This window comes from Arthrobacter sp. 2RAF6 (assembly GCF_052115205.1).
Classification (GTDB): Bacteria; Actinomycetota; Actinomycetes; order Actinomycetales; family Micrococcaceae; genus Arthrobacter.
This window is the reverse complement of the sequence record NZ_JBFRGF010000012.1, coordinates 57120-112636: the sequence shown is the minus strand read 5'-3', so window position 1 is coordinate 112636 and position 55517 is coordinate 57120. Positions and strand designations below refer to the sequence as shown.

General features: G+C 64.5%; 55 protein-coding genes (2 of these 55 cut by a window edge). 27 read left to right on the top strand and 28 right to left on the bottom strand.

Translation table 11 applies throughout. From position 1 onward, the window contains the following. Positions 1 to 142 carry the start of a PDDEXK nuclease domain-containing protein gene (locus tag AB4Z38_RS11150; RefSeq protein WP_441429756.1) on the bottom strand. The gene continues 410 nt to the left of window position 1, outside the view, so 142 of the gene's 552 nt are visible here — the first part of the coding sequence; it begins with the start codon at positions 140 to 142; its stop codon lies beyond the left edge, outside the window. Positions 143 to 376: 234 nt separating this feature from the next. Here AB4Z38_RS11150 and AB4Z38_RS11145 point away from each other — a divergent pair, with 234 nt between their 5' ends. Genes AB4Z38_RS11145 through AB4Z38_RS11135 form a run of 3 tightly spaced genes read left to right on the top strand, consistent with a single transcriptional unit; the run spans position 377 to position 3407 of the window. Further along, positions 377 to 1447 carry a tyrosine-type recombinase/integrase gene (locus AB4Z38_RS11145; protein ID WP_441429755.1) on the top strand — a complete coding sequence of 357 codons (1071 nt, stop codon included), beginning with the start codon at positions 377 to 379 and terminating at the stop codon, positions 1445 to 1447. Further along, entirely contained in the window at positions 1444 to 2379 is a 936-nt protein-coding gene (locus tag AB4Z38_RS11140; RefSeq protein ID WP_441429754.1) for a tyrosine-type recombinase/integrase, read from the top strand. The genes AB4Z38_RS11145 and AB4Z38_RS11140 overlap by 4 nt, the downstream gene beginning before the upstream one ends. Further along, the gene (locus tag AB4Z38_RS11135; RefSeq protein ID WP_441429753.1) at positions 2376 to 3407 is read left to right on the top strand and encodes a tyrosine-type recombinase/integrase; all 1032 of its coding nucleotides are present in this window, start codon (positions 2376 to 2378) and stop codon (positions 3405 to 3407) included. The genes AB4Z38_RS11140 and AB4Z38_RS11135 overlap by 4 nt, the downstream gene beginning before the upstream one ends. Positions 3408 to 3464: 57 nt before the next feature. Here the strand turns inward: AB4Z38_RS11135 and AB4Z38_RS11130 are convergent, their stop codons facing one another. Next, positions 3465 to 4283 carry a PDDEXK nuclease domain-containing protein gene (locus AB4Z38_RS11130; RefSeq protein WP_441429752.1) on the bottom strand — a complete coding sequence of 273 codons (819 nt, stop codon included), beginning with the start codon at positions 4281 to 4283 and terminating at the stop codon, positions 3465 to 3467. Between the two features lie 186 nt (positions 4284 to 4469). Between AB4Z38_RS11130 and AB4Z38_RS11125 the strand changes: the two genes are divergently transcribed. From AB4Z38_RS11125 to AB4Z38_RS11105, 5 genes are all read left to right on the top strand, one after another. Next, complete coding sequence (locus tag AB4Z38_RS11125; RefSeq protein ID WP_059389323.1) at positions 4470 to 4664, top strand: DUF1918 domain-containing protein; 195 nt, start codon at positions 4470 to 4472, stop codon at positions 4662 to 4664. A 73-nt stretch (positions 4665 to 4737) separates the two neighbouring features. Next, positions 4738 to 5226, top strand: a complete 489-nt coding sequence (locus tag AB4Z38_RS11120; RefSeq protein WP_441429751.1) for a DedA family protein — start codon at positions 4738 to 4740, stop codon at positions 5224 to 5226. Positions 5227 to 5258: 32 nt separating this feature from the next. Next, the gene (locus AB4Z38_RS11115) at positions 5259 to 6062 is read left to right on the top strand and encodes a thioesterase family protein (RefSeq protein ID WP_441429750.1); all 804 of its coding nucleotides are present in this window, start codon (positions 5259 to 5261) and stop codon (positions 6060 to 6062) included. Further along, the gene (locus AB4Z38_RS11110; protein WP_441429749.1) at positions 6062 to 6838 is read left to right on the top strand and encodes a lipoate--protein ligase family protein; all 777 of its coding nucleotides are present in this window, start codon (positions 6062 to 6064) and stop codon (positions 6836 to 6838) included. Before AB4Z38_RS11115 ends, AB4Z38_RS11110 begins: the two co-directional genes overlap by 1 nt. Before the next feature lie 102 nt (positions 6839 to 6940). Further along, entirely contained in the window at positions 6941 to 9241 is a 2301-nt protein-coding gene (locus AB4Z38_RS11105; protein WP_441429748.1) for an FdhF/YdeP family oxidoreductase, read from the top strand. Positions 9242 to 9255: 14 nt separating this feature from the next. Here AB4Z38_RS11105 and AB4Z38_RS11100 read toward each other — a convergent pair whose 3' ends face one another. Together AB4Z38_RS11100 and AB4Z38_RS11095 are read right to left on the bottom strand one after the other, a co-directional pair. Beyond that, the gene (locus AB4Z38_RS11100; protein ID WP_441429747.1) at positions 9256 to 9513 is read right to left on the bottom strand and encodes a mycoredoxin; all 258 of its coding nucleotides are present in this window, start codon (positions 9511 to 9513) and stop codon (positions 9256 to 9258) included. 193 nt (positions 9514 to 9706) lie between these two features. Continuing rightward, positions 9707 to 10096, bottom strand: coding sequence for a hypothetical protein (locus tag AB4Z38_RS11095; protein ID WP_184735461.1), 390 nt, complete (start codon positions 10094 to 10096; stop codon positions 9707 to 9709). A 205-nt stretch (positions 10097 to 10301) separates the two neighbouring features. Here AB4Z38_RS11095 and AB4Z38_RS11090 point away from each other — a divergent pair, with 205 nt between their 5' ends. Next, positions 10302 to 11510, top strand: a complete 1209-nt coding sequence (locus AB4Z38_RS11090) for an MFS transporter (RefSeq protein WP_441429746.1) — start codon at positions 10302 to 10304, stop codon at positions 11508 to 11510. Here the strand turns inward: AB4Z38_RS11090 and AB4Z38_RS11085 are convergent. The 3 genes from AB4Z38_RS11085 to trxB all read right to left on the bottom strand — a co-directional run bounded on the left by AB4Z38_RS11085 (position 11500) and on the right by trxB (position 15148). Continuing rightward, a complete protein-coding gene (locus AB4Z38_RS11085) occupies positions 11500 to 12747 on the bottom strand; it encodes an APC family permease (RefSeq protein WP_441429745.1) in 1248 nt (415 codons plus the stop codon). The genes AB4Z38_RS11090 and AB4Z38_RS11085 overlap by 11 nt on opposite strands. 4 nt (positions 12748 to 12751) lie before the next feature. Further along, positions 12752 to 14002, bottom strand: a complete 1251-nt coding sequence (locus AB4Z38_RS11080; protein WP_441429744.1) for an Nramp family divalent metal transporter — start codon at positions 14000 to 14002, stop codon at positions 12752 to 12754. 168 nt (positions 14003 to 14170) lie between these two features. Then, entirely contained in the window at positions 14171 to 15148 is a 978-nt protein-coding gene (trxB, locus tag AB4Z38_RS11075) for a thioredoxin-disulfide reductase (RefSeq protein WP_441429743.1), read from the bottom strand. Between the two features lie 66 nt (positions 15149 to 15214). Here trxB and AB4Z38_RS11070 point away from each other — a divergent pair, with 66 nt between their 5' ends. Continuing rightward, complete coding sequence (locus AB4Z38_RS11070; protein ID WP_441429742.1) at positions 15215 to 15508, top strand: GNAT family N-acetyltransferase; 294 nt, start codon at positions 15215 to 15217, stop codon at positions 15506 to 15508. Positions 15509 to 15568: 60 nt separating this feature from the next. Here the strand turns inward: AB4Z38_RS11070 and AB4Z38_RS11065 are convergent, their stop codons facing one another. Next, a complete protein-coding gene (locus AB4Z38_RS11065) occupies positions 15569 to 16228 on the bottom strand; it encodes an NUDIX domain-containing protein (RefSeq protein ID WP_441429741.1) in 660 nt (219 codons plus the stop codon). 51 nt (positions 16229 to 16279) lie between these two features. Here AB4Z38_RS11065 and AB4Z38_RS11060 point away from each other — a divergent pair, with 51 nt between their 5' ends. After that, positions 16280 to 17068, top strand: a complete 789-nt coding sequence (locus AB4Z38_RS11060; RefSeq protein ID WP_441429740.1) for a DeoR/GlpR family DNA-binding transcription regulator — start codon at positions 16280 to 16282, stop codon at positions 17066 to 17068. Positions 17069 to 17090: 22 nt separating this feature from the next. On the opposite strand, the gene AB4Z38_RS11055 is transcribed toward AB4Z38_RS11060, so the two are convergent. The 3 genes from AB4Z38_RS11055 to AB4Z38_RS11045 all read right to left on the bottom strand — a co-directional run bounded on the left by AB4Z38_RS11055 (position 17091) and on the right by AB4Z38_RS11045 (position 20601). Beyond that, entirely contained in the window at positions 17091 to 17687 is a 597-nt protein-coding gene (locus AB4Z38_RS11055; protein WP_441429739.1) for a TMEM175 family protein, read from the bottom strand. A gap of 179 nt (positions 17688 to 17866) precedes the next feature. Beyond that, a complete protein-coding gene (locus AB4Z38_RS11050; RefSeq protein WP_441429738.1) occupies positions 17867 to 18910 on the bottom strand; it encodes an NAD(P)-dependent alcohol dehydrogenase in 1044 nt (347 codons plus the stop codon). A 128-nt stretch (positions 18911 to 19038) separates the two neighbouring features. After that, entirely contained in the window at positions 19039 to 20601 is a 1563-nt protein-coding gene (locus AB4Z38_RS11045) for a CehA/McbA family metallohydrolase (protein WP_441429737.1), read from the bottom strand. Positions 20602 to 20817: 216 nt separating this feature from the next. Here AB4Z38_RS11045 and AB4Z38_RS11040 point away from each other — a divergent pair, with 216 nt between their 5' ends. Next, entirely contained in the window at positions 20818 to 21078 is a 261-nt protein-coding gene (locus tag AB4Z38_RS11040) for a hypothetical protein (RefSeq protein WP_441429736.1), read from the top strand. A gap of 91 nt (positions 21079 to 21169) precedes the next feature. Here AB4Z38_RS11040 and AB4Z38_RS11035 read toward each other — a convergent pair whose 3' ends face one another. The 4 genes from AB4Z38_RS11035 to AB4Z38_RS11020 all read right to left on the bottom strand — a co-directional run bounded on the left by AB4Z38_RS11035 (position 21170) and on the right by AB4Z38_RS11020 (position 23725). Beyond that, positions 21170 to 21751: a DUF305 domain-containing protein gene (locus AB4Z38_RS11035; protein ID WP_441429735.1), complete on the bottom strand. Its 582-nt coding sequence runs from the start codon at positions 21749 to 21751 to the stop codon at positions 21170 to 21172. 153 nt (positions 21752 to 21904) lie between these two features. Then, complete coding sequence (locus AB4Z38_RS11030; RefSeq protein WP_441429734.1) at positions 21905 to 22363, bottom strand: hypothetical protein; 459 nt, start codon at positions 22361 to 22363, stop codon at positions 21905 to 21907. A gap of 74 nt (positions 22364 to 22437) precedes the next feature. Then, positions 22438 to 23268, bottom strand: a complete 831-nt coding sequence (locus AB4Z38_RS11025) for a slipin family protein (protein ID WP_234749573.1) — start codon at positions 23266 to 23268, stop codon at positions 22438 to 22440. 271 nt (positions 23269 to 23539) lie between these two features. Further along, positions 23540 to 23725: a hypothetical protein gene (locus AB4Z38_RS11020; protein ID WP_078108763.1), complete on the bottom strand. Its 186-nt coding sequence runs from the start codon at positions 23723 to 23725 to the stop codon at positions 23540 to 23542. Positions 23726 to 23823: 98 nt separating this feature from the next. Here AB4Z38_RS11020 and hrpB point away from each other — a divergent pair, with 98 nt between their 5' ends. The 3 genes from hrpB to AB4Z38_RS11005 all read left to right on the top strand — a co-directional run bounded on the left by hrpB (position 23824) and on the right by AB4Z38_RS11005 (position 29636). Next, on the top strand, positions 23824 to 26523 hold the full coding sequence (gene hrpB, locus AB4Z38_RS11015; RefSeq protein WP_441429733.1) for an ATP-dependent helicase HrpB: 2700 nt from the start codon (positions 23824 to 23826) through the stop codon (positions 26521 to 26523). A 69-nt stretch (positions 26524 to 26592) separates the two neighbouring features. Further along, positions 26593 to 27345 (top strand): M50 family metallopeptidase, encoded by a 753-nt coding sequence (locus AB4Z38_RS11010; RefSeq protein WP_441429770.1) that lies wholly within the window; start codon positions 26593 to 26595, stop codon positions 27343 to 27345. 113 nt (positions 27346 to 27458) lie between these two features. After that, on the top strand, positions 27459 to 29636 hold the full coding sequence (locus AB4Z38_RS11005; RefSeq protein WP_441429732.1) for an elongation factor G-like protein EF-G2: 2178 nt from the start codon (positions 27459 to 27461) through the stop codon (positions 29634 to 29636). Between the two features lie 39 nt (positions 29637 to 29675). On the opposite strand, the gene AB4Z38_RS11000 is transcribed toward AB4Z38_RS11005, so the two are convergent. The 8 genes from AB4Z38_RS11000 to kynA form a co-directional block, all read right to left on the bottom strand. Next, positions 29676 to 30341, bottom strand: coding sequence for an alpha/beta hydrolase family protein (locus tag AB4Z38_RS11000; RefSeq protein ID WP_441429731.1), 666 nt, complete (start codon positions 30339 to 30341; stop codon positions 29676 to 29678). A 2-nt stretch (positions 30342 to 30343) separates the two neighbouring features. Then, positions 30344 to 30964, bottom strand: coding sequence for an L-threonylcarbamoyladenylate synthase (locus AB4Z38_RS10995; protein ID WP_059389303.1), 621 nt, complete (start codon positions 30962 to 30964; stop codon positions 30344 to 30346). Positions 30965 to 30991: 27 nt separating this feature from the next. After that, complete coding sequence (locus AB4Z38_RS10990; RefSeq protein ID WP_441429769.1) at positions 30992 to 31792, bottom strand: ABC transporter permease; 801 nt, start codon at positions 31790 to 31792, stop codon at positions 30992 to 30994. Between the two features lie 61 nt (positions 31793 to 31853). Next, positions 31854 to 32840 (bottom strand): ABC transporter ATP-binding protein, encoded by a 987-nt coding sequence (locus tag AB4Z38_RS10985; RefSeq protein WP_441429730.1) that lies wholly within the window; start codon positions 32838 to 32840, stop codon positions 31854 to 31856. Next, the gene (locus tag AB4Z38_RS10980; protein WP_441429729.1) at positions 32837 to 33922 is read right to left on the bottom strand and encodes a LolA family protein; all 1086 of its coding nucleotides are present in this window, start codon (positions 33920 to 33922) and stop codon (positions 32837 to 32839) included. Before AB4Z38_RS10980 ends, AB4Z38_RS10985 begins: the two co-directional genes overlap by 4 nt. 56 nt (positions 33923 to 33978) lie before the next feature. Beyond that, on the bottom strand, positions 33979 to 34833 hold the full coding sequence (locus tag AB4Z38_RS10975) for a PaaX family transcriptional regulator (protein ID WP_441429728.1): 855 nt from the start codon (positions 34831 to 34833) through the stop codon (positions 33979 to 33981). Next, positions 34830 to 36068, bottom strand: a complete 1239-nt coding sequence (locus AB4Z38_RS10970) for a kynureninase (protein WP_441429727.1) — start codon at positions 36066 to 36068, stop codon at positions 34830 to 34832. Before AB4Z38_RS10970 ends, AB4Z38_RS10975 begins: the two co-directional genes overlap by 4 nt. A 47-nt stretch (positions 36069 to 36115) precedes the next feature. After that, entirely contained in the window at positions 36116 to 37000 is an 885-nt protein-coding gene (kynA, locus tag AB4Z38_RS10965; RefSeq protein WP_441429726.1) for a tryptophan 2,3-dioxygenase, read from the bottom strand. A gap of 122 nt (positions 37001 to 37122) precedes the next feature. Here kynA and AB4Z38_RS10960 point away from each other — a divergent pair, with 122 nt between their 5' ends. The 4 genes from AB4Z38_RS10960 (at position 37123) to AB4Z38_RS10945 (ending at position 39854) form a co-directional block, all read left to right on the top strand. Further along, positions 37123 to 37620, top strand: a complete 498-nt coding sequence (locus AB4Z38_RS10960; RefSeq protein ID WP_441429725.1) for an HAD domain-containing protein — start codon at positions 37123 to 37125, stop codon at positions 37618 to 37620. 168 nt (positions 37621 to 37788) lie between these two features. Then, the gene (locus AB4Z38_RS10955) at positions 37789 to 39003 is read left to right on the top strand and encodes an anion permease (protein WP_441429724.1); all 1215 of its coding nucleotides are present in this window, start codon (positions 37789 to 37791) and stop codon (positions 39001 to 39003) included. Then, the gene (locus AB4Z38_RS10950; RefSeq protein WP_441429723.1) at positions 39000 to 39221 is read left to right on the top strand and encodes a hypothetical protein; all 222 of its coding nucleotides are present in this window, start codon (positions 39000 to 39002) and stop codon (positions 39219 to 39221) included. The genes AB4Z38_RS10955 and AB4Z38_RS10950 overlap by 4 nt, the downstream gene beginning before the upstream one ends. A 36-nt stretch (positions 39222 to 39257) precedes the next feature. After that, the gene (locus AB4Z38_RS10945) at positions 39258 to 39854 is read left to right on the top strand and encodes a dihydrofolate reductase family protein (protein ID WP_441429722.1); all 597 of its coding nucleotides are present in this window, start codon (positions 39258 to 39260) and stop codon (positions 39852 to 39854) included. Here the strand turns inward: AB4Z38_RS10945 and AB4Z38_RS10940 are convergent. Then, on the bottom strand, positions 39807 to 40274 hold the full coding sequence (locus AB4Z38_RS10940) for a hotdog fold thioesterase (protein ID WP_441429721.1): 468 nt from the start codon (positions 40272 to 40274) through the stop codon (positions 39807 to 39809). The two genes, AB4Z38_RS10945 and AB4Z38_RS10940, sit on opposite strands and share 48 nt — an antisense overlap. Positions 40275 to 40479: 205 nt before the next feature. Between AB4Z38_RS10940 and polA the strand changes: the two genes are divergently transcribed. The 4 genes from polA to rpsA all read left to right on the top strand — a co-directional run bounded on the left by polA (position 40480) and on the right by rpsA (position 47129). Further along, a complete protein-coding gene (gene polA, locus AB4Z38_RS10935; protein WP_441429768.1) occupies positions 40480 to 43122 on the top strand; it encodes a DNA polymerase I in 2643 nt (880 codons plus the stop codon). An 86-nt stretch (positions 43123 to 43208) separates the two neighbouring features. Then, a complete protein-coding gene (locus AB4Z38_RS10930; RefSeq protein ID WP_441429720.1) occupies positions 43209 to 44513 on the top strand; it encodes a GNAT family N-acetyltransferase in 1305 nt (434 codons plus the stop codon). 40 nt (positions 44514 to 44553) lie between these two features. After that, positions 44554 to 45486 (top strand): polysaccharide deacetylase family protein, encoded by a 933-nt coding sequence (locus AB4Z38_RS10925; RefSeq protein WP_441429719.1) that lies wholly within the window; start codon positions 44554 to 44556, stop codon positions 45484 to 45486. A 167-nt stretch (positions 45487 to 45653) separates the two neighbouring features. Beyond that, the gene (gene rpsA, locus AB4Z38_RS10920) at positions 45654 to 47129 is read left to right on the top strand and encodes a 30S ribosomal protein S1 (RefSeq protein ID WP_184735405.1); all 1476 of its coding nucleotides are present in this window, start codon (positions 45654 to 45656) and stop codon (positions 47127 to 47129) included. A gap of 669 nt (positions 47130 to 47798) precedes the next feature. On the opposite strand, the gene AB4Z38_RS10915 is transcribed toward rpsA, so the two are convergent. Next, positions 47799 to 48488: an IMPACT family protein gene (locus tag AB4Z38_RS10915; protein WP_441429718.1), complete on the bottom strand. Its 690-nt coding sequence runs from the start codon at positions 48486 to 48488 to the stop codon at positions 47799 to 47801. Positions 48489 to 48510: 22 nt separating this feature from the next. Between AB4Z38_RS10915 and coaE the strand changes: the two genes are divergently transcribed. The 4 genes from coaE to AB4Z38_RS10895 all read left to right on the top strand — a co-directional run bounded on the left by coaE (position 48511) and on the right by AB4Z38_RS10895 (position 53402). Then, positions 48511 to 49731 carry a dephospho-CoA kinase gene (gene coaE, locus AB4Z38_RS10910; protein WP_441429717.1) on the top strand — a complete coding sequence of 407 codons (1221 nt, stop codon included), beginning with the start codon at positions 48511 to 48513 and terminating at the stop codon, positions 49729 to 49731. Between the two features lie 9 nt (positions 49732 to 49740). Beyond that, positions 49741 to 50070, top strand: a complete 330-nt coding sequence (locus AB4Z38_RS10905) for a hypothetical protein (protein WP_441429716.1) — start codon at positions 49741 to 49743, stop codon at positions 50068 to 50070. 29 nt (positions 50071 to 50099) lie between these two features. After that, positions 50100 to 52187 (top strand): excinuclease ABC subunit UvrB, encoded by a 2088-nt coding sequence (gene uvrB, locus AB4Z38_RS10900; protein ID WP_441429715.1) that lies wholly within the window; start codon positions 50100 to 50102, stop codon positions 52185 to 52187. A 180-nt stretch (positions 52188 to 52367) separates the two neighbouring features. Beyond that, a complete protein-coding gene (locus AB4Z38_RS10895) occupies positions 52368 to 53402 on the top strand; it encodes a TerC family protein (protein ID WP_441429714.1) in 1035 nt (344 codons plus the stop codon). Positions 53403 to 53466: 64 nt separating this feature from the next. On the opposite strand, the gene AB4Z38_RS10890 is transcribed toward AB4Z38_RS10895, so the two are convergent. The 3 genes in view from AB4Z38_RS10890 to AB4Z38_RS10880 are tightly spaced (at most 20 nt apart) and all read right to left on the bottom strand, a layout consistent with a single transcriptional unit that may run on beyond the window. Next, complete coding sequence (locus AB4Z38_RS10890; RefSeq protein WP_441429767.1) at positions 53467 to 54819, bottom strand: alpha/beta fold hydrolase; 1353 nt, start codon at positions 54817 to 54819, stop codon at positions 53467 to 53469. A 16-nt stretch (positions 54820 to 54835) separates the two neighbouring features. Continuing rightward, positions 54836 to 55333 carry a GNAT family N-acetyltransferase gene (locus AB4Z38_RS10885; RefSeq protein WP_441429713.1) on the bottom strand — a complete coding sequence of 166 codons (498 nt, stop codon included), beginning with the start codon at positions 55331 to 55333 and terminating at the stop codon, positions 54836 to 54838. Between the two features lie 20 nt (positions 55334 to 55353). Beyond that, a protein-coding gene (locus AB4Z38_RS10880; RefSeq protein WP_441429712.1) for a DEAD/DEAH box helicase crosses the window boundary here: on the bottom strand, positions 55354 to 55517 show its final stretch. Its footprint extends 2398 nt past the window's final position; 164 of the gene's 2562 nt are visible here — the last part of the coding sequence; the start codon falls outside the window, past its right edge — the gene reads right to left on this strand; the stop codon is at positions 55354 to 55356.

The following is a 55517-nucleotide window of genomic DNA, read 5'->3' as shown; positions in this document are numbered from 1 at the left end:
TGGATTGTTCCGATTCTCGGATTATTCGGATTGCTGCGAGGGCAGGCCCCTGACCTCGACAGTCTCCCGTGTGGGTCGGAATAATCCTGTCGTGCTTCGAGGCTGAGCGCGGGCGCCTTGGTCCGGGGCGTTTCCTGTCCATCGAAGGGGTTTCCTGTGCATCGTGGTGGGATCGCGGCCCATTCGGAGTGGCCGCGACCGTCCGATGGAGGTCCGGGTCATGGAGAAGGGGTTATCAACGCTTGCTGAGGGCGTGCTGGCGGAAACCGCGAGTATCGGCTTAGCGGATGAGTCGGTCAGGTACTACCGAAGCTGCTGTCACGCTGTGATTAGGTTCTGCGACGGCCGAGGGATCGATCGGCTGACAGAACAGGCCGTGGAGGCGTTCCTGGCGGCCATCGACGAGCGGGAGCGCCGTGGGGAGATCGGTCCTACGATGCGGTCGGCGCTGGAGAAGACAGCCAGGATGATGCTGCAGTTTCAGGAGACCGGGGTCGTGGTCTGGCGGCGGCGCAGACCGGCGTCCGGCCTGAGCACGACTGGGGAGTCGGTCCTCATTGCCTTCGCCGGGTCGCTGCGCAGCGAGCTGGCATCGAGCTCGGCACGCCTGGCGGTCTGCGAGGCGCGCCAGTTCCTGCGCTACCTGGACAGCGCCGGCCGCACTCTCGGAGCGGCGACGCTTGATGATGTCCGTGGCTTCCTCGTCGCGGTCGGGCCCCGTCACACATCGGGCATGGGCAACACCGTGTGGGCCCTCAAGCGGTTCTTCGGGTTCGCCAACCAGCAGGGCAGCTCGGAGCTGAAGGTCCAGGCCATGCTGGCAAGGGTCGGGCCGCGTCGGGCACGGGCCCTGCCGTGTTTCACGCCCGAGGAGACCGGCCGGATCCTCGCCGCGATCGAGACTGGCTCCCCGCGCGGGAAAAGGGACTACGCGATGGTCCGGTTGGCGTTGTCGACCGGGCTGCGCTGTGGCGACATCGTCTCGCTACGGCTGAACCAGATCGACTGGCGTCGGGATGAGATCCACTTGGTCCAGCACAAGACGTCAGCACCGCTGACACTGCCGCTGTCGGCAGAAGCTGGCAACGCGATTGCCGACTGGGTCCTGCATGGCAGACCGGTGTGCGAGACGCCTGAGGTCTTCGTCCGTGTCTACGCCCCGTTCGTGAAGCTGAGCGGCCCGACCGGGGCGCTGATCATGAATCGGTGGCTCCACAAAGCCGGAGTGTCCCACCAGGCCCACGACGGCAAGACCTTCCACGCCCTGCGGCGCACGACGGGCACTCGTCTGGTCGAGTCCGGTGCCGAGCTGGAGCTGGCCGCACAGGTACTTGGCCACGGCCAGCTCGCCTCCTCGAGGCGCTACATTGCCCTGGCAGATGAGTCGCTGCGGGAGTGCTGTCTGCCTCTGGACCGCTTCGTTCCAACCATGGAGGGCCTGCGGTGAGCGCGTCATTCAGCAGCGGCTTCGCGGCACACATCGAGGCGATGCTCGAATGGCGAGTCGGTCTGGGCTACGCGAAGACCTTGGTCTATCCGATGACGAGCTTCGACCGGTTCTGTGTGACCCGTCGGCCCGGCGAGACGATTCTGTCGCGGGAGCTGGTGACGGCCTGGTGTGAGGAAGGCACACGTACAGAATGGCCTGCCTACAAGGCCCACGCGATCCGCGAGTTCGGCAAGTACCTGAAGATAGTCGACGTTGAGGCGTTCGTGCTGCCTGCCGAGTGGATCAGCCACCACGCAAGGAGCCTGCCCCACATCTTCACCGACGAGGAGCTAACCACCTTCTTCTCGGCAGCCGACTCGATCACTGCCTGCTCGGCCAGCCCGTTTCGCGAGTACACCATCCCTGTGGTGTTCCGGCTGATGCTGGGCTGTGGGTTACGGCCGCAGGAAGCCCGGCGGCTGCACCGCCGCAACGTCGATCTCGACAAGGCGATCGTGATGATCGAACGGACCAAGTACAACAAGGACCGCCGCGTCCCGATCGACGCTGGCATGGCCGCCCTGCTTGCCCGCTTCGACGATCTGGCGAACCTGCGCCGCCCCGGCCGGGAGTTCTTCTTCGAAGACCACCCCGGACAGCCCTACCCGGGCCGCTGGCTGACAGCCTCCTACCACCGTTGCCGCGCCATCGCTGGAGACTTAGCACCCGGCTCCACGCCCTACACGCTGCGCCACAACTATGCCACCCGCACCCTGACGCGCTGGGTTGAGGAAGGCCGCGACCTCAACGTGTGGCTGCCGTATCTGTCGGCCTACATGGGCCACGAGACCTACTCCGCAACCGCGTACTACATACATCTGCTGCCCGAGCGTCTGTCCGCAACAGGGCTGACCGGCACGGCAGGAATCATCCCGGAGGTGACGCCATGACCACGCCAACCGACAGTTTCTACCGGCACCTGCGCGAGTGGTTCACCGTGTTCCTGCCCCGACAACGCGGCGCCAGCCCCCGCACCATCACCTCCTGTCGTCACACCTGGAACATGCTCCTGGCCCACCTCGCCGATACCCGTCAGGTTCCACTCAGCCAGATCACCTTCACGATCCTCGACCGTGCCTGCGTCATCGGTTTCCTCGACCACATGAGGACGACGCGCGGCTGGACGGCGACGACCTACAACCAGCGACTGGCCTGCATCCGCTCCTTCTTCAGATACGCCGCCACCGCTGAGCCGACACTGGCCATGCACCTGGCCGACCTCAACGGCATCCCCCAACTGAAGACCCCGGCAACACCGACCGTTCGCTACATGACGACCACCGCTATCACCGCTCTCCTGGCGTCCCCCGACGCCAGCACCACGACCGGCCTGCGGGACCAGTTCTTCATGATCCTCATGTATGACCTGGCCGCCCGCGACGCCGAGATGCTCGCCCTGACCCTCGGCGACATTGACACCAAACGGCTCACCGTCGACCTGATCGGGAAAGGATCCAAACCCCGCCGTCTGCCCATCAACACCGAAACCGCCGCCCACTGTCGCCGCTACACCGCGGCCTTCCACGCCGACTTCGACCCTGGACAGCCGCTGTTCTACACGATCCACAGGCACCGCAAGACGTCCATGTCCGACGACAACGTTGCCAGGTTCCTCCGTCAGCACGCCGCCAAGGCCCGTGAAAGCTGCCCCGAAATCCCCGAGAAGGTTCACCCGCACATGCTGCGCCACTCCCGCGCCATGCAGCTTTACCAAGCAGGCATGCCTCTGGCGCTGCTCACCGAATGGCTCGGTCACGCTGACCCCGAGACCACGCTCATCTACGCACACGCCGACACTGAAATGAAACGTCAAGCCCTCGCCAAAGCCACCAGCGGAATCAGCACCAGTCCGCCAGCCGTGCCCATCTGGCACGACCACGAGGACATCATCCAGCGACTATGCGGACTCACCGACTGAGGCGTTATCCCGATAACCGCGGGAACCGGCGCAGCCCTTCCCCAGGTCACGCGCCCTTCAGGCGGCCACACCAACCGTCCTCGGAATAATCCGAGAATCGGAACAATCGGCGAAGAACTCATCGCCGTTGATCTCCAATCGGACTTGCTCGCCGACAAAGGCGAAGCCTTGGCCCAGTTCCAGGAGGAACTTCTCGACATGCTGGACGAGTTGAAGCTCCAGTTCGCGCTCATTGCGGCGGTCGGTCATGGCGACGAAGTCGAACACATACGGGTCCCTGGTGGCTTGTTGGGCAAGGTCGGAGTCCGCCGGCATCATGGTGGTCTTGAAGTTCGTAATCGCCTGCCCGGAGCGCTCATGGAGGCGCGTTTCGATCTGATGGGCAAGAACGTTGCGCGACCATCCGTGTTCGACGGCGGCCGCTGCGTACCACAGGCGGGTCGCGGCGTCGTCGAGCTTCTCAAGCAGCGCGATCTGGTGGTACCAGGGCAATGTTGCAAGCGGCGCTTGCAACATTGGGAACTCCGGCCAAGCCTGGGCGAAAGTCTTCATGTAGCGGAGGTTCCTCGGCGAGAATCCCTTCGAGCCAGGGAACCGGGTTTGTATGTCCGCTGACAAGCGGGTGACGACCTTCGAGCCCCAGCCTTGCTCTGATTCCCGCTGTGCCAGTTGCCGGCCGATGGACCAATAGGAAGCGAGCAGCGCCCTGTTCGCTGCGGAAATAGCCCGCGAACGTCCCGTGCCGACTTCCTTGGCGACACTGGCAAGCAGTTCGGGATACCAGTCCGGCATGGAGGTGCGCGCGGGGGGAGCCGCGAACGACGCCGCTCCTGCCGCCGTCGTGCTCTGTTCCGGTTTCAGTTCTTGACTTTGCACTGGCTGCCCTCTTCTAACGCGACTGGGTACGGCGGCCGGTTCGGCGACCATTTCGTCAAACGTAGGGGAGGGGGCTGACACTTTAGGCGCTGGGTCGTGCCACCGCCCGGCCAATTGGATGGGCCCCTGCAACCTGTTCCCACGACGCCCCAACACTCGTAATCTGAATGCTGGGAGGTGGTTCCTGTGGAAGCAGCCCAGGGAGATCGGATCATCATTCATGGCAGAACGGTCGGGGCGTCCGACCGGCACGGCGAGATCATCGAAGTCCGCGGAGCAAATGGTGCGCCGCCGTATTTCGTGCGTTTTGATGATGGCCACGAGACCATCCTGTATCCGGGTGGTGATTTCACGATCGATCGCACAGGCGGGAGTTCGTAACCCCAGGGCCGGCCGTCTTCGCGTTGAGCTAAGGTAAGACTTAGCTGCGGAGACGACCGGGGGGAGGGTGCGCGTGGACCAGATCCTTGACCTGCCCTTTGAAGTTGCCCTTGTGGCACTCTTCGCTGTGGTCATGGTCCGGGTCAACGCGACATACTGGATCGGCCGCGGCGCAGCAGCTGGAATGGAACGCACGCGTTTCGCACGCGCTTTGCATCGCCCCAGGGCAAGCAAAGCGCAGGTCTTGATTCAGCGCTTTGGCCCCTACGCCGTCGTACTGACCTTCCTAACGATCGGACTCCAAACGGCTGTCAACCTGGCTGCGGGGGCTGCGAGAATGCCACTGAGCCGGTATCTCCCTGCGGCAATAGTCGGCTCCGGCGTCTGGGCCTTCGTCTACGCGACGATCGGGCTGGCGGCCATAGATGCGTGGCTCGCCGTCATGGCGGCCTCCCCTTTGGCCGCCGTTCTCCTGGTCCTTTCCCTTGCCGGCCTCGCAGTCTGCCTGGTCATGCGGCGCCGACGTCGGACGGCTGTGGCGCCAGAAGATACAGTGGTCTGAGTTCCATTACCGGACCGGCGAAAGGGCAGGCGTTGAGTATTGAGCTTCCGGACCTTGCGGAAGGCGACTTCTACTACGAATCGCTCGGAAACGGGCGGTTCCGCTCGACCATCCACGCCCAGGGCGCATGGAATCCGCACGAGCAGCACATGGCGCCCGCATCGGGCATCATGGCTGATGCCCTGCTCCGCCATGAGCCGCGCGATGACGTCCGGATGGCCCGCCTCAGCTACGAAATCCTGGGATTGATCCCGGGCGGCGAATTCGAAGTCACCACCAGCACGCTCCGCCCGGGCAGGACGATTGAACTGATCCAGGCGGAACTCTCGGCGGCAGGACGCGTGGCCATCCGGGCCACCGCCTGGCGCATGGCCACGAGCGACACGAGTGCCGTCGCCGCCATAGAAGACGTCGCCATGCCGGCCCCGGACGAATGCAAACCCTGGGACGGCGCGAGCGTGTGGCCCGGCGGCTATATCCGGTCCCTGGAAATGCGGATAGCAGAAGGACACCGGGCGGGCTCGGGCAAGGTCTGGATCCGCACGGAGCATCCGCTGACTGATGCAGCCGACAGCCGTGACCTCGCGAGGCTCGTCGGACTCGTGGACACCGCCAACGGTATCGCCGCCCGCGTCTCACCGGGCAAGAACAGCTACATCTTCCCCAACCTCGACCTCCAGGTCCACATGTACCGCGAACCGGCAGGGGAATGGCTGGGACTGGACAACATGGTCTCCTTTGGCGATGACGGCATCGGACTTACCTCCACAGTGCTCCACGACATCAGTGGACCCTTCGGCCGCGCTGAGCAGATCCTCACGCTGAGGAAGGGCTGATGGCCCGGGAGGGCACCGGGGAGCAGCGCACTCTGACGGTGGTGCGTCAGGAAGAATCGCTTGGCGTCGCTGATGACCTGGACTTCGGGATCGAGCTCCTCAACCGTGCCCGCAGGGGGCTGCTGGCGCCAACGCTGCGTTTGTACCGGCCCCGCCCTACCGTGGCGTTCGGGCAACGCGATGCCAAGCTGCCGGGATTCCAGGCCGCCTCCGAGGCCTGCCGGGACCTGGGTTTCGAACCATTGATCCGCAAGGCGGGTGGCCGGGCAGCGGCCTACCACCGGGGCACCTTGGTGATCGACCATGTGGAGCCGCACACCGACGCGATTGCCGGGGCGAAGGCCCGTTTCTCTTTCTTTGGCGAGCTCCTGGCGGGCGCGCTCCGCCGCGTCGGCGTCCAGGCCGCCGTCGGCGAGATCCCCGGGGAGTACTGCCCGGGTGAGTTCAGCGTCCACGGCCTCGACCCGGATTTTCCAACACACCAGATCAAGCTCGTCGGCACCGCCCAGAGGGTGGTCTCCGGGGGATGGCTGTTCAGTTCGGTGATCGTCGTCGAGAACTCCGCACCCATCCGCGAAGTCCTCACTGCCAGCTACGGAGCCCTCGGACTGGAGTGGGATCCCGCCACTGCCGGGGCGGCCAATGACCTTCTGCCGCAGCTGGACGTACCCACGGTGGAAGACGCCGTTGTCGCGGCTTACGCGGAGTACGCCGAACTCATCGACGGCGATTTCCAGAGCCTTCTCCCTGTAACGAGCACCAGCACGCCGTTGTAGACGAATACCGCCAGGACTACGCTTGAGGCCACAACCAAGTGGACCGGGCGGTGGCTTCCTCCCGGAATGGAATCTGCCGCCCTCCTGAAGCGAGGTAGAGCAATGGACAAGAAGCCATCCGTTGTCCACGATTCCGACGCGGACCTTACCGTTGGTCCGCCGAAGCGATCCGCCGCGGGTTTTCCCAGCCTGGTGGACTCCTTGCCCCGGGCGGTGAGCCAGATGGGGCCGTCCCGCACCTGGAAGTCCCTGCGGGCGATGAACCAGAAGGATGGCTTCGACTGCATGAGCTGCGCTTGGCCGGATCCTCCGGAGCGGAAGCTGGCCGAGTTCTGTGAGAACGGCGCGAAGGCTGTTGGGTGGGAGGCTGATCCGCTCAAAATTCCGTCCACTTTCTGGGACGAGAACGACGTCGATTCCCTCGCCGGGCGCTCCGAATACTGGCTGGGACAGCAGGGCAGGCTCGTGGAACCCGTGTTCAAACCTGCGGGTTCGAGCCACTACCGTCCCATCAGTTGGGACAATGCGTTCCGGATTGTCGCCCGTGAACTGAATGCCCTGGAATCGCCCGACGAAGCCACCTTCTATACGAGCGGCCGGACGAGCAACGAAGCCGCGTTCGTCTACCAGCTCTTCGTTCGCGCCTTCGGGACCAACAACCTGCCCGATTGCTCCAATATGTGCCATGAGTCCACCGGGGTGGCGCTCGGTGAGACGCTGGGCGTGGGCAAGTCCGCAGTCACCTACACGGACTTTGCCAAGGCTGATTTGATCATCATCATGGGCCAAAACCCAGGGACCTGCCATCCTCGGATGCTCACCGCCTTGGAAGAGGCAAAGCTCGCCGGTGCCGGCATTGTGGCCGTGAACCCGCTTCCGGAAGCCGGACTCATCAACTTCAAGAACCCGCAGCGGCCCCGTGGGCTGGTGGGCAAAGGAACGGACTTGGCAGACCAGTTCCTGCAGATCCGCCTCGCAGGCGACATGGCGTTGCTTCAAGCCGTCTCCAAGAGGGTCCTGGACGCGGAGAGGGCGGCACCCGGGGCAGTACTGGACCATGCGTTCATCGAGGAGCACTGCCAAGGCCTCGAAGAGTTCCAAGCCCATATCGACAGCCTGGATGAGCAGGACGTCCTTGCCGCAACGGGCCTGCGGACCGAGGAAATCGACGAACTCGCGTCCCGCTACCTGCGTGCCGGAAAGGTCATCGTCACCTGGGCCATGGGCCTGACCCAGCACAAGAAGGCCGTGGCGACCATCAAGGAGATCGTCAATCTGCTCCTGCTCCGGGGGAACATCGGCAAACCCGGCGCAGGCCCGTCGCCGATCCGGGGGCACAGCAACGTCCAGGGCGACCGCACCATGGGCATTTGGGAGAAGATGCCGGAACCGTTCCTTAACGCCCTGCAGCAGGAATTCGGCTTCGACCCGCCACGGCACCCGGGCGTCGATTCCGTGGACAGCATCCGGGGCATGCGGGACGGCCGGATCAAGGTGCTCGTGGCGCTCGGTGGAAACCTCGTGCATGCAATGTCGGACACCGCTGCGGCTGAGGCAGCCGTCCGCAAGACCCGCCTGTCAGTCCAGATTTCCACGAAACTCAACCGTTCCCACGCCGTCGTCGGGGAACAAGCGATGATCCTGCCGACGATGGGCCGCACGGAAATAGACCGCCAGGCCGGCGGCGAGCAGTTCGTCACCGTCGAAGACACCGTCTGCGCGGTTCACCGTTCGGCGGGAAGGCTGGAGCCGATCTCCGACAAAGTCTTGTCCGAAGTGGCGATCGTGTGCCGCATGGCAGGGACGGTACTCGGCGATAAAGTCCCCGTTGATTGGCAAGGTTTCGAGGCGGACTACGACTCAGTGCGCGAACACATTTCCCACGTGGTGCCTGGTTTCGAAAACTTCAACCAGAAAGCCCGGAGCCGTGACGGTTTCGTCCTGCCCCACGGCCCCCGTGACGAGCGGAAGTTTCCCACCGCCACGGGAAAGGCGATGTTCACGGTCAACGAGCTTGAGACCCTCCACGTCCCGGAAGGGCGCCTGCTGCTCCAGACAGTGCGCTCCCACGATCAATTCAACACGACCACCTACAGCATGAACGACCGCTACCGGGGTGTGAAGAAGGGCCGCATGGTGCTTTTTGCGCACATCGACGACCTGGCTGATCGGGGCCTTGCCGACGGCGGCTATGTGGATGTCCACAGCGAAGCCGACGACGGCGTGGACCGGGTCCTGCGCCGGTTGCGGCTGATCGCGTACCCGACAGCGCGCGGTTGCGTCACTGCCTATTACCCGGAGGCGAACGTCCTTGTGCCGCTGGATTCGACCGCCGAAGGCAGCAACACTCCCGCGTCCAAATCCGTGGTGGTGCGCCTGGAACCGGTCGCACCACCCGGATAACTCCCTCGTGGGCGTCAGGCGGCGAGGCGCGCTTCGACCTCGGCTGCGGAAGGGTTGGTGGCCGCGGTGCCGTCCGGGAAGAGGACCGTGGGGACGGTCTGGTTACCGCCGTTCAGCTTCTCCACGAGAGCGGCAGTGCCCTCAACCTCTTCGATGTTGATCTCGTTGTAGCCGATGCCCTTGGCGTCCAGCTGCTTCTTGAGGCGGTTGCAATAACCGCACCAAGTGGTCGAGAACATAGTAATCGTGCCGGATTCAGGGGTGAAGTCCACGGATTCTCCTGTCGTCTTTGTTATGAACTACTCGCGTCAACGGTAACCCGGCAGGCGCTATTCCTTCGCGCGCATGTGTCACATGACACGGCGCACGTACGGGCGCACATAGAAACGGCGCGACGCATCGCGCCGCGCACGCCCGAAGACTAGAAATCGACGCGCGGTTCCCCGGGACCGTTAGTAGCCGATCCTAGAGCGACTCTTCGACGGCGACGCCGGACTGGAACTCGCGGCCGTCGGCTTCACTGAAGGCCGTCATCACGTGTCCCTTGCCAAGGCCGTTGATAGCAGAGAGAGGGAAATGGCCCGTAATGGTGTTCCCCGAGTGCTCAACACCCTTGAGGTCGTAGTTCTCTTCGGCGCTTTGGTCATGGTTGAACGAGAAGAAGGCGATCGCCTCCCCGTTCATGAACTCGATGCCCAGTCTTCGTTGAGAGGAATAATCAGGAGTGGCCGCGACCAGGCCGACGACAAAGGCGCCGGAACCAGGGATGTTGCCCTCGATCTCGAACTTCGCCACGAGCGTGGCTTCCGTGGCGGTGATGCTGGCCTGCTTCAGAAGTGCCTCATGGATGCTCATGGCTCAATCCTGCTCTGTGCGACCTCAGCCGTCCACCCCTGATCCGGGTTTTGTCCGAGCCTTGCCGTCGGCCGGATCTGATCGGGTCTGCGGCCAAAATCAGCCCTTACCAGCCGGAAGACGTGCTGATACAGGTACCGGCAGGGCCTCCCTCGCGGCCCGGAAGGCTTCTAGGGTTGAGGACGTGGATAACCGGAATGGAAGCATGAAGCGTTTGCTCGTCCCCTCTGCAGCACTGTTGTGGGGGCTCCAGTTCGCGTTCCTCAACCCTGCACTGGCACTCCTGCTGGTGGCCCTCTTCAACGCCACCCCGGCCGAGGTGGGATGGGTCCTCGCTGTCTACAACGCCAGCGGCTTCGTCGCTTCCCTTCTCGTGCCGGCGTATGCAGACCGTGCAAACGACTATCTGCGGCCCATGCTGGCCTGTGGCGTCCTGACCCTGGCGCTGTCCGCCCTCCTGGCTGTGAGCACTTCGCTGCCGCTCGCCGTCGTGGGCTTGATCGTCCTTGGCGGTCCTGCAGGAGTAGGCAACTCGCTCTTGTTCGCCCAGCTCAGGCACTCAGGCGCCGGAACGACTGAAGTGGTGAACACGCGCGCGATTGTCTCGTTCGCCTGGGTGGCGGGGCCGCCCTTGGCGACGTTCATCATGGGCACGCTGGGCAACCGGGCCATCCTGCTCGCCCTCGGTGCGGTTGCGGTGCTCAACGTCGCCACGACTGCTGCCATGATTTCCCGACGGCGCGCGGCCGTCGTCGAGGATCGGCCCAAGGCTCAGGGCGAAGAGGACGGGCACCCGTTCTCGAAAACGGGGGTGGTCGCCGTCGTCTTCGGCTTTATCGCCCTGCAGGCCACCAACAGCGCCGCAGTGTCCATCATGGGACTGTTCGTGACCCAGGGGCTCGGCGTGGACGTCATCTGGGCGGGCATCGCCCTCGGCGTGTCGGCCGCGCTTGAAATCCCTGCCCTCTTCCTGATCGGGCGGCTGGCGCGCCGCTACTCCAGCCGGGTCCTCATTGCCTCCGGATGCGTGGCGGGGATCGCCTACTACGCGGCTATGGCGTTTGTCTCCAACCCGGCCACCCTGATTGCGCTCCAAGTCCTGAATGCCTGGTTCTTCGGGATTGTGGCGGGCGTGGGGCTGACGTTGTTCCAACGGCTGATTCCCCGTCCCGGCCTGGCCTCCGGGCTCTACACCAACACCAGGCGCGTCGGAGCTATCGTTTCGGGCCCCATCATCGCTTTGGGATCGACGACGGCGTTCGGCTACCAGGGCGTCTTCGCGGCTTGCGCAGTCCTCACTATCCTGGCCCTGCTTGTCATCGTGCTGGCCGGGCGGCGGCCGCGGCGGATGCCGCCGAAGAAACGGCCTGCTGCCTCTGCTGCCTCTGCGCCCGCTGTTGACGCTATCGCCTGAGCCTGACCACGCGCAGGATGATGCCTGCTGCGAACATGAGCACGCCCAAGCCTGCCGATAGCGGTGGAAGCGTGGCCACGAGGATCACGCAAGCCAGTGCCCCGAACACCTGCAGCGCTTTGGGGTATCGGCGGTCTTCGGCCGGCTGGGTGAACGCCGCAATATTGGCGACCAAATAGTAGATGAGCACGCCGAACGAGGAGAAGCCGATCGCGCCGCGCAAGTCGGCGACCGCGACGATCACGCAGATCACGACGGCGAGGGTGACTTCGGCCCGGTGCGGGACACGGTACCGGGGGTGGACGGCGGCGAGCCAGTGCGGCAGGTCATGGTGCCTGGCCATTGCCAGGGTGGTCCGGCCCAGGCCGGCGATGAGTGCCAGCAGGGCGCCGAGGGAAGCGACAGCGGCTCCCGCACGGACCACCGGAACGGCCCAGGAGAAGGTCCCGGCTCCGACCGCGGCAGCGAGCGGCGTCGAGGTGCCGGCCACGCCGTCCGGGCCGAGCACGGCGAGAAGGGTCACCGCAATGACGGCGTAGAGGACGACGGCGATGCCCAACGCGATTCCGATGGCACGCGGAATGGCGCGCCGGGGGTTGCGGACTTCCTCTCCCATGGTCGCGATCCTCGCATACCCGGCGAAGGCGAAGAACAACAACCCGGCGGATTGGAGGATCCCGTACCAGCCGTGTGCAAGCAGTCCCTCCCCGGGAATGTTGGCCGGGGAGGGAGCAGAACCGCCCCAGGAGGCTGCCACGCCAACGGCGAGGGCCGCCAGAACTGCGAGAACCAGAAGCCGTGTCAGGCGGGCCGTGCGGGTCACTCCGTGATAGTTCACGACGGCGAGGACGACGACGGCGGCGATGGCCACAGGACGTTCCCACCCCGGAGGGGCTGCATAGGCAGCGAACGTCATGGCCATGGCTGCCGCGCTGGCGGTCTTGCCGATGACGAATCCCCAGCCGGCCAGGTAACCGGACCACGGTCCCAGTCGCTCACGACCGTAAATGTACGTTCCGCCCGACGTGGGATACGCGGCGGCGAGCTGGGCAGAGGACGTCGCGTTGCAGAATGCCACGACTGCCGCGACGACGAGTCCAATCAGCAGTCCTGATCCTGCGGCGACAGCGGCCGGAGTGAAGGCCGCGAACACGCCGGCGCCGATCATGGAGCCCAATCCGATCACGACCGCGTCAAAGGTACCCAGCCGACGGGCCAGGGCCTGGGGGTTGCTCATGAGCCTAGGACTTCCCCGCGATTGTCAGGACGATGAGGACGCAGTTGAGGCCCACGATGAGTGCCGCGCTGGTCCACCCGGCAATTTTCAATGCCGTGGAATCCGTGTGGACGCCCATGACCTCACGCTTGCCGGTGAGCCTGATCAGCGGAATCAAGGCGAAGGGTATGCCGAAGCTCAGCAGGACCTGGCTCAGCACGAGCGCCAGGGTGGGCTCTATGCCCGCGCCGAGAATGACCAACGCCGGGACCAGCGTAACCACCCGGCGGAGCAGCAAGGGCACCCGGATCTTGAGGAGTCCGCCCATGACCGTTGCGCCGGCGTAGCATCCGACGGACGTTGAAGCCAGTCCCGAGGCGAGCAATCCGACGCCGAAAGCCACTCCGATGATCGGGCCAAGGGCCGATGTAACGGCGGCATGGGCCCCGGCGATGGTGTCGGTTCCTTCTACTCCCCGCAAGCTGGATGCCGCTAAAAGGAGCATGGCGATGTTCACGACTCCGGCCAGCATCAAAGCCCCGACGACGTCCACGCGGGTGGCCTTGATGAGCCTCGTCCGGACGGCGGGATCTTCCGAGAAACCATGCCGGTCACGGGCCAGGGCCGAATGCAGGTAGATGGCATGCGGCATGACGGTGGCACCAAGCATGCTTGCAGCGAGGAGGACAGTGTCCGTGCCTTCGAACCTCGGCACCAAACCAGCCAATACTCCACCGGTCTCGGGGGGATTGACGAAGAGCCCCGAGACGAAACCGACGGCGATGACAGCCAAGAGCATCATGATGGCGTACTCAAAGGATTTCTGGCCCCGTGACGACTGAAGCGCCAGGAGCAACATGGATGCCACGCCGATGATGATTCCGCCCATGAGAAGCGGCAGTCCGAAGAGAAGGTTGAGGGCTACCGCTCCGCCGATGACTTCGGCCATGTCGGTAGCCCCGGCAACCACCTCTGCCTGGACCCAGAACAGTCTGCGGCGGTGGGTTCCCAAGCGTTTGCCCAGGAGTTCCGGAAGGCTGTGGCCGGTGGCCAAGCCGAGCTTCGCGGACTGGTACTGCACCAGGACCGCCATGATGTTTGCCGCTACCAGGACCCACACCAGCAGGTAGCCGTAATTCGCTCCGGCAGTGAGGTTTGCCGCGACGTTTCCCGGATCCACGTATGCGATCGCAGCCACGAAAGCCGGACCCAACAAGAGCAGCCGGGACCTCCACCGGGTCTTGCTCGCTGGTCGCTCAACAATCGTGGCAGCCATGGTTTCCTCAACATCGGGGATACGGACATGTTGAGGATACCGTTAAGTTAGGCATGCCGAAAAGTGGTTTTTAGGTGAGGCTTGATAACGCGCTTTGCCCAACTGACTGGCATTAGGTGTCATTTTGAGCCCTCCAAGCGACATTAACTGCTAGTCACTTGGATAGGCTCAGGCGTGGGTGGGTTCTTCCACCAGCGCCGTCGCGATGCTGTCCGCGTCGTCGAGTGCGGCGAGGTACCGTTCGGCATCCAGGGCCGCGGCGCAACCCGTGCCGGCGGCCGTAATGGCTTGGCGGTAGCGGTGGTCCACGGCGTCACCGCAAGCGAAGACTCCGGAGAGATTGGTAACTGTCGTGGGGGAGTCGACCTTGATGTAGCCTTCGGCGTCGAGCTCCACCTGTCCCGCAACAAGGTCCGTCCGCGGGACATGTCCAATGGCCACGAATATGCCCGTAGCCGCATGTTCGCGCGATTCACCGGAACGCGTGTCAGCCAAGGTTACCCCAGTGACTTTGGTGTCGCCCTGGATTGCGGTGATCGCGGAGTTCCACGCGAAGCGGATTTTCGGATTGTCCTTGGCCCGCTGGGCCATGATCCGGGAGGCCCGGAGCTCTTCCCTGCGGACGACGACTGTCACGGTCTTCGCGAACCGGGTCAGGAACATCGCTTCTTCCATGGCGGAATCGCCGCCACCAACCACGATGATTTCTTGTTCGCGGAAGAAGAAGCCATCGCACGTGGCGCACCACGAAACGCCGTGTCCGCTCAGCCTCTTCTCTTCGGGCAAGCCGAGTTCCTTGTAGGCGGAGCCGGTCGCAAGGATCACGGCCGGTGCCTCGTGGGTGTCACCAGAGCCGGTGGCCACGCGCTTGAGGTGGCCACGCAGGTGGACTTCAGTGGCGTCGTCGAACGCTATCTTGGCGCCGAAGCGCTCGGCCTGCTCCTGCAGGCCATCCATGAGCTCGGGACCCTGGATTCCGGCGGGGAAGCCGGGGAAGTTCTCTACCTCCGTGGTGTTCATCAACGCACCGCCGGCGGTGACCGATCCGGCAAGGACGAGGGGGCTCAGGCCCGCCCGGGCGGCATAGATTGCGGCAGTGTAGCCGGCAGGGCCGGACCCGACGATGATCAGCTGTTCTTTGCTCATGGGACAAGTGCAACAAGGACGGGGACTTCAATCAAGGGCTCGTCAATCCAAGTGCATAATGGGTGAATGTCCAGCGAAGCCGGAGCCGTCCTGATCCGGCCCATGAGGCCCGAGGATTGGCCCGAGGTCCGTGCGATTTTCATCGAAGGTATCGAGACCGGTCAAGCAACCTTCGAAGCGGCAGCCCCCGAGTGGGAAAAATTCAACGCAAGCCGCCTTTCTGATCACCGCTTCGTTGCCGAAGCGTCCGGCCACGTGTTGGGGTGGACGGCCGTTTCCCCTGTGTCCGCACGCCCGGCCTATGCCGGCGTCGTCGAACACTCCGTCTACAGGCGAATGGCGGGATACGCTCCTGCTTGAACGCCGCTCACGCCGGGTCTGACGTGCTTCGGCGAGCCGGGGACCGGACGCTTCAGCGGCTCATGCCATCCGGCAGAGGCTGTTGAGGGCCGCCCATTGGAGGAGCATGATCGACTTTCCGTCCACGATGCGGCCGTCGTCGATCATGGCGAGAGCGTCGGCGAAGTTAATCTCGATGGTCTCGATGTCCTCGCCCTCCGCGGCTACGCCACCGCCTAGGCCTGTCTGGTCAGCCGGGCTGTAAGGCGCGACGTAGAAGTGCAGCCGTTCGGTGACCGACCCGGGGCTCATGTATGCGTCGAAGACATGCCGCAGTGCTCCAACGTCGACGCCAAGCTCCTCGCGTGCCTCGCGACGGATGGCCGTTTCGGGATCGTCGTCGTCCAGCAAGCCGGCCGCGGTCTCGATCAGCATTCCGTCGGGATGATCGTTGACATAGGCCGGGAAGCGGAACTGCCGGGTGAGTAGAACAGTGCCCCGGCCGGCGTCGTACAACAGAATCGTCGCGCCATTCCCTCGATCGTAACTTTCGCGTTGCTCCGTGACCCATCGGCCGTCGCTGCGGCAGTAGTCGAAGGTGGTGCGACGCAGCACGTGCCAACCGTCCGAGGTTACTTCGACGTCGCGCACAACCACGGCGGGATTGCGGTCGAGGCCTCGGCCGGCTTGGTCGAGACCCGTGCGGCCGCGGTGGTCGGGTACATCAATTCCAGGACGCAACGTCGTGCGAGGGGCATCGTTTCTGAGAGAGTCATCCCGCTAGAATAGTGCATGATCGTGCAACATCAGGAAGGAGTGCGCATGCTTGCTGCCGAACGACTCGAATACCTCATCACGCGCCTTGCTGCCGATGGCAAGGTGATCGCCAAAGACATCGCCCACGAACTTGGTTTATCCGAAGACAGTGTGCGCCGCGATCTGCGCGAGCTTGCCGCGGCCGGGCTGTGCCAGCGAGTGTATGGCGGTGCGCTGCCGGTTTCTCCTGCCATCGCCCACTACGCCACTCGCGTTACGGTTGAGCCGGAGAGCAAGGGCCGTATTGCTGCCGTCGCCGCTTCGATGGTCCAGCCGGGTTCCGCCGTGATCCTCGACGGCGGCACCAGCACCCTCGCGGTGGCTCACGCGCTGCCCGCGGAGCTCGACTGCACTGTGATTACCCACAGCCCAATCATCGCCTCGGCGCTTGTCGAGCACCCCCTCATCGAGGTGTTCCTCCTCGGTGGCCGCTTGTTCAAACACTCTGCCGTGACCTGCGGGGCGGCCGCCGTCGAGGCCACCCAGGCCATTTCCGCCGAGCTGTTCTTCCTGGGTGTCACCGGAGTCCATCCCGGCCACGGACTGACAACCGCCGACGCCGACGAAGCCGCCATGAAACGCGCCCTCGCCGCCCGTGCCGCAGATACCTATGTCCTCGCGAGCGCCGAGAAGATCGGCGCCGTTTCGCGCTACTCGGTATTGCCTTTCACCAGCGTCGCCGGCATCATCACCGATGCTCCAGCCAACCATGCGACCGTGAGGGAGCTCTCGCGCCTCGGCGTCGCCCTTCTTGGCAATGGCTGACTCTGCTGGTCCCTGGCTCGCGCTACTCTGCCCGGTCCTGGTGTGCGCGGCTGACAAAGTGTTCAACGCGCCGGTCCGGAACCAGCCAGATGAGTGCCACGACGGTGTAGGCGGCGACAGCGAGCAAAGGATGCAGAAGGCAGAGGCCAAGGCCGGCCATATAGATCAGCGGCGACGTCTTCCCCTTCCAGTCCCGGCCAATCGCTTGAGCGAGTGCACCCTGGCGCCCCTGGTGCCGGATCAATGACTGCTGCAGGACGAAGTAGGCAATCGCGGCGCAGAGCAGGTTGAACCCGTAAGCCAGCACCGGGACCTCGGCGAAGCCCGACTCATCCATCCAGCGTGTGCTGAACGGGAAGAGGGATATCCAAAACAGCAGGTGCAGGTTCGCCCACAGTATTCTGCCGTTGACCCGATCCGCCAGGTGGATCATATGGTGGTGGTTGTTCCAGTAGATCCCCACGTAGACGAAGCTGAGCAAGTAGCTGAGGAACGTGGGAAAGACGCTGAGCAAGGCATGCCAGCTCGGTTCCGGCGGAACCCGCAGCTCAAGCACCATGATGGTGATGACAATGGCGAGGACGCCGTCGCTGAATGCCTCGAGCCGGTTCTTGTTCATCGGATTGCCTTCATGGGGACATCTTCGTTGCTGCGGACTCCCGTGGCCAAGCGACACTCCCCGACAGCAGAAAGCCCCTGCAGGACGCAGGCGCGCGGCCGTAGCCGCGGTGCAAGCGCTCCGCAGGGACATTCGCGAGGGACGGGACCTGCGCGCTGACGTGACGCTTTCCCTTCCTCCTAGCCCAGCGTGGACGCGTCAATAACGAAGCGGTACCGCACATCGGAGGCGAGCACGCGCTCGTAGGCATCGTTGATCTTGTCGGCCGGGATGACCTCGATCTCGGCGCCCAGCCCATGTTCGGCGCAGAAGTCGAGCATTTCCTGGGTCTCCCGGATGCCGCCGATCGCCGATCCCGCGAAGGAGCGCCGTCCCGTGATGAGTGAGAACACGTTGACCGGCAGCGGTTCGGCCGGTGCGCCGACGTTCACCAGCGCGCCGTCGAGGGCCAGCAACTGAAGGTAGGAGCTGATGTCGATCGGGGCGCTGACGGTGTTGATGATCAGGCCGAAGGTTCCCGCAAGCTTTTCGAAGGTGGCCGGCTCGTTCGTGGCGAAGTACTGATCGGCGCCCAAGCGCAGGCCGTCTTCCATTTTCTTCAGCGATTGGGACAACACCGTGACCTCGGCGCCCATGGCGTGCGCGAGCTTGACGGCCATGTGGCCCAGCCCGCCGAGTCCGACGACGCCGACCTTCTTGCCCGGGCCGGCACCCCAATGCCGGAGCGGCGAATACGTGGTGATGCCTGCGCACAGCAGGGGAGCAGCGGCGTCGAGCTCTATCCCTTCAGGGATCCGCACCACGAAGTCCTCGGTCACGACGACGTGGGTGGAGTAACCGCCCTGGGTGACCGTACCGTCGCGGTCAACGGCGCCGTAGGTCCCGGTCATGCCTTTCAGGCAGTACTGCTCCTCGCCCTTACGGCAGTTCCCGCATTCGCCGCAGGAGTTGACCATGCAGCCGACGCCGACGCGGTCGCCGACCTTGTGGCGGCTCACTTCGGAGCCGATTTCAGTGACAATTCCGGCGATTTCGTGGCCGGGGGCGAGCGGGTAGGATTGCGGTCCCCAATCGCCGCGGACGGTGTGGATGTCTGAATGGCAGATGCCTGCGTACTTGATCTCGATCAGCACGTCGTGGGCACCGACGTCGCGGCGCTCAATGGTGGTCGGCACGAGGGCCTCGCTCGCGGACGGGGCGGCGTAAGCGTTCACGCTAAGCATGTTTTCTCCTGTTGGTGGACGGAGGATTGGCACTATCCATCCAACCGGAGATTGCCGGTGTGAGGGAGTCCCTGCTGGTAGGGGTACTGGCAGGGACTCCCTCAACCGAATCGGATGTGTTGCAGGCGTTAGCTGGCGCCCAGGAAGATCGGGTTCGTCAACGCTGCCATGGGACCGAGCGGGATGACCGCTCCCATCTCCGTGCCGCTGCCGGACGTTCCGTCGATCTTCGGATGCCGGACCTCCACGCGCACATACGCCGCGAGCTGCGGGGTGGTAACCCACGTGCTCGTTCCCTGGCCCGACGCAGGAAGCGTCACCTGCTGGGTCTGGCCTTCATCCGTGATGAAGCGTACGACGCCGCTCGGCACGCCGGCGATTTTCGCCGTGACCGTGACGGGGGCGTCTGCCGCGACGTTGAGACGGTCGCCAACGGTCGCGCTCTTGCCGCCGGACGAGACCTGGAAGTCCACCGAGACGTCAGCGGACTCCGCGATCCAGTTCCGGCCGTTGCGGATGCCGTCCAGGAGGGCATCGCGGGACAATGCTGCGGCATTGACCACGTTGTGGGGGAAGCCGATGACCTGCGGGACGCTGTGGGCGTCGCTGTTGCCCATCGCCGGAAGCCACCGGCCACCTGTGCGCACGGAGTGGGCCAGCATTGAATCCCACGTGTTGACGGAGGACTCGTCGTCCAGGGTCCACGGGCCTGTCCATACCTCAACCGCATCGGCGTCGTCGTAACCGAACTTCCAGCGGCAGGCGACATACGGGCAGTACGGGTGAGCCGGCACAACGATCCCGCCCGAGGAGTGGATCCGCTGGGCTTCCTGCTCGAACCCCTTGTCGCGGGCCCGGTAGCGCCAGTCGATCCATTCGCCCGGCTCCAGGCCGAGCGCGAGGTAGTGACCGTTTCGCGTGGTGACTTCCTCGCCCGTGAGGATGAGCAGATCGTTGCCGGCGAGTGGCCCCCAGACGCCGTGCGATGCCGGAGTGTTGTGGTCCGTGGAGATCATGAAGTCCAGACGCGCGGCGCGGGCGCCGGCCGCGACCTCCTCGGGGGTGCGCTTTCCGTCCGAGTAGACGGTGTGCAGGTGCGCATCTCCGCGGTACCAGGCTGCGCCTCGGCCGGCGATCTGCTGCGGCGGGTACTGGGGCTTGAAAGGAGTGACATCGGGTCCGTACTCAAGGGTGACGTTCACGGTGTAGTCGAGGCCGTGCTCGGCCACCTGATAGGGGCCGAGCACGACGTTCCACGTGCCCTTTCCAATCGGCCCCGGCAGGTAGCCCGGCGTCGTTTCGCCGGCGCTGATGCTGAATTCGGTCCGGAAACCGCCGGACCAGCCACGGAAGCCCTTGCCGGCGAGGTCGGTGCCCTTCTCATCGAAGATTCCGATGTCGCAGGCGTTCCCGAGGAGTCCAGAGGCCACCTGGGGCTTGCTGTAGGTGTACGAAACGCTGATCTTGTTGACGCCGGCCGGGACCTCGATGGGCAGATAGACGAAGTCCGCGGCGCCCGGATCCAGGTGGCCGGTGATCGTCTTGGTCTTGCTGGTTCCGGTAGCGGCTGCCGCGAACGAAACGGGGGCCAGGGTCAAGGCCGCGCCGGTCAGTGCGGCGGCCAGGAAGCCGCGCCGGGTAGGGGAGAAGGAGACGTTGTCGCCCGAATGGGCTTTGCATGGTGAAGTCACTTCCTCGATGTTGCCTAGCGCTACTGAACAGTAGGCAACGGAACCAAGAACGCAGCATGAAACCAGGGGCGTCGGCAAGCGGCGTCCATTTGGTGGGCTTGTCTTGTTTGGACCCTTGCCACGAGCGACGCCCGGCCTTACTGTTCTTGGCATGCACCAAGGGCTGGGGCGACGGCGCAAACCATTCCCATGTACCGAACAGGACGGTGTTTTTAGATGTGCGATATTCCGGGTTTGATCAGTCGCCTTGAGGCCAAAGACCTCGCCCGATTGCGCGAGGCAGGCAAAGAAAAGCCCCTGGAGCCGGGGATGATCGCCGCGATTGATGCCGCGGCCGGCGGGCCAGGCGAAGGCCGCGGTTATTACGTGGTCAGTGGTTCCTTGTATCCGGTTGAAGCCCGGGACTACCACCTCAGGGAGGATGTAGCGGAGGCTTTGTTCGAAGCAGAAGGATCCTCCGTAGGCGCCAGGTCCTAGGGCCTGGGACGCCGTTCCGCAGGCCACCCGCACCGGCCCACGCCGGAAAAACCGGGTGGGCCGGTGCTTTGGGGCTAGAGGGTGCTTTCGCCTACAGGGTGCCTAGCAGATCCTGCATTTCCTTGATCTCGGACTCCTGGGCCGTCACGATGTCCTTGCCGAGTTTGAGGGCATCGGGGTTCTTACCGTCGGCGCCTTCCTTTTGCGCCATGGCCACGGCCCCTTGGTGGTGGGCGATCATGTGGGTCAGGAACAGCCGGGCCGCTTCCCGGCCTTGGGCGGCCTCGAGCTTGGCGATGTCCTGGTTGTCGACCATTCCCTTCATGGTGTGGTCGCCGGACATCCCGGCTGGCTCGTTCCAGTCCTTGAGCCAGCCCGTCATCTTCTCGATCTCCGGGCCTTGGGCTGCCTTGATCCTGCCGGCGAGCGCAGTCACTTGGGCAGGGATGTCGCTCTTGGCGAGCATAATTTCGCTGATCTGAACGGCCTGGGCATGGTGGGGGATCATCATCCGGGCAAACCCTGCGTCCGCGGCGTTGTGGCCTCCTGTAGTGTCCGCAGCCGAACCGGACGGGGAGGCGCTTCCGTGGTTCATGCCCGGCATGCTGCTACCGCCGGTTCCGGCCGAGCAACCGGCAAGCGCGATTGCCGTGGCCACGGTAAAGGTTGTCATGGTCAGGTTTTTTCTCATGGTTTTGGGGTCCTTCAATCAATCAGCCTGCAGAGGTACGGCTGTGTGGGACGCGCACAGCAAGCCCACCGCGTGGGCGGCGCGTCAGGATGGAGTCTTGTGCAGCGGGCTGGTAGCTCGGTGCGGCGGTGGATTCTACGTGCGGCTGATGCAGAGATCGCCCGGGGAAGGACTGCCCGGGCGGTGCGAATAGCCGGAGACCAGGGCGCCGGCCTCGGCCGTGCCCGCAATGGCATAGGGCGGGACGCCGGGTAGGGGTGCTGTCAGCGTGTTATGGCCCGGCGCAGGTACGCAAACGGCGTGCAGGGCCGACATCCCGGTACAGGTGCCCGAGCTTGTGCAGGACGGCGCCGGCGGTGAAGCCGCGGGTTGACCTGCAGCTTTGTCCGGCAGCGACGCACGTTCAGCGTCTGTGTGGACCGCATGCGACGGGCCCACGACGGCGGCCGGGCCCACTGCGGGCGCGGCGTGCATGCTGTGGCCATCGGCCATGACATGCATCCCGACGATTCCGGCGATGATCGACAGCAGTCCTGCCAACAGGCCGATGCGGAGGAGGAAGGCGGTGGCGCGGCCCCGCAGGGGGTCGGTCATGGTCTTCCTCCTTCTGCAGCTTGCGCTGAGTCCTCACGTTACGACGGATTCAACGAGCATAGTCGCCGTTCAGTTCATCCGGCCGCCATAGTCCGGCCCGTCATGGTCCTCGGTGGTTGTGCGGCCTTCGCGGCGGCGGCTTCGCGGGCAAGGAATGCTCCAAGCTCGCCGATGGTGCTCATCAAGGGCGCAGGGAAGACGACGGTGGTGTTCTTGTCCACGCCGATCTCCACCATGGACTGCAGGTTGCGCAACTGCAGGGCCAAAGGGTGGGCCATCATGGTGTCCGAGGCCATGCCCAGTGCGGCGGCAGCCAGTGACTCGCCTTCGGCGGCGATGATCTTGGCGCGCTTCTCACGCTCGGCCTCGGCCTGCCGGGCCATGGCGCGCTTCATGCTGTCCGGCAGCTGGATGTCCTTGAGTTCCACGAGGGTCACTTCGACACCCCATTCCAAGGTCAGGCCATCCAGGATCTGACGGATATTGGCATTGATGACATCCGTTTCTGCGAGCGTTTCGTCGAGCGTGTGCTGGCCTACCACCTTGCGCAGCGTGGTTTGCGCGATCTGGTCAATCGCGGAGTAGACGTTTTCGATGGCGAGGACGGACTTGATGGCGTCCACCACCCGGAAATAGGCGACGGCGGAAATGTCCAGGCTGACGTTGTCCCGCGTGATGATGCCCTGGGACTGGATGGGCATGGTGACGATCCGCAGGGACACTTTCCTCAGCCGGTCGACGAACGGGATGATGATCACAAGCCCCGGAGTCCGGAGGCCCTGGACCCTCCCCAGCCTTAGCAGGACACCGCGCTCATACTGCGTGACAATGTGGATGGCCATGGAAAACCAGATGACCAGGAGGACAATCAAGACAATAAGCCAGGTGATGGCGTCCGCTGTCATGGCCGCCTACCCGCTTCGTCGCTTAGTGCTGATGCGTTCATGGCGGAGGTCCTTTGGTGGCAGTGAAGGGAAAAGGGAGCCCAATTTCCGCAGCGAGGCAGGCGAACCCGCTTACGTTGTATCTCCAGTAAATACCTTGGATTCGCCGAGTTGTAGGGCCTGCGGGCCTATCCTCCGGGTCGGATTAGCGGCGCGATGATCCAAGGGAACCGGCGTGGTCAGACACATGAAAGGAACGCCCCCTGGGGGACATTCCTTTCAATTTCGTGGCTTAGACCCTTTCGCGGGTCCGGTCGATAACCGGCTCCGGATCGTTCGTGAACTCACGGTGGCGGCGTGGGAAGGCCCAGAACATGAAGTCCTTCGCGTCCACCTTGGGCTCAGGGCGTTCCTCGGGTTCCTGTGAGGCATCTTTCCTGGTGTCCCGCCGGAAATCCTTGTTGTAGCCGTAGCACATCACAGACCTCCTTCTAGCAACTGCCCTTTAATCGTCCTCCCGATTCGGCAAGCAGTCCACCTTTCCGGGGCGGATCCGCATATATGCACAATGGAGGAGTGAAATCCCCACTCGTTCCCCGGAACGCCGCGCCCGCATACCGCCCTTTCGACCTGGACACGATCGGCGCGGCACTCGTCTTCGGAGAATCGCTGGGGGAACTCGCCAAAGCCCTCGGGGACGGCGGAACGGCAGGAACCGCCGTCGTGCAAGCGCCGCCGGGGACCGGCAAGACGACGCTCGTGCCGCCCTTGCTTGCCAACATCGCGGCCGTCACAGGGAAAGAGCGGCGCCGGGTGATCGTGACCCAACCACGACGGGTCGCAGCGCGCTCAGCCGCTCGGCGCCTCGTCGCCCTCGACGGCAGCCGGCTCGGCGATCGCGTCGGGTACACGGTCCGCGGTGAAAGCCAGACGGGTCCGGGGACCATCATCGAGTTCGTCACTCCGGGAATCCTCCTGCGCCGCCTGCTCGCGGATCCTGGGCTTGAGACCGTCAACGCCGTGATCCTGGACGAGGTGCACGAACGCGGCCTGGAGACGGACCTGTTGCTCGGAATGCTCATCGAGGTCCGTGAGTTGCGGGACGACCTCACCCTCGTCGCGATGTCTGCGACCCTTGACGCGCCACGGTTTGCCGCGCTGATTGGGGGCGCCGGCGCCGGTGAAGGCGCAGACGGCAAGCACGACGGCGGCGGGCCGGCACCCGTCGTCGACTGTCCGTCCGCGCTGCATCCCTTGAAGGTGGACTGGGCGCCCGCGGCGGTGCCACGGTTGGACAGACGCGGCGTGACCCGCGCCTTCCTGGACCATGTGGCGGACACGGCCGCGGCATCGTACGCGGACACCCTCGCAGCCGATCCGGACATCGACGCCCTGGTGTTCGTCCCGGGTGCGTGGGAGGTCTCCTACGTCGCTTCCCGGCTGCGCTCCCGCCTGGCTGCGAGGATGCCGGAGGCGGAGGTATTGGAGCTGCACGGACAGGCAAGCCCGGCGGAGCAAGACCGGGCGGTCTCCGGCCGGGAACCCGGCGGATCTCCCCGGATTGTCGTCTCGACCGCCCTCGCCGAGTCCTCCCTTACAGTTCCGGGAGTCCGGCTCGTCATCGACTCGGGGCTGTCCCGTGAGCTGCGGCGTGACGCCAACCGCGGCATGTCCGGCCTGGTCACGGTCTCGTGCTCCCGCGCGTCCGCCGAACAGCGCGCCGGACGCGCGGCACGCCAAGGTCCCGGACGGGTGGTCCGCTGCTACGAGCAAAAAACGTATGGCGCCGCTCCGGCCCATCCCACCCCGGAAATCGCGGCCGCGGACCTGACGGGCGTCGCGCTCGTCCTGGCCTGTTGGGGATCACCGGGTGGCCTGGGGCTGGCACTTCCGGACGCCCCGCCGCAAGGCGCGATGGACGATGCCATGGAAGTGCTGCGGGAACTTGGTGCGATCGACCCGGACGGACTGGCCACGGACGTGGGAAAGACCCTGGCCAGGATCCCCGCCGATCCACGGCTGGCCCGCGCACTGCTGGATGGTGCCGCCATCGTCGGGCACCGCGCTGCTGCCGAGGCGGTCGCACTCGTGGCCGGAGACCATCGGGCTCCAGGGGCTGACCTGACGCGCCTCCTGGCCACACTCCGGACAGGCAAAGACCCCGCCGCCCGGCGTTGGGCCGAGGATGTCCGCCGCATGGAGGGGATCGCACGCCAGGAGAGGTCCGGCGTCGGGCCTTCCCTGACCGCACCAGCGAGTCTGTCTTCCCCGGCGAGCGCCGCCGAGGCCGTGGGGTTCGTCGTCGCGCTCGCGTTCCCTGACCGCGTGGCGCGCCGAGTTCCAGGCACCGGCCCCGAACGCTACCTGCTGAGCTCCGGGACACGGGCCGGGCTCCCGGCGGGCAGTCCACTCGCCGGCCACGAATGGCTCGCCGTGGCCGAAGTGTCCCGCGCGGAGGGCCGGGATGCGGCAGGGACCGGCGCCGTCATCCGTTCTGCGGCGCCCTTGGCAGCCGACGCTGCGGAAGCTGCCGCCAGCCACCTCCTGAGCGACACGGTGGAAGCCGAATTCAAACAAGGCCGCGTCATCGCCAGGCAGGAACGGCGACTGGGAGCGATCCTGCTTTCGTCGACGCCGGCGCGGCCCTCCATCGACGACGGGCGCGTCGCCGTAGCCCACGCGCTGGCGAAGGAGGGCCTCGGGACCATTGGATGGTCGTCGCCCGCGGATGCGTTGCGCCGGCGGCTGGCTATGCTGCACAGGGAGCTGGGCGATCCATGGCCGGACGTCTCCGAGCCGGCGTTGCTGGCCCGGCTGGACAAGTGGCTGGCGCCGGAGCTCGAAGCGCTCGCCGGAGGCGCTGCGACGAGCGGGATCGACCTGGCCGAGCCGTTGCGGAGGCTTTTGCCGTGGCCGGAGGCGGCCCGTCTCGGTGAGCTGGTGCCGGAATGGCTTGAGGTGCCGAGCGGTTCGCGGGTGCGGATCGACTATCCGGACGCAGCGGACGACGACGGGCGGCCGGTAGTGGCCGTGAAGTTGCAGGAGTGCTTCGGCTGGGTTGAGACGCCCCGTTTGGTAGCCGGACGGGTGCCGGTGCTGTTCCACCTTCTTTCTCCGGCCAGGCGGCCCTTGGCTGTGACAGATGACCTGTCTTCCTTTTGGTCCGGCCCCTATGCCCAGGTCCGTGCGGAAATGCGCGGCCGCTATCCGAAGCATCCCTGGCCCGAGGACCCGTGGACAGCGCCTGCCACGGCCAGGACCAAGAGGAAGACGTGACTCCGGCTTGGCGGTGGTTCCAGCCGTCTGGGGGGCATTCACAGGCTTTTTCTTTAGGATGCGACGGTGATGAACATGGAATTGCGTCCCGCTGACCTGGCCAACGACTGGTGGCAGGCCGTGCTGCGGGGATTCACCACGGCAGAGGTCCCGAACCTGGCGACCCCGGTTGTGTTGGGCATCCTGGCCGCGGCCGTCGTGCTGAGTATTCCGCGGGCCACATGGCGCTGGTTTGGCCTCTACGTGACCTTCGTGCATGAACTGGGCCACGCGTTCGCCGCCCTCATGACGGGACGGGTTGTCCACGGGCTCCGGATCGGGCTGGACCACTCCGGACAGCTCCTGAGCAGCGGGCGCGGCAAGTTCGGCGCAGCCTGGTCCGGTTTCTGGGGATATCCGAGTCCCGCGGTGGTAGGCGTGGCGCTCATCTGGTCCGTCTCGGCAGGGCGGTCGGGAGCAGCCATGTCCATCGGCGCGCTTGTATTGCTGCTCGCACTGATCTTTCTCCGGAACTTCACCGGAATCTTCGTGGCGCTCGTGAGCGCGGCGACCGCCCAGCTTCTTGTCATGTTCGCCACGGCCTCGACGGTCAGCCACGTGGTGCTGGGACTCGGCATAGCCCTCGAGGTGGGCGCCGTGCGGGATTGGTTCAAGGTGGCTTCGGTCCACACCCGCCGCCGGGATCAGCTCGCGTCCTCGGATGCCTACATCCTGGCCCGTTCCACAGGGGTGCCGTCCTTGCTGTGGCTCGTGGCTTTCGCCGTTGTCATTGCAGCAAGCGCGGCCTTTTCCGTTCGCGTGGTGTGGGGCATGCTCTCCTAAGCCTGCGGTTTCGGCACAGACTGGGTCGATTGCTCTTGCCGTGCGCCGGTCCAGGGTGTGGAATCGGTTAGCAAAGGACGCGGGGGATTCGGCTTCTACTCCAGGAGGTGCTCATGTCGGTGAAAGGCCCAGGCAGTGCGACGAAGGGGTCGAACCGGACCAACCCCGATCTTCGACGCGCGGACCCTTCCTCGGCGCCGGCCGATCGGCCCGAGAACATCCGCAACGTCGTCCTGATTGGCCGCTCGGGTGCGGGAAAGACGATGCTCCTCGAATCACTTCTCTACGCTGCCGGCGTCGTAACCCGCATGGGTTCGATCGTAGATGGCACCACCGTCAGCGACTCCGAAGCGACGGCCATCCACCAGCAGCGATCCATCGGGCTGTCGGCGGCACCCCTGGTCTTCGACGACGTCAAAGTGAACCTTCTCGACACCCCGGGCTATGCCGATTTCATGGGAGAGTTGCGCGCGGGGCTCCGTGCTGCGGATGCAGCGTTGTTCGTGGTGTCGGCCGTTGACGGGGTCGACGTCGGAACCACCGCCCTGTGGGGTGAATGCGAGCGCGTTGGCATGCCCAGGGCAGTGGTGATCAGCCGCCTTGACCATCCGCGGGCGAACTACGACGCTGTCCTGGCCGAATGCCGGGCCGCCTTCGGCGATTCCGTCCTGCCGCTTCACCTGCCGGTCCTCAAGGGTGACGCTGTCTCGGGAGTGCTCGGGCTGCTTTCGGGCTCGGTGTCGGAGTACACCTCCGGGGAGCCACGGCCTGCGGTCCGTCCCGCGACTGCGGCGGAGTTGGCCGGCGCGGAGGCTGTCCGCGGGGAACTCATCGAGGGCATCATTTCCGAGAGCGAGGATGAGACCTTGATGGACCGGTACCTCGGCGGCGAGGAGGTCCCCATCGATACCCTCGTGGAAGATTTGGAAACCGCGATCGTCCGAGGGACGTTCTTTCCGGTGCTGGCAAGCTCCTCCGTGACCGGAGTCGGCACGGCCGAACTGCTGGAAGTGCTGACCCGGGCGTTTCCGTCTCCGACTGAGAGAGGCCTCCCGACGGTAACTGACCTGGGCGGGACACCTGTCCCACCCCTGACATGCGATCCGGATGGTCCGCTCCTTGGCGAAGTGGTGCGGACTACCGTTGACCCCTTCCTGGGACGGGTGTGCCTTGTCCGGCTCTTCTCGGGGACGCTTCGCGAGGACGCTGCCGTGCACGTGGGCGGGCACGGCCTGGCTGAACGAGGCCACCCCGACCACGACAGCGACGAGCGGATCACCCATCTTTACTCTCCATTGGGGTCCAGCCTTCGGCCAGTGCAGTTCGCCGTGGCCGGGGACATTTGCGCGCTCGCGAAGGTGGCGAGCGCCGAGACGGGAGACACGGTTTCAGCACGCGAGGCTCCATTGCTCGTGGAAACCTGGGACATGCCCGAGCCGCTAATGCCTGTCGCAATCGAAGCCGCTTCGCACGGCGATGAGGACGCGCTTTCCAAGAGCCTGGCCAAGGTAGCGGCTGGAGATCCGACCCTGAGGGTGGAGCGCAACTCCGAGACGCACCAGCTGGTCTTGTGGTGCATGGGCGAGGCCCACTCGGAGGCCGTCCTGGACCGGCTGCGCGAGCAAGGGGTGAAGCTGCAGACCGTGGACGTCATCACGCCGCTCCGGGAGACCTTCGCCGCCCAGGCCGCCGGCCACGGGCGCTATGTCAAGCAATCCGGCGGCCACGGACAGTACGCGATTTGCGACATCGAAGTGGAACCCCTCGAACGCGGGGGAGGCTTCGAATTCGTCGACAGGATTGTGGGTGGGGTCATCCCCGGCACCTATGTTGTGTCGGTCGAGAAAGGCGTCCGGGCCCAGATGGGCAAGGGGGTGCGGGCAGGTTTCCCGGTGGTCGACATCAGGGTGATCCTGGTAGGCGGCAAGACGCACAGCGTCGATTCATCGGACGCCGCTTTCCAAGCGGCCGGTGCGTTGGCCTTGCGGGAGGCCGCGGCGGCGGGCAGCATCCAACTCCTTGAACCGATTTCGGCCGTGACGGTACTTGTGGCCGACGAGCATGTGGGTGCGGTCATGAGCGATCTGTCCTCCCGCCGTGGACGCGTCACCGGGACGACATCCGTGGGCGGAGAGCGTACTGAGATCAGTGCCGAAGTCCCGGAACAGGAACTGCTGCGGTACGCGATCGTGTTGCGGGGACTGACGGCCGGCAGCGGTCGATTCCGCCGGGAATACTTGCGGCACGAACCGCTGCCGCCCGGCATAGCCGTTGCCTCGGCGAAAGCCTGATTTCCAGTGAAGGCTTGACGCCCCGCATCTGCTTCGAGCTCAGCCGTTCTGACGAAGGAATGCTGACACCGGGGCCGCCAGAGACGCGCCGACATCCGCCGCGCTCTTCTTGACACCCACGCGGTCAAAGGAATGGTCGCCGCCGTCCCACCACTCGATGGTGGCGGTGGGTCCAATCCTTGCCACCACGTTTTCGAGCAGCTCGGGCGTCGCGAAGGTGTCCCGGGAGCCCTGCAGGAAGAGCATGGGCAGCGTGAGGCCGTAGAGGTGCTCATCGCGGAGCTTCTCCGGTTTTCCAGGCGGGTGCAGCGGGTAGCCGAGGTAGACGAGTCCTGCCGCGGGCATGCCCTCGGCGACCGCCATCGACGCCATGCGACCGCCGAAGGACTTGCCGGCCGCCCACAGCGGTTCACCCTCTGAACGGGACGCCGCTACCGCCATGACGGCCCGCCACGCCGCGATCGCCGCGGGCGGCCGGTCGGGGAACCTCTTGCCGGCTTCCCGGTAGGGGAAGTTGAAGCGCAAGGTCGCGACGCCGTCGTCGTTCAACGCGTGCGCGAGGCCGCCCAGGAAGGGATGCTCCATGCCCGCCCCGGCCCCGTGGGCGAGAGCGAGGGTCGCGACCGGTTTGTCCGGCCGGGCGTAGATACCGGAGACGGGTGTGCCGTCGACGTCGATCGTGACACGGGATTCGGCGATGCTCATGCTCACTCGAACCGGGAGGGATCGCCGGTGCCGCGCCTGACCACTTCCGCCGTGCCGCTCGAGAAGTCCACCACCGTTGTGGGCTCTGCGCCGGTGTCCCCGGAATCGATGACGGCTTCCACCAGGTTGTCCAGGCGTTCCTTGATTTCCCAGCCTTGGGTCAAAGGTTCCTCCTCGTCGGGGAGCAGCAAGGTGCTGGAAAGGAGCGGTTCGCCCAGTTCGGCCAGCAGGGCCTGGACAAAATTATGGTCCGGAATCCGCACGCCTACCGTCTTTTTCTTGGGGTGCAGGAGACGGCGCGGCACTTCCTTCGTGGCAGGCAGGATGAACGTGTAGCTTCCCGGCGTGACGGCTTTGATGCTTCGGAACACATCGTTGTCGATCATGACGAATTGTCCGAGCTGCGCGAAGTCCTTGCAGACCAAGGTGAAATGGTGCTTGCTGTCGAGCTGCCGGATCGAGCGGATCCGGTCGAGGGCTTCTCTGTTGCCGATTTGAGCGCCGAGCGCGTAGCAGGAGTCGGTGGGGTAGGCGATCAGCCCGCCGGACTGGAGGATATTCACCACCTGGGCAATTGCGCGTGGTTGCGGGTCCTGCGGGTGGACATCGAAGAATCTTGCCATGCCACGAGCTTACGGGCAGGCCGTACTTCAGGACAGGACATCCTTGCTCGTGAACTTGCCATAAGCCAGCGCACCGGCCGCCACGATGTAGCCCGCCTGCAGCAAGGCATTGTCGCCGAAGCTCGTCCACGAGATGGGTTGGCGCAAAAGATCGGCGAAACCCAACCAGTAATGGCTGAACAGCCACGGGTGCAGCCACTCCAATTGCGGCAGGTTGTCCGCCACTTGCGACACCACGGACAACACGATGGTCGCAGCCATGGCCCCAACCGGTAAATCCGTAAAGGTGGAAATTGCCAGCCCGATAGCGGACAGCCCCAACAGTGACACAGCAATGTACGCGGCGATCAGCAGGGAACGCACCACGGATTCGCCGACGCCGATAGTGTCGCCGGAGAGCAGGGTGACCGGGCCTACAGGGAAGAGCGCGACGCCGGCCAGCGCACCGGCGGCGGCCACCGTAAGTGTCGCTGCCAGGCAGAACGCAGCGGCGGCCGCGTATTTGATCAACAAGAGGCGGACGCGTCCCGCCGGGGCGACGAGCAAGTACCTGAGCGTGCCAAGGTTTGCTTCACCGGCAATCGTGTCGCCTGCCACCACTCCGATCGTGAGGGGAAGGAACAAGGGCACGGAGACGACCAGTGCCGTCACGCCGACGAAAAGCCCGTTTTGGGTGATCCGGTCCAGGAAGGGCGGACCCCGCCCCGGCGCCACGGGATGCGAGCTCAGCTTGACTGCCGCGGCAATAAGGATGGGAATCGCCGCGAGCGCCAGGAGCATGGCCCAGGTCCGCAGCCGCCTGAACAGCACCGAGAGCTCCGAGGCCATGAGTGACCACGAGCTTGATGGCCGGGCGTTCGGCGCTGAGGTTATGACTTCAGCTTCGTGTTCAGCCGGCAATGTCGAAGCCCTCTCCGGTAAGGGAGACGAAGCGCTCCTCCAGGCTGGCGTTCTCCACGCCGAAGCCCCGCACCCGGACGCCGTCGGACACGAGGGCAGCGACGATCGCCTCGGGAGCCACCTCGTGCCCCGGTGGACCGGTGCTGACGAGGCTCTGGCCATCGGGACCGTACGAGCCGGGCGGTGGAGCCGATAGTTCCGACTCCAGGCCCAGCCTCGAGAGGACCCGGACAGCGGCCTCAATATCGGGCGTGTGGAGACGGATCGTGGCTTTTCCCGCGGCGCGCAGTTCGTGCAGGGTTCCTTGCGCCACGAGCTTGCCCACGCTCATGACTCCCACATGGGTGCACATCTGCTCCACTTCCGCGAGGAGATGGCTGGAGACGAACACTGTGGCGCCCCCGGCGGCGAGGGAGCGGACCAGGCTGCGAACCTCCCGGGTCCCTTGCGGATCCAGGCCGTTGGTGGGTTCATCCAGGACAAGCAGTTCCCTCGGACGCAGCAGGGCATGCGCAATCCCCAGCCGCTGCTTCATCCCGAGGGAATAGGCGCGGACCTTCTTGCCTGCGGCATGGGACAACCCCACCCTCTCGAGCGCTTCATCCACCCGCGCTGCCCGGGTCCGCGGGGAGGCATGCAGATCGGCGCTGTCCAATCGCCGCAGGTTCGCCGCCCCGGACAGGAAAGGGTAGAAGGCCGGACCTTCCACCAGCGAGCCAACATTGGGCAGGACCGTTGCCAATTGGCGCGGCATCTCGCCGCCAAGAACCCGGATGTGGCCGTGCGTGGCGGCCGCCAAGCCAAGCAGCAACCGGATGGTCGTGGTCTTGCCGGAGCCATTCGGACCGAGGAAGCCAAAGACTGAACCGCGGGGAACTGCCAGATCAACGCCGTCGACGGCGGCCCGGTGGCCGAAGCGCTTGCTGAGGCCTTGCGTCTCTATCGCCAGTTCAGCTGGCGCGGATGCCTCCGTCATTGCGTGGCGGCTGCGGATTGCAACCGCTCAAGTGGCACCATTCCCGCGAAGACGCGGCCGTCGTCGAGCACCAAGACAGTTACCAGGCTGGTTGTCAGCGCGCGGCCGCCCGGGACCGCCTGCGTGAGCTGGGCCAACAACGGAGCCGAGCGGACATCCGTGGGCACCGTGCCCGCGGGCATGCCGATCACTGCGTCCCAGCCGCTGCCTGTGATGGTTGGCCGGCCCGCTGCTGCCTTGGCTTGGGGTGCCTGCCCGGTCTTACCGGGGAGCGCACGCAGCCGCGGGGTTGCCTTCTCCTCCACGGCGGCACCGCGCGGCGGCGTGAAACTGAACAGCGCGGCGTCGGGCGTCGACAAGCTCAGCTCAGTGAACGCGAGCGAAAAGGCCGCTGCGGCCTGGCCGCCCGCCCGCACATCGACGCCGAGCGGCAGGCCCGAGGCGGAGTCCACGGCGATCGTCACGGAATCGACGAGCGTGCCGGTACTGCGCGGCTTGATCACCAGTTGGTAAGCCGTGTGGCCGGCCACGGTGGTTCCGTCGCCCACTGTCACGTCCGTGGTGGGCCCGACGGCGGCGAGGAAATGCTGCGCGACAACATCAGGGGTGGTTACCCCAGGGGTCGGTGTCGCGTGCGGGGCCGCTGCGCGCGCGGGTTCAGCGGGCATCGTCATGTGCGCCGCACTGTTGTCGGCCGAGTTGTAGAGCCAGAGATCGTTGCCATTGCGGACGAGGTCGCGCTCGGCGAGCATGTCCATCACCTGGAACCTGGCCTTGGCGGGACCGTCCAGGTAGACCCGGGCCGTGTGTGAACCACTCAGAAGCTCGATGACTGAAGCCGGACCCTGGGTTGCGGTTGGCCCGACGGAAGGGAGCTGGGGGAGTCCCAGCTCGGAACTTTGTTGAAGGGTTCCGGACAGGGAGCGGACGTCGGCGCGGCCGATCATCGCGATGACTTCCTCCGCCGTTTTGGGCGGCAGGCTCGTCGCAGCTCCTGCCTGGTAGGAACCAGCCAGGGCGGCCGCAGCAAGGGCTACCGGAACCAGTGCGGCGGGCAACCAACGCAACCACGGGCGAGTCATGGCAACCTCGCGAACCATCCACTATCCGGGAAGTTCATGCTTCCAGAGTACTCCTGCTACGTTTCCAAAGTCCTCCGCACGAAGTCCGCGCTCGGCCGTGAATAAGCGGCTCCGAGGCGCTCGAAGAGGGCGATTCCCGCCATGCCCGGCCAGTCCTCGGGAAGGAACTCGGCCGGCAGGCCTGGATCCAGATACGGAATAATGCGCCAGCGGTCGATGCATCGGACATAGCGGGCAAAGGTTTCGGCGGAGGCGGGCCCGCCGTGGGAACCGTTCACCGGGCCGCCGCCGTCGTCCTCGGAACCATGATGCCGGATGAAGTCGCGATGCAGTTCTGCCACGGCTTCCAGGTCCCACCATGCGGATGCGGCATCGCGGAGGCCGCCGCCGACCAAAGGAGTGTCAGTGACGAACACCGTGGCCATGCCTCGCAGCTCGAGGTCCGCCAGGATCTCCTCCACCTCCTCCCGAAGCGAATCCGGGCAGATCCACAGCCCCGCTGCCACCGTTCCGCAGCCAATCCAGTGCAATCTCCGCCGCAACTGGTGCCGCTTTTCCCGCTCCGTTTCCGGAATGGAAAAGGACACGAGGCACCAGCGGTCCGCGGGCGACATAAGGTGCGGGTTGAAGATCCGCCGGTCGCCGCGGGCAAGCATCGCTGCGGCGCCCTCGGTGACGGCGAAGCCGGCAACACCGTGACGCGATTGCGGAAGGACGATGTCCTTCTTCTTCAACCGTGACAAGGCCGTCCGGGAAACAGCCGCGGCCACCCCAAGGGCCTCCATGAGGGCGATGATGTGCCTCGTGGACATCCATCCGCCGGCATCGCGCAGGTACAGGCCGATGACCGTGCGAAGCAACGACGTGGTACTCCCGGGCCGGGAGTCCATGTCGTCGAGGACAGCGCTCACAGGAGCTCGGTGAGGGCGTCCCGGATGGCGGTCACTCCCAGCTCAACCTCCGCGTAGCTGGTGCTGAGCGGCGAGAGGCCGATCCGCAGTCCGTGCGGCGGACGGAAATCCGGAATGACGCCCCGTTCCCACAGCGACTGGGTCACCTCGCCGAACAGGGGATGGTCCACCGTGATGTGCGAGCCACGCTCTGCGGTGTTGCGCGGGCTGACAATCTCGGCGCCGAGGGGGACCAGCATGTCGTCAGCCAAGGCAACTGCGTACTCGCTGAGCTTGATGGACTTCTCCCGCACGGCGTCCATGCCCACTGATGCGATCAGCTCGACCATGTCCTTGAGCGGCTGCATGGCCAGCACCGGGGGAGTGCCGGTGATGAAGCTTCGGATCCCCCTTGCCGGCTTGTAGCTTTCCGTCATGCCGAAGGGGTTGTCGGCGCCCATCCAGCCCCAAATGGGCTGTTGCAGGCGGTCCTGCTGCGAAGCGTTGACGTAAGCGAACGCGGGGGAGCCCGGGCCGCCATTGAGGTATTTGTACGTGCAGCCCACGGCCAGGTCCACACCCCAGGCGTCCAGTTCGAGGGGCACCGAGCCTACGGAGTGGCACAGGTCCCAGAGCATGAGCGCTCCGGCTTCCTTGACCATCGCGGTGATCGCCGCGGCATCCGCCAGGAAACCGGAACGGTAAGCCACGTGGCTGAGCACGACGACGGCGGTCCGCTCGCTGAGCAGCCCCTCGAGGTCCGTGGTCCGGACGCCGCTGGCCGGGTTGGAGGCGACCCACTTGATGGTGGCGCCCTTTTCCGCGGCGATGCCCTCGATGATGAAACGGTCCGTGGGGAAGTTGTCCCGGTCCACAACAATCTCATCGCGGCCCGGCTGGGCGTCGACGGCTGCCCGGATGAGCTTGTAGAGCATCACTGAAGTGGAGTCTCCCACGGTGACCTGGCCGGCGGCCGCGCCCAGGGTGACGACGCCGATCCGGTCGCCTACCGTGGTGGGTTCGTCCATCCACTGTTCGTCCCAGCCACGGATGAGGCGGCTACCCCAGGCGTCCTCGACGAAAGACGCGAGCTTCGCCGACGTCGCCTTGAGCGGACGGCCAAGAGAGTTTCCGTCGAGGTAAGCGGTGAGCTGGCCGGCTCCCGGGGAGTAAAAGGCCTCACGCTGCTGGGCGAGGGGATCCGCGGCATCGAGTTCTGCCGACGTCGGCCGTTGCGTTTGCTGCGTGCTGTTCATGACTCTCCTGAGGGAAGCTGATGGGGTTGCCGGGACTGGGTTGCTGTTCAGTTGCCGATCTCGGTGCGGACGGCGTAGAGCTCGGGGAAGAAGGTCAGGTCAAGGGCCCGCTTGAGGAAGTCGACGCCTGAGGAGCCGCCCGTACCCACCTTGAATCCGATGGTCCGTTGCACCGTACGCAAGTGGCGGAAACGCCAGGCGTGGAAGTTGTCCTCGATGTCCACGAGGTCTTCGCAGGCCTCGTAGAAACCCCATGGGGTGGCTTCCGATTCGTAGATCTCCTGGAAGACCGGGACCAGGTCCTTCCGGAACGTCCATGGTTCGCTGGTGTCCCGTTCCAGGATTTCGGCGGGAACGGCATAACCGGCCCGCGCCAGCACCGCGAGGAAAGCGTCGTAAAGTGTCGGCTCCTCGAGGAGGGTGCTGAGCTGGCTGTGCGCCGCCGGATCGCTCTCGAAAACCCGGAGCATGTCCCGGTTCTTGTTGCCCAGCAGGAACTCGACGGCGCGGTACTGATGGGACTGGAAGCCTGACGAGCTACCCAGGAAGCGCCGGAATTCGGAGTACTCGCGAGGAGTAAGGGTGCCCAGGACAGACCACTGCTCGGTCATGGTCCGCTGGATCGCCTTGACGCGTGCGATGCATTTGAGGGCCTTGGCAAGGTTGTCCGCATCAAGGAGACGGCGGGCTTCAAGGAGTTCATGCAGGACAAGCTTGAGCCACAATTCGCTGGTCTGGTGCTGGATGATGAACAGCAATTCGTCATGGTGTTCCGGGGTGCTTAACGGGTGCTGGGAGGTGAGGAGGCGGTCAAGGTCCAGATACCCGCCGTAGGACATGGCCTGGCTGAAGTCGGTGCGGACCGAATCCTCGATGGGCCTGACGTTTTGGACCCTGATGCTCTCTTCGGAGTGGCCGGTGCGGTTTTCCATACATTGAGATTATCACTCTTGTGACGAACGTCAAGATAGTGAATTTCGGGAAGGTCCGGACTGCCCTGACGCACAGCGCTTGCCTTACGCTGGCCTTGTTGGCACGTCGGGGAGGGGGCTGCATGACCACCGTGTCGCTGTATCTGGACGTCGACGGCGTGGTGAACCCGTTCGGTCCCATGGGCTTGACCGATTGGGGTACTGAATGGAAAATCGCCGACGCCGGAATCCTTGACGTCGTGTACGCCTCCGAACTGGTTGACGAACTCAATGAGCTTGCCGCTCATCCCGGGGCAAGGTTTGTTTGGCTGACGACGTGGCAGCGGCTTGCGCCTGAGTTCCTGTGTCCGGCAATCGGCCTCCATGGCGAGCACTGGCCTGTCTTGACCAGCGACGGTTGGGACCAGACCGCTGATTGGTGGAAGCTGGACGTTTTGCAAAAGGACGTCCAAGAGTCCGGAGCTGAACGCATCGTGTGGATGGACGATCAGCTGAACCATGAAGCCGCTGCCCGGTCCTGGGCCGAATTCCTCGACAGCCGTGTGCTGTGGATCTCGCCGGACCCGCGGCGGGGCCTGTCACGGAGCGATATCGCGGCTGTTCGGCAATTCCTTGGATGATTCGATGTTTGGCCATGCCGGCAATGGCACGTAGGATTCTTAAGGTTTCACGCCCGCCATAGTTTATTCCGCCAGTGCAGTCAGATGAACGATTGCTGAACTGTTTTTTGTCAGGCAGGCCCGGGGAAGTGGAACTGCGCATCGTCGACTCTGCAGATTGGGCACAAGGTGGGAATCACCTTCATGGTCGCGCTTGTCATAGCGCTGGCCTTATTTTTTGACTTCACCAACGGGTTCCACGACACAGCGAACGCCATGGCGACTCCGATCGCCACGGGTGCCATCAAGCCCAAGACGGCTGTTGCCTTGGCCGCGGTGCTCAACCTCGTGGGCGCGTTCCTCTCGACCGAAGTGGCAAAGACCATTTCCGGAGGCCTTATCCGTGAGGGCACGGACGGCATCCACATCACGCCGGAGATCATCTTCGCCGGGCTGATGGGGGCAGTGCTATGGAACATGTTCACGTGGCTCAAGGGGCTGCCGTCCAGTTCTTCGCACGCGCTTTTCGGTGGCCTCATCGGTGCTGCGATCGTCGGCATCGGCTTCCACGCCGTCAACTTCGACACCGTGCTCCAGAAAGTCATTCTTCCGGCCATCTTCTCGCCGCTGCTCGCCGGTGCCGTGGCCTATCTATGCACCAAGCTGGCCTACGCCCTGACGTCACGGCATGACCCCGAAACCGGCGACAAGCTGACCCAGAAGCGAGGCGGATTCCGTACCGGCCAGATCTTCACCTCCAGCCTCGTCGCGTTGGCCCATGGTACCAACGACGCGCAAAAGACCATGGGCATCATCACCCTCGTCCTGATCGCCGCCGGAACCCAGCCGGCCGGCAGCGGCCCCCAGCTCTGGGTCATCGGGGCCTGCGCCCTCGCCATCGCCATCGGGACCTACGCCGGCGGCTGGCGCATCATCCGGACCATGGGCTCCGGGCTGACCGACGTCAAGCCGGCGCAGGGCTTCTCCGCGGAAGCCAGCACCGCTTCGGCCATCCTCGCTTCCTCCCACCTTGGCTTCGCGCTCTCCACCACGCAGGTGGCCTCCGGTTCGGTCATCGGCTCGGGACTCGGACGGAAGGGCACCACGGTGCGATGGGGAACCGTGGGGCGCATCGCCACCGGCTGGCTCTTCACCCTCCCTGCGGCTGCCATCGTGGGCGCCTTGACCGCGTTCCTCATCGGTACCGGCACTGTCGGCGTGGTTATCGCTTCAGTTGTGGGCACCGTCGTCGTCGTCTACATGTTCATTTACTCGAGGAAATCGCACGTGGGCCACCACAACGCCGTCGAAGTCGAGGAAGCCGGCACCGCGGTCCGCTTCCGCAAGAAGAACGCCGGAAAAAAGAGTCCGAGCAAGAACGTGAGTAAGGACATCCAGGCATGAAGTGGTTTGATCTGGTGGAGGTAGCCGGCGCGACCCTTGTGGCGGCCGTTCTCCTCGTAGTGCTGTATTCGCTCGGTGTCCGCCTCACCGCCATCGCGGGCGACGCCCGGCAGAAGTCACCGGTCATGGTCCGGTCCCTTGCCTACGTGTGCTTCGCGGCCTGCGGAATCGCCGTGCTTTTCGGAATCTACCTGATCGTTCCGTACTTCACGAAGTAGCTGGGAACGCCGCCGCCTCATGGGTAGGGTGGGGCCATGGCGGATTTCCAGTACTACGTGGCATCCTCGCTTGACGGGTTCATCGCCACGAAAGAAGACGATCTCGGCTGGCTGCTCCAGTTCGAAGAGGCCGAGGGCGTCACCGAAAGCTACGAAGATTTCATGGCGGGCATCGGCTGCATTGTCATGGGCGGCCAGACGTACCGCTGGCTCATGGAACACGAGCCGGGCAAATGGCCCTATCCGGGTGTTCCATGCTGGATCTTCACCCACCGCGAATACGCCGCGCCGCCCGGTGCGGACGTCACGTTCGTGCGCGGCGAGGTTGAGGAATTCGCGCCGGACCTGATTGCCGACGCCGGTGACAAGAACGTGTGGCTGGTTGGTGGTGGAAACCTCGTGGCCCAGTTCGCCAAGGCCGGCCTGCTGGACGAGATGATTGTCACCCTTATCCCCGTCGCCTTGGGTACCGGTAAGCGCTTGCTGCCTGTCGAGAGCCCGACGGCGCCGCTCGAGTTGATCTCGTCCCGCACCCTCGGTGGCGCGGCAGTCGAGTTGCGCTACAGGTTCCCTGCGCGTGCCGGGTCAGCGGGCCCTGTTCTCCCGGATCATGTTGGTAATCCGGGCGGTTGACAGCCGTCGGCCGTGATCGTCGGTCATGACAATTTCGTGGGTGGCGAGCGTGCCGCCCAGGTGGATGGCTGTGCACGTGCCCGTGACCAGGCCGCTCGCTATGGAGCGGTGGTGGGTTGCGCCCACCTCGATTCCTACCACGTGGCGTCCGGCTCCGGCATGCAAGGCCGCGGCGAAGGAGCCCAAGGTTTCGGCGAGGACCACATGGGCTCCGCCGTGGAGGATGCCGGCAACCTGGGTATTGCCCTCCACCGGCATGGTGGCGACAGTCCGTTCCGGGCCCAGCTCAACGAACTTGATGCCCATCTTCGCCACGAGCGACCCCACTCCATAGCGGGAGAGCCAACCGTGCAACTCCTGCGGAACGCCCGCCGCGTTGAGTTCGTCAGTGAACGGGCCCGGCGTGAAATTGTCCATCATGCCAACTAGGCTGGCACCTGTGAGCGAAACAACCAAACCGGACTCAGTTCCGACGGCAATGTCAACGCCAGTGTCAACTGGAACAACAACATCTACTGGAACAGCAACATCAACTGCCACCGCAACGGCACCAGACCCTTCAACAACCATTGCGGGCGCCACGGCAGGTGGCCAGCCGAGGCTCTTGGTCCTCGATGGTCACTCGATGGCGTTCCGGGCGTTCTATGCTCTTCCGGCAGAGAACTTCGCCACATCCTCGGGCCAGCACACCAACGCCGTGCATGGCTTCACCTCGATGTTGATCAACCTCATCAAGGATCAGAAGCCCACCCACGTCGCGGTGGCCTTCGATGTCTCGGACGACACGACGTTCCGCAAGGCCGAGTACAGCGAATACAAGGCTGGCCGCAACGAGACGCCGTCGGAATTCCGCGGGCAGATCGATCTCATCGATCAAGTCATGGAAGCGTGGGGCATCAAGACCATCAAGATGCCCGGCTACGAGGCTGACGACATCCTCGCCACACTCGCGGCACGGGGCGAGGCCGCGGGCTACGAAGTCCTCCTGGTCTCAGGGGACCGTGACGCTTTCCAGCTCATCACGGACAACGTGTTCGTGCTGTACCCGAAACAGGGCGTTTCCAATATTCCCCGCATGGACGCGGCAGCCATCGAAGAAAAGTATTTCGTTCCCCCGTCCCGCTACTCCGATCTCGCCGCGCTGGTAGGGGAGTCCGCCGACAACCTTGCGGGCGTTCCCGGCGTCGGCCCCAAGACCGCAGCCAAGTGGATCAACCTTTACGGCGGCCTGGAAGGGATCCTGGAGAACCTGGATGCCATCGGAGGCAAAGTCGGTGGAGCCCTCCGGGAAAACATCGACGCCGTCAAGCGCAATCGCCGCCTCAACCAGCTCCTCAGCGACCTTGAGCTCCCTGTGACGCTCGCGGAACTTGAGGAGCCGCGTCCAAATCGCCAGGAGATCGAGGCACTTTTCGACACCCTCGAGTTCAGGACCCTCCGCCCCCGGCTGTTCGCACTCTATGGCGATGACACCGCCGGCGCGCCTCCCGAAACCATCGACGCGCCCGACTACAAGATCCTGGAGGACGCCGCCGCCTTGGAGGAGTTCTTCGCCGCCGGTGCGGGGAGCCGTGCCGCCGTCGCCGTGCAGTTGGTCCCGGGACGGATTGGCGACGACGCCGATGCCCTCGCCATCGTGCGGTCCAACGGGGCTGCCTACATCGAGCTGTCGTCCTTGGACGCGGCGGCCGATGCCGTCCTGGCCAAGTGGCTGCGGGACCCGGAAGAGGCCAAGGTCATGCACGAATTCAAGGACGCTTTGAAGGCCTTGGACCACCGTGGACTTGGCTTGGAAGGCGTGGTGGACGACACTGCCATTTCGGGCTACCTGATCCAGCCGGACCGCCGCAGCTACGAGCTCGCCGAGCTTGCCCAGCATCACTTGAGGATCACTGTCACGGCTGCGGCGGCGCAAACCGGCCAGCTGGAACTCGAGCTTGGTGATGGGCCGGACGGTGCCGCGGCCGGCGCGCTTGTCCAGCAGGCCGCCGTCGTGCATGCCCTGAGCAAGCACTTCGAAAGCGAGCTCGCCGAGCGCAAGGCTGAGGCGCTCCTGACCACGTTGGAGCTGCCGGTCGCACGGGTCCTGGCCCAGATGGAACTCTCGGGCATTGCCATCTCCACGGAGCGCCTGAACGAACAGCTCGCGGACCTCGCGAAAGTGATCGACAACGCCCAGGAGCAGGCATTTGCCGCCATTGGCCACGAGGTCAATCTCGGCTCGCCCAAGCAGCTGCAGACTGTCCTCTTCGAAGAGCTTGGCCTGCCGAAGACCAAGAAGATCAAGTCCGGCTACACAACGGACGCCGCCTCGCTGAAGGCCCTCCTGGAGAAGACCGGCCACGAGTTCCTGGTGCAGCTCATGGCCCACCGGGAATCCTCCAAGCTCGCCCAAATGCTGGAGACCCTCAAGAAATCATTGGCTGAGGACGGCCGCATCCACACCACGTACGCGCAGAATGTCGCCGCCACGGGGCGTATTTCCTCGAACAATCCCAATCTGCAGAACATCCCGGTGCGCAGTGAGGAAGGTCGTCGCGTCCGCGGGATCTTCGTCGTCAGTGAGGGCTACGAGTGCCTGCTGTCCGCAGACTACTCGCAGATCGAAATGCGTATCATGGCGCATCTGTCCGGCGACGAAGGGCTCATCCAGGCGTACAAGGAGGGTGAGGACCTGCACCGCTACGTCGGCTCGCACATTTTCAACGTGGCGCCGGAAGAGGTCACGAGTGCCATGCGCTCCAAGGTCAAGGCCATGTCCTATGGATTGGCCTACGGCCTGACTTCGTTCGGCCTGTCCAAGCAACTCGAAATCTCGGTCGACGAAGCCAGGACCCTCATGAAGGACTACTTCGACCGCTTCGGCGCGGTGCGCGACTATCTGCGTGGCGTGGTGGAGCAGGCCAGGATCGACGGCTACACCTCCACGATCGAAGGCCGCCGCCGCTATCTTCCGGACCTGACCAGCACGGACCGCCAGCACCGGGAGATCGCCGAGCGCATTGCACTGAACTCGCCGATCCAGGGTTCGGCGGCGGACCTCATGAAGCGGGCGATGCTCGGCGTTTCGGCCGAGCTGACCAGCCAGGGGCTGAAGTCCCGGATGCTGCTACAGGTCCATGACGAACTCGTGCTCGAGGTTGCCCACGGTGAACGGGAAGCCGTCGAAAAGCTCGTGACCGAACAAATGGGGACCGCAGCCGAGCTCTCGGTGCCGCTGGACGTGCAGCTCGGCGTCGGCTCCAGCTGGTACGACGCCGGGCACTAGCAGGCTCGCCGGCCTGGGCGCAGGCTTGCATGGGGCACGCCGCCGATATGGTGGCGTGCCCCATGCTGTCTGGCTAGGCTCGGGACGTGGCTGATCCCAAGGAAACAAACGAAAAATACAACATCAAGCGCTTTCGTTCCGTCGACAAGGAGAACCCGGACTACGGACAAGCACGTGATTGGCTCCGGGCCGTTGGTTTCGGATTCCACGACGAGCAACGAAGCGATGAACTCATCGACAAGATTCTCGCGATGTACCAAGCGGACAACCGTGAGCTGACGGGCGTTTACGTCAACGACGAGCCTCCGTTGCACGCCCTCAACCCGGGATTTCCGGTGGCGACCTTTGGAACGCTGGAAAACAAGCTGAATGTTGGCTTCGGCCAGGAACTACGGACGCGCCAGATCACCGCTGTCACCGTCCGCGGAACGCATCGGCGCCATGGCATCCTGCGGGGGATGATGACCGCCGATCTCGCCGATGCCAAGGACGATGGCTTCGCCATGGCCGCCCTGACCGCGTCCGAGGCCTCCATCTACGGCCGCTTTGGATTTGGCGTCGCAACCTTCGAGCGGAGCATCAAGGTGGACATCGGTCCGAAATTCCGCATCCGGCACGAGCCCGTTGGCCGGGTGGAAATCGCAGATCCAAGAGTCCTTCTCGAACTCGCGCCCCAGGTTTTCGAACGGGTTCACCGCCGTACGCCGGGGTCTATCGTGAGGCAGGACTCCTACCGTCATCACGTGTCCGGGGCCATGAAGCGCGACGGCAGCGAAGACAAGGCCATCAAATGCGCGCTCCACTACGGACCGGATGCCGCCATTGACGGCTACGTGTCCTACAAGTTCGCCGGTTGGGACACGAAGCCATACACGGTGGAGATCGTGGATCTTGTCGCCGCGACGGACTCCGCATACCTGGAATTGTGGCAATTCCTGGGCAGCATCGATCTCGTCGACCAGGTCTCCTGGCCCGACGCTCCCGTTGAAGACCCCCTCGCGTGGGCGCTCGAGGACGGGCGTTGCGTCACATCTTCCGACTACCGCGACATGTTGTGGTTGCGCGTCCTCGACGTCCCTGCAGCCCTGTCGGCCAGGCGCTACGGCACCGATGGAAGCTTGGTCCTTGAAGTCCGGGATGCGCTCGGTCTTGCGGACGGTACGTGGGAATTGACGTCCGACGGCGTCGTCGTCACCGTCAGGGAGGCGCGTGGCGGGAGCCCGGACCTGAGCATGGACGTCACCGATTTGGGGTCTGTCTATTTGGGTGCCGTCAGTCCTGTAATCTTGGCTTCGGCAGGCCGGATCCGCGAGCACACGCCGGGAGCAGCATTGGCTGCCCAGCACATGTTCGCCGTCGAACGTCCGGCCCATTGCCTGACGCACTTCTAGGCACAACCCGCACGCAGGATCTACAACAGAAGAGGATTCCATGGGGGAATTCCAGCCGGGGAGCCACTCCTTCGGCCCATCAGGGCTGCCGGGCCGGCGGTCCTTGCTGGCGGCTGCCGCCGGACTCGCGATGACCGGACTGGCCGCCTGCGCCCAACAACCGGCAGCGGCGCCGGCGCCTCGCCCCTCATCGGCTTCAACGCCGGTCGTGGAAGAGGTGGGCCAGCATCCGGTCGTGCCCGAAACGCGGCCGGCACCGCCGTCGAAGGCCCAGGTTGTGGCCGAATTCTCCGGGCGCAAGCCCGTCGAATGGGGGCTTGCTGTCGCTGGCGTGGTCTCGAAAACCGCGTCCACGCATGCGGTCTTGACGTTCGACGCTTGCGGTGGCCCCCAGGGCTCGGACTGCGATCAACGCTTGCTCAAGACCCTGCGCAAGCTCAACGTTCCCGCCACGTTGTTCGTCAACGGCCGGTGGATCAAAGCCAACCCAGGGCTGGCGGCCGATCTCGCGGCTGATCCTTTGTTCGAGCTCGGCAACCACGGCTTCCGGCACCAGCCCCTGTCGGTCAGCGGGCGCTCAGCGTACAGCATCCCGGGCACCGCCAATGCGGGCGAAGTGTATGACGAAATCATGGGCAACCAGGAAGCCATGGAGCGGCTCTGCGGCAAAGCCCCCCGCTTCTTCAGGGCGGGAACTGCTTACTACGACGACGTCGCGGCGGCGATCACCAATGCCCTCGGACTGGTCCCCGTGAGCTTCACGGTGAACGGCGACGGCGGCGCGACCTTCCCGGCCCCGACAGTCGCGGGCGAAGTGGGCAAAATCGCTGCAGGACAGGGCGCCGGCCAGATTGTGATCTCGCATTTCAACCAGCCCGCCGGCGGCACCGCGGAGGGATATGCGCGAGCCCTTCCAGTCTTGCTGGACCGTGGCGTGACGTTCGCGCGACTCGGTGACACGCTGCCGCTTTGACCCCCCTTGCGGTGAACGACTAGAATGAACGGGCGCATACTACGTGCGCGCAAATTTACAATCCACAATTCAGGATGACCCGGCGTTTTGCCGTGTCCTGCGGACCGGCGACGGAAAGCGGGCGGTTTGCCTGACCGATTCTCTATCCACAACGGAGCCCCTACTACATGACCATCACCTCCACCGAGAAGCCCGGTACCCCCGTAGTCGCGATCAACGACATCGGTACCGCTGAGGACTTCCTCGCAGCTGTCGACGCCACCATCAAGTACTTCAACGACGGAGACCTCGTCGAAGGTATCGTCGTCAAGGTTGACCGCGACGAAGTTCTGCTCGACATCGGTTACAAGACCGAAGGTGTCATCCCTTCCCGCGAGCTTTCCATCAAGCACGACGTTGACCCCGGGGACGTCGTCTCCGTTGGCGATCAGGTCGAAGCCCTGGTGCTCACCAAGGAAGACAAAGAAGGCCGACTGATCCTCTCCAAGAAGCGTGCTCAGTACGAGCGTGCCTGGGGCGACATCGAGAAGGTCAAGGAAGAAGACGGTGTTGTCACCGGTACCGTCATCGAGGTTGTCAAGGGTGGTCTTATCCTCGACATCGGCCTGCGCGGCTTCCTGCCCGCATCCCTCGTCGAGATGCGCCGCGTCCGCGACCTCGCTCCGTACATCGGTCAGCAGATCGAAGCCAAGATCATCGAGCTGGACAAGAACCGCAACAACGTTGTTCTTTCCCGCCGTGCATGGCTCGAGCAGACCCAGTCCGAGGTTCGCTCCACGTTCCTCAACAAGCTGGAAAAGGGCCAGGTTCGTCCCGGCGTCGTTTCCTCCATCGTCAACTTCGGTGCATTCGTGGACCTTGGCGGCGTAGACGGTCTGGTTCACGTTTCCGAGCTGTCCTGGAAGCACATCGACCACCCGTCCGAGGTTGTTGAGGTTGGCCAGGAAGTCACCGTCGAGGTTCTCGAAGTGGATCTGGACCGCGAGCGCGTGTCCCTGTCCCTCAAGGCGACGCAGGAAGACCCGTGGCAGACCTTCGCCCGCACCCACGCCCTCGGCCAGGTTGTTCCGGGTAAGGTCACCAAGCTGGTTCCGTTCGGTGCGTTCGTTCGCGTCGAAGACGGCATCGAAGGCCTCGTTCACATCTCCGAGCTGGCTGTCCGCCACGTTGAGCTTGCTGAGCAGGTCGTCTCCGTTGGCGACGAGCTCTTCGTCAAGGTCATCGACATCGACCTCGAGCGCCGCCGCATCTCCCTCTCCCTCAAGCAGGCTAACGAGGGCGTTGACGCCGACAGCACCGAGTTCGACCCGGCTCTGTACGGCATGGCCGCTGAGTACGACGAAGAGGGCAACTACAAGTACCCCGAGGGCTTCGACCCCGAGTCGAACGAATGGCTCGAGGGCTACGAGACGCAGCGCGCCGCTTGGGAACAGCAGTACGCTGATGCCCAGGCACGTTGGGAAGCCCACAAGAAGCAGGTTTCCCAGCACGCTGCTGACGACGCCGCTGCTGCCGCTTCCGGCGAGAGCGACTCCGGCACCACCAGCTACTCCTCCGAGCCGGCTGCCACGGAGTCCAACGCGGGCACCCTGGCATCCGACGAGGCCCTCGCCGCTCTGCGCGAGAAGCTGACCGGCAACTAATTGCCACTCGCCCGGAATTCCGGGCCGGGTTAAAGCGGCTCCTGCGATTCGTAAATGAATCGCAGGAGCCGCTTTGTTTAAGCCTGTTTCGCTGCTGCCCAGATTGCTTCTGCCCGGGTTCTCCCCGGGCCGTGCCCCTCGTTCGCAGCAAGGACTGGACATATGCCCACTCCACTATGTCCAACGGTGGTGATCAGGGGAGGGCATGTCCCTGCGAGTGGAAGCTCAGCCTGGTCACTAATCGATAACGATCTATCAGATATGTCCCACCCACTAGTGGGCATGTGGTTCGCTTCTTGGACTGAATAGTCTCGTGAGGATGGGTGTAAACAGACTCATGAACCCCTTGGTTCCTACTTTTCCTGAGGCAGTACTTTCTTTTGCTCCCGCTGGCGTTCCTCTTGCTGGCAGCTCTGGCGCTCATCACTTTCTACGCAATCAAGTTGTTCCGAAAGGCAAGATCGAGGGCGCTCCCGCCTGGCTCACACGGAAACACTGCATCGCAGAATGACCAAAATCTGAAATAGAGCGTTTGCCGGTTCAAGAACTCAATGCAGTGCGATCCGAGTGCCACCCGTGGGACATGCCCCTCGTTGGCAGCAAGGACTGGGCATATTCCTACTATGTCCAGTGGTGGTGGTCAGTAGGGCATGTCCCTGGCGCGGAAGCTCAGGCCTGGACGTCGACCCATTCCGTTCCCCGCATTTGGAGTAGCGAGGCGCCCCCGGTCATGGATGCCAGCCGCTCACCGGCGTCGGCGATTGCGATTGCATCATCAGGCAGGGCCACGCGCAGGATCGCCTCCGAGGGCTCGTAACTTGTTTCGGCCATGACGTAGCCCGCGGAGCGCAGATCGTTTTCAAGCCTTCCGGCCGCGTGGTGGGGCACGGGGATGTCGCAAATCCGCAAGCGGCGTCGCTGAACCAACGGAGCGGAGTCCAGTGCGGCCGAAATTGACTCGGAATAGGCACGGACCAGTCCGCCCGCGCCCAGCAGGATCCCGCCGAAATAGCGCACGACGACGGCACTCACGTCGCTGAGGTCAGTCACCCCGGGCAGTGTCTCGCGTTTGATGAGTGCCTCAAGCATGGGGATGCCGGCTGTACCGGAGGGCTCGCCGTCGTCGTTGGAACGCTGGATGACGCGATCCGGACCGAGGACGAATGCCGAGCAGTGGTGCCGGGCGTCATGGAATTCCTTGCGCAGTTCTGTCACCAAGACGCGCGCGGCGTCCTCGTCCGAGGCGCGGCGCAGCACCGTGATGAAGCGCGAACGCTTGATCTCGAGTTCGTGGCGGAAATCGTCTCCAAGCGCCAACGTTGTGTACGCGGTCGCCCGGCTTTCTTCCTGTTCTGCCACCGACCCAGTCTAGTGTGGAGGGGTGCTGAAGATTGGACTTACCGGCGGGATCGCCTCCGGCAAATCGCTCGTGTCCGCCCGGCTGAGGGAGCTGGGCGCCGTCTTGATTGACGCCGATGCGCTGGCCCGCGAGGTCGTGGAGCCGGGCACGCCGGGCTTGGCGGGCGTCGTGGCCGAGTTCGGTGAAGACATTGTCGACGGCGAAGGGCGCCTTGACCGGGCACGCCTCGGCGCGATTGTGTTCGCTGAGCCGGATCGCCGGGACGCGCTCAACGCGATCATCCATCCGCGCGTCCGGGAGAGGGCTGCCGCGATGCTCGCGACCGCCAAACCGGGAGACATCGTCGTCCAGGATATTCCGCTCCTGGTTGAAACCGGGCAGGGCAGCAGCTTCCACTTGGTGCTGGTCGTCGATGCGTCGGACGACGAGCGGATCCGGCGCATGACGGAGATCCGCGGCATGACAGTCGAGGACGCGGTGTCCCGCATGGCCGCGCAAGCCGGCAGGGACGAACGGTTGGCGGCGGCCGACGTCGTGTTGGACAACTCCGGAAGCGTTCAGGACGTTACGGAGCTCGTGGAAGCCCTATGGGAAGAACGACTGGCGCCGTTTGCCCGCAATCTTGCAGCCGGCCGCCCGGCACCGCGGGCCGGCGGGCCCGTCTTGTCCCCGCCAAACCCCGACTGGCCGGTCCAGGCCGAGCGGCTGCTTGCCAGGATCAGGCGCGCATCTCCGGAGGTCTTGGGCGCAGACCATATCGGTTCGACGTCGGTACCCCGCCTTCCTGCCAAGGACGTCATCGACCTGCAAGTAAATGTGTCCTCGCTGGAAGCCGCGGACCGGATAGCAACGGCCTTGGGCGAGGCCGGTTTCCCGTTGCAGGAGGCCTCCGCCCGTGACACACCCAAGCCGCCGGACCTGGATCCATCGGCATGGCAAAAACGCTTCCATTGCAACGCGGACCCCGGGCGGGCCGCCAATGTCCATGTCCGGGTCCTTGGAAGTCCCGGCTGGCGTTATGCGTTGTTGTTCCGGGATTGGCTTCGTGCCGACCCCGACGCCGTACGTATGTATGCGGACATGAAACAGGAACTTGCCGCGCTGCACGCCGGCGACCACCGGACCTTGGCGTATGCCGAAGCCAAGGAACCCTGGTTCACCGAGGTGGCCTGGCCGCTCATGGATGCCTGGGCCAGGAGCAGCGGGTGGCAGCCGCCGTCGTACTCCGTGGCGCAAGGCTAGGCGGCACGCATGGACGGGAAACGGAGAATCACGCCCCATCTTGAGGCGCAGCGGCTTGGCGCCGTTCGCGCCCTGGCGTGGGCCGGCGTCGTTCTCATGGCCGGGGCTGCGCTGCTGTGGTTCCTGGCCGGCGGCCGCGCGGAGTTCGTCGCCGGGGCGCAGCCGCCGACGTGGCGCGTTCTCGTGCCGGGCGCAGCCTTTTGGCTCGCATGGACCGTCTGGCTTGTGTCCGGCGTGTGGTTCGCCGTGAAGATGTTCCGTTCCATCATGGGACGGCTGGATGACAGTTGGACCCGGCCCGGCGGCGGTGCCGGTTCAAGCGGAAAACGCGGACAGTAACTGTCCGCGGGCGGGGGTACATTGGATTCATGAGTCTTGCCCAGGAGATCAACCGTGTCGTCGCGCCCTTTGAGGTCATTAGCGAATTCAAGCCGGCCGGTGACCAGCCGGCCGCTATCGCGGAGCTGACCGAACGCATCAACAACGGCGAAAAAGACGTCGTGCTGCTCGGCGCCACCGGTACGGGCAAGAGTGCCACGACGGCTTGGTTGATCGAACAGGTGCAGAGGCCCACTTTGGTGATGGTCCAGAACAAGACCTTGGCAGCGCAGCTCGCCAACGAGTTCCGGGAACTGCTGCCCAACAACGCGGTCGAGTATTTCGTTTCGTACTATGACTACTACCAGCCTGAGGCCTACGTCCCCCAGACGGATACCTTCATCGAAAAGGACTCCTCCGTGAACGAGGAGGTGGAGCGGCTGCGGCACTCGGCCACGAATGCGCTGCTGACCCGCCGGGATGTCATCGTTGTGGCAACGGTGTCCTGCATTTACGGCCTCGGCACCCCGGAGGAGTACATCGCCGGAATGGTCACGCTCACCAAGGGCGCCGAAATGAACCGGGACGATCTTCTGCGCAAGTTCGTCGGAATGCAGTACACCCGCAACGACATGGACTTCCACCGCGGCACTTTCCGCGTCCGCGGAGATACCGTGGAAATCATCCCCATGTACGAAGAGCTGGCCCTGCGCATCGAGTTCTTCGGCGACGAGATCGAGAACATTTACACTTTGCATCCGGTCACGGGCGACGTCATCCGCGAGGAAACCGAGATGTACATCTTCCCGGCCTCGCACTATGTCGCTGGGCCGGAACGCATGTCCCGCGCCATCACCGCCATCGAAGGAGAGCTCGCGGAGCGGCTCAAGGTCCTCGAAGGCCAGAACAAGCTGGTGGAGGCCCAGAGGCTTCGCATGCGCACCACCTACGACCTCGAGATGATGCAGCAAATGGGGTTCTGCAACGGCATCGAGAACTACTCACGCCACATCGATGGCCGCGGCTCCGGCACGGCACCGCACTGCCTCATCGACTACTTCCCGGACGACTTCCTGCTGGTCATCGACGAATCCCATGTCACGGTTCCACAAATCGGCGCCATGTACGAGGGCGACATGTCGCGCAAGCGCACCCTCGTGGACCACGGCTTCCGGCTTCCTTCGGCCATGGACAACAGGCCGCTCAAATGGGATGAATTCCTGGAACGGGTGGGCCAGACCGTCTACCTTTCCGCGACCCCCGGCAAGTACGAGCTGGGCAAGGCCGACGGGTCCGTCCAGCAGATCATCCGCCCCACCGGACTGATCGATCCGGAAGTCATCGTGAAGCCGACCAAGGGCCAGATCGACGACCTCCTTGGCGAAATCCGGACGCGCGTCGACCGCGACGAACGCGTGCTGGTCACCACCTTGACCAAGCGCATGGCCGAGGACCTGACCGACTATTTGCTGGGCCACGGGGTCAAGGTCCAATACCTGCACTCCGATGTCGACACCCTCCGGCGCGTGGAGCTGCTCCGCGAACTCCGCATGGGCAGCTTCGACGTCCTGGTGGGCATCAACCTGCTCCGCGAGGGCCTCGACCTGCCCGAAGTGTCGCTCGTCAGCATCCTGGACGCCGACAAGGAAGGTTTCCTCCGCTCGGCCACGTCCCTCATCCAGACCATCGGGCGCGCCGCCCGAAACGTCTCGGGCCAGGTCCACATGTATGCCGACCGGATCACGGACTCGATGGCCAAGGCCATCGAGGAAACCAACCGGCGCCGGGAAATCCAGGTCAAGTACAACACCGACAACGGTGTCGATCCGCAACCGTTGCGCAAGAAGATCGCGGACATCACCGATCAGCTTGCCCGCGAAGACGCCGACACCCGCGAGCTGCTCGCCGCAGCTGGAAAGGGCGGGCGGACCGGCAAGGGCAAGGGCGCTTCGAAGGTCCGGCAAGACGGCCTCGCCGCGGCGCCGGCCGAAGACCTGGTGGGTCTGATCGAACAGTTGACCGAGCAGATGCACGCGGCCGCCGCCGAACTCCAGTTCGAGATCGCAGCGAGGATCCGTGACGAGGTGGGCGACCTCAAGCGCGAACTCCGCCAAATGCAGTCCGCCGGGCACGCCTAGGGTAAAGTTGGGCCTACGTAGGGGAGTATCCCAAGCGCTAGGTCCGTCAACACGCAAGGCACAGACGCCTCGCCGGGCCTAGTGGATCGCCGTTGGAGCGTTGTTTGCCTTTGGGCAGGGAGACGCAGGCAGGTCGGAGAGACTTACGCCGTTTTGGCGTACCTGCGAAAGGCATTTTAGATGCAACTCCCCGCCTGGTTTGAGATCGGCTCTTTCGTCGTTCTCGGAATCATCCTCCTTGTCGACCTTCTCCTGGTGGTCAAGCGTCCGCACGAGCCCTCCATGAAGGAAGCAGGCCTCTGGGTCGCGTTCTACGTGACCCTCGCCCTGGTTTTCGCCGGAGCGATGTTCGCCTTTGCCGGCCCGGAGCATGGCAGCCAGTTCATCGCCGGTTGGGTGACCGAATACAGCCTGAGTATCGACAACCTCTTTGTCTTCATCATCATCATGGCGCGGTTCTCGGTGCCCCGTAAGTACCAGCAGGAAGTGCTCATGGTGGGCATCATCATCGCCCTCGTCCTGCGCGGTATCTTCATTGCCCTTGGTGCTGTGGTGATTGAGCAGTTCAGCTGGGTCTTCTACATCTTCGGCGCGTTCCTGCTGTGGACCGCGTGGAAGCAGGCCACGGACAACGGCGAAGACGAGGAAGACGGCGCCGAAAACCCGCTGATTTCCCGCATCCGCAAAGTTGTCCCGATGTCGGAGAAGTTCGACGGCGGCAAGCTTCGTACCACGGTTGACGGCAAGAAGCTGTTCACGCCCATGCTGATCGTCTTCGTGACCATCGGCATGACGGACCTCTTGTTCGCCGTTGATTCCATCCCGGCCATCTTCGGACTGACGCAGAGCGCCTTCATCGTCTTCACTGCCAACATCTTCGCCCTCATGGGCCTGCGCCAGCTGTACTTCCTCCTTGGCGGCCTCATGACCCGGCTGATCTACCTCAAGCACGCGTTGTCGGTCATCCTCGCGTTCATCGGTGTCAAGCTGGTACTGCACGCCATGCACGTCAACGAACTGCCCTTCATCAACGGCGGCCACCATATTGAATGGGCTCCGGAGATCCCGACCTATGTGTCCCTGGCGGTCATCATCGGCACCATCGTGGTGGCTGTTGTCGCAAGCCTCCTGACCCCGGCCGCCAGCAAGTCCAAACTGGACGCCCGGCTCGAGGAAGACTCCCGCAAGAGCATGAACAAGGTTAGCGGCCACTGACAAATGCGTAACCACTGACAACTGCAGAGCGTTTCTGAGCCCCGGTCGTTGCTATGGCCGGGGCTCAGTTCGTGCCGCGGGCCATTCCCAAGAGCCGGTTGAAGATTCCTTCCCCGTCTTCGCCGATCCCGTCGTGATGAAAGTCCCCTGTGGTCCAGGCCTGGAGTCCTCGCACGGCCGCTGCGGTTTCCATGGATAGCTGGAAGTCCACGTAGATGTCGTCGCGGTACACGGCGGCCGCGACGGGCACAGTGTTCGCGTTCAGTCGCGACACATCGTAGAGCGGCTTCCAGTCTTGCTTGCAGGCCAACAGCCCGGCTACTTCCTGCAGGGGTACAAGCGCAGGATCCTGTTCGAAATACCAGGGGTAGACCATTTCGCCCGTCAGGAACGGTTCTGCGGCGTCGGGATGGAACCCGGGGAATTCGGCGCGCACCCGCCACGCCGCCCAGTCGGTGGCCTGCCCCTGGCCGTAGATGGACTCGTGCAAGACCGCGTACAGGGGATTCGATGCCCGGGAAACGAGCCCGTGGACCTGTTCCAGAAACGCATCGGAGAGGCGGTCTCCCTCCCGGGAAGGCACGAAGGCATCCTCGAGGAGGGTGTGCAGGGCATCCACACGGGCGTTCCCGCCCAGGAACGATCCCACCATTTGGAAGCGTTCCGTGGTGAGGCGCTCCCCGCTGGGCAGCCGCTCCTTCGTGGATTCCAGATGCCGCGCAATCCGGGTGACTAGCTTGCGGTCCTCCGGATACCGCGCGAAGTATTCCGCGTTTCGTTCCGCAACCCGTTGGAAAGTGGCCCGGTAGACGCGCTCGGCCGGACCTTTCAACGGCGCCAGCCCTCCCGTAATGAGGACTTCGCTCAAACCTTCCGGAGCGAAGGACAGGTAAGTCAGCGCGCAGAAACCGCCGAAGCTCTGGCCAAGGACAGTCCAAGGCTCCGAGCCCAAGGTCTTCCGGATGAGTTCGGCGTCGGCCACGATCGAGTCCGCCCGGAAATGGGTGAGGTAGTCAGCCTGCGCCGCGGCATCGCCGCGGAGCGGCAAGGTATTGCGGTCCGCAGGGGTGGACAGGCCCGTGCCCCGTTGATCCAGCATCAGGATGCGGAAACTCCTTGCGGCGGCCTTCATCCAGCCGGACAGGGTCGTGGTCCGGGTTCCGCGTCCGCCGGGCCCGCCTTGGAGGTAGAGCAGCCACGGCAGCCGGGCTGCGTCTTCCTCCGGGTGCTCGGTGGAGACGAACTCCCGGGCGAAGACGCTGATCGTTTCAGCGGTGCCAGGAGCGTCCGCGGACGCCCAATGGTCGAGGGGGACAGTGAAGAAGTGTTCGGCGGTGCGGACTCCCCTGAATTCGTGCTGTGCCCGGATGGTGTGCGCCCCTTGCATAACCGCTTGCCCTCCGGCGCGCCCAACCATGCGTTCAACCACCCGCTCAGCCACGAGCCATGACCTTGTCGCTGCCGAAGGCACCCAGGGCTTCGCCGGTCAGCCGGAACGTGGACCAGCCGTCCATGGGCACGGCACCGAGGCTGCGGTAGAAGTTGATGGACGGTTCGTTCCAGTCCAGGACGCTCCATTCCACCCGCGCATAGCCGCGTTCGATGGCGGTGGCGGCTAGATGCTGCAGGAGCGCCTTCCCATGGCCCTCGCCCCGCGCATCGGGCGTGACGTAGAGGTCCTCGAGATAGATGCCGTGGACGCCTTCCCACGTGGAGTAGTTCAGGAACCACAAGGCGAATCCCTGGACGTCTCCTGCCGCGTTTTCCGCCATGTGCGCGTATACCCGCGGATGCTCGCCGAACAAGGCCTCGGAGAGCATTTCCGGCGTGTTCTTCACGGCGTCGGGCTCTTTTTCGTAGACCGCAAGCTCGTGGATCATCTGCAGGATCGCGGGGACGTCGGACACTGTGGCAGGGCGGATAACACTCATGATTCGAGCTTACTAGGCGCCTAGAGGCGGTTGACCGAGGTCACCTTGACCACTGCGGTGCCGCTCTCGTCCGAGGCTGCCAGGTCCACTTCGGCGGAAACGCCCCAGTCATGGTTGCGGGCCGGGTCATCGAAAATCTGCCGCACCCGCCAGATGCCGGGTTCCTCCGTGATCATGAGGAGTC

Excerpts from the sequence above, each read along its gene's own strand:
- AB4Z38_RS11095 (WP_184735461.1), bottom strand. The coding sequence starts at position 10,096 with ATGAGCATCCATGAGGCACTTCTGAAGCAGGCCAGCATCACCGCCACG.
- rpsA (WP_184735405.1), top strand. The coding sequence starts at position 45,654 with ATGACCATCACCTCCACCGAGAAGCCCGGTACCCCCGTAGTCGCGATC.
- AB4Z38_RS11040 (WP_441429736.1), top strand. The coding sequence starts at position 20,818 with ATGTGCGATATTCCGGGTTTGATCAGTCGCCTTGAGGCCAAAGACCTC.
- AB4Z38_RS10970 (WP_441429727.1), bottom strand. The coding sequence starts at position 36,068 with ATGAACAGCACGCAGCAAACGCAACGGCCGACGTCGGCAGAACTCGAT.
- polA (WP_441429768.1), top strand. The coding sequence starts at position 40,480 with ATGGCGTTCCGGGCGTTCTATGCTCTTCCGGCAGAGAACTTCGCCACA.
- AB4Z38_RS11055 (WP_441429739.1), bottom strand. The coding sequence starts at position 17,687 with ATGAACAAGAACCGGCTCGAGGCATTCAGCGACGGCGTCCTCGCCATT.
- AB4Z38_RS11105 (WP_441429748.1), top strand. The coding sequence starts at position 6,941 with ATGGACAAGAAGCCATCCGTTGTCCACGATTCCGACGCGGACCTTACC.
- AB4Z38_RS10980 (WP_441429729.1), bottom strand. The coding sequence starts at position 33,922 with ATGACTCGCCCGTGGTTGCGTTGGTTGCCCGCCGCACTGGTTCCGGTA.
- AB4Z38_RS10895 (WP_441429714.1), top strand. The coding sequence starts at position 52,368 with ATGCAACTCCCCGCCTGGTTTGAGATCGGCTCTTTCGTCGTTCTCGGA.
- AB4Z38_RS11000 (WP_441429731.1), bottom strand. The coding sequence starts at position 30,341 with ATGAGCATCGCCGAATCCCGTGTCACGATCGACGTCGACGGCACACCC.
- kynA (WP_441429726.1), bottom strand. The coding sequence starts at position 37,000 with ATGGAAAACCGCACCGGCCACTCCGAAGAGAGCATCAGGGTCCAAAAC.
- AB4Z38_RS10925 (WP_441429719.1), top strand. The coding sequence starts at position 44,554 with ATGGGGGAATTCCAGCCGGGGAGCCACTCCTTCGGCCCATCAGGGCTG.
- AB4Z38_RS10990 (WP_441429769.1), bottom strand. The coding sequence starts at position 31,792 with ATGGCCTCGGAGCTCTCGGTGCTGTTCAGGCGGCTGCGGACCTGGGCC.
- AB4Z38_RS11025 (WP_234749573.1), bottom strand. The coding sequence starts at position 23,268 with ATGACAGCGGACGCCATCACCTGGCTTATTGTCTTGATTGTCCTCCTG.
- AB4Z38_RS11080 (WP_441429744.1), bottom strand. The coding sequence starts at position 14,002 with ATGGCTGCCACGATTGTTGAGCGACCAGCGAGCAAGACCCGGTGGAGG.
- uvrB (WP_441429715.1), top strand. The coding sequence starts at position 50,100 with ATGAGTCTTGCCCAGGAGATCAACCGTGTCGTCGCGCCCTTTGAGGTC.
- AB4Z38_RS11090 (WP_441429746.1), top strand. The coding sequence starts at position 10,302 with ATGAAGCGTTTGCTCGTCCCCTCTGCAGCACTGTTGTGGGGGCTCCAG.
- AB4Z38_RS11005 (WP_441429732.1), top strand. The coding sequence starts at position 27,459 with ATGTCGGTGAAAGGCCCAGGCAGTGCGACGAAGGGGTCGAACCGGACC.
- AB4Z38_RS10985 (WP_441429730.1), bottom strand. The coding sequence starts at position 32,840 with ATGACGGAGGCATCCGCGCCAGCTGAACTGGCGATAGAGACGCAAGGC.
- AB4Z38_RS11020 (WP_078108763.1), bottom strand. The coding sequence starts at position 23,725 with ATGTGCTACGGCTACAACAAGGATTTCCGGCGGGACACCAGGAAAGAT.
- AB4Z38_RS11135 (WP_441429753.1), top strand. The coding sequence starts at position 2,376 with ATGACCACGCCAACCGACAGTTTCTACCGGCACCTGCGCGAGTGGTTC.
- AB4Z38_RS10905 (WP_441429716.1), top strand. The coding sequence starts at position 49,741 with ATGGACGGGAAACGGAGAATCACGCCCCATCTTGAGGCGCAGCGGCTT.
- AB4Z38_RS11035 (WP_441429735.1), bottom strand. The coding sequence starts at position 21,751 with ATGACAACCTTTACCGTGGCCACGGCAATCGCGCTTGCCGGTTGCTCG.
- AB4Z38_RS10960 (WP_441429725.1), top strand. The coding sequence starts at position 37,123 with ATGACCACCGTGTCGCTGTATCTGGACGTCGACGGCGTGGTGAACCCG.
- AB4Z38_RS11050 (WP_441429738.1), bottom strand. The coding sequence starts at position 18,910 with ATGCTTAGCGTGAACGCTTACGCCGCCCCGTCCGCGAGCGAGGCCCTC.
- AB4Z38_RS11085 (WP_441429745.1), bottom strand. The coding sequence starts at position 12,747 with ATGAGCAACCCCCAGGCCCTGGCCCGTCGGCTGGGTACCTTTGACGCG.
- trxB (WP_441429743.1), bottom strand. The coding sequence starts at position 15,148 with ATGAGCAAAGAACAGCTGATCATCGTCGGGTCCGGCCCTGCCGGCTAC.
- AB4Z38_RS11110 (WP_441429749.1), top strand. The coding sequence starts at position 6,062 with ATGGCCCGGGAGGGCACCGGGGAGCAGCGCACTCTGACGGTGGTGCGT.
- AB4Z38_RS10945 (WP_441429722.1), top strand. The coding sequence starts at position 39,258 with ATGGCGGATTTCCAGTACTACGTGGCATCCTCGCTTGACGGGTTCATC.
- AB4Z38_RS10890 (WP_441429767.1), bottom strand. The coding sequence starts at position 54,819 with ATGGTTGGGCGCGCCGGAGGGCAAGCGGTTATGCAAGGGGCGCACACC.
- AB4Z38_RS11030 (WP_441429734.1), bottom strand. The coding sequence starts at position 22,363 with ATGACCGACCCCCTGCGGGGCCGCGCCACCGCCTTCCTCCTCCGCATC.
- AB4Z38_RS11070 (WP_441429742.1), top strand. The coding sequence starts at position 15,215 with ATGTCCAGCGAAGCCGGAGCCGTCCTGATCCGGCCCATGAGGCCCGAG.
- AB4Z38_RS11010 (WP_441429770.1), top strand. The coding sequence starts at position 26,593 with ATGAACATGGAATTGCGTCCCGCTGACCTGGCCAACGACTGGTGGCAG.
- AB4Z38_RS11060 (WP_441429740.1), top strand. The coding sequence starts at position 16,280 with ATGATCGTGCAACATCAGGAAGGAGTGCGCATGCTTGCTGCCGAACGA.
- AB4Z38_RS10950 (WP_441429723.1), top strand. The coding sequence starts at position 39,000 with ATGAAGTGGTTTGATCTGGTGGAGGTAGCCGGCGCGACCCTTGTGGCG.
- AB4Z38_RS10885 (WP_441429713.1), bottom strand. The coding sequence starts at position 55,333 with ATGAGTGTTATCCGCCCTGCCACAGTGTCCGACGTCCCCGCGATCCTG.
- AB4Z38_RS10995 (WP_059389303.1), bottom strand. The coding sequence starts at position 30,964 with ATGGCAAGATTCTTCGATGTCCACCCGCAGGACCCGCAACCACGCGCA.
- AB4Z38_RS10940 (WP_441429721.1), bottom strand. The coding sequence starts at position 40,274 with ATGATGGACAATTTCACGCCGGGCCCGTTCACTGACGAACTCAACGCG.